We start from the raw sequence: 57,671 nt of genomic DNA on the forward strand, positions 1-57,671 counted from the left end.
GGCTCGCATGTGCAGGTGCAGAACCGCCTGATCGAGGTGATGAAGCACTACGCCGTCGGCGACCTGTCGGTGGACATGGACCGCCTGCCCGGCGAGAAGGCCGCCATCACCGAGGCCATGGACGCCACCAAGGCCAACCTCTCGGCCATCAATGCCGAGATCAAGCGCCTGGCCGGCGCCGCCGCCGCCGGCGACTTCAGCCAGCGTGGCGATCTGGACCGCTACCAGCACGACTTCCGCGACATGGTCGCCGGCCTCAACCGGCTGATGGAGACCACCGACGGCAACCTGGCCGAAGTCTCCGCCCTGCTGCAGGCCATCGCCCGCGGCGACCTCACCGTACGCATGGACGGCGACTTCCACGGCGTGTTCGCACGCATGCGCGACGACGCCAATGCCACCGTCGCCCAGCTCACCTCCATCGTCGGCCGCATCCAGGCCGCCGCTTCCAGCATCAACCTGGCCGCCTCCGAGATCGCCACCGGCAATACCGACCTGTCGCGCCGCACCGAGCAGCAGGCCGCCAACCTGGAAGAGACCGCCGCCTCGATGGAGGAACTCACCTCCACCGTGCGCCAGAACGCCGAACACGCCCGCCAGGCCAACCAGCTGGCCATCGGTGCGCATGGCGTCGCCTCGCAGGGCGGCGAAGTCGTCGGCCAGGTGGTCACCACCATGAGCGCCATCGAGGCCTCGTCGAAGAAGATCGCCGACATCATCAGCGTCATCGACGGCATCGCCTTCCAGACCAACATCCTGGCCTTGAATGCCGCGGTGGAAGCCGCGCGGGCCGGCGAGCAGGGCCGCGGTTTCGCTGTGGTCGCCAGCGAGGTGCGCACCCTGGCCCAGCGCTCGGCCGGCGCCGCCAAGGAGATCAAGGAGCTGATCGAGGACTCGGTCGGCAAGGTCGGCGAAGGCTCGCAACTGGTGCACCAGGCCGGTACCACCATGGGCGAGATCGTGTCCTCGGTGCAGCGGGTCACCGACATCATGGCCGAAATCAGCGCGGCGTCGCAGGAACAGAGCGCCGGCATCGAGCAGGTCAACCAGACCGTCACCCAGATGGACGAGACCACCCAGCAGAACGCCGCGCTGGTCGAGGAAGCCACCGCCGCCGCGCGCGCGATGGAGGAACAGGCCAATCACCTGGCCGAGGCTGTGGCCGTGTTCCGGATCGAAGCCGAACAACCATCCAGCCGCCGCCTGTACGCCGTGCACTGACGCCAGAGAGCCCTTCAGCCATGACCCTCACCGCCTCCAGCCCCCCGTCCAGCGGCCATCGCGATTTCGAGTTCAGCGACCGCGACTTCCGTCGCGTCTGCGAACTGATCCACCAGCGGGCCGGCATCGCGCTGGCCCCGGCCAAGCGCGACATGGTCTACGGGCGGCTGTCGCGGCGGTTGCGCGCCCTGGGGCTGCGCTCGTTCCAGGACTACCTGGACCGGCTGGAAGGCGAAGGCGGCGATGAATGGCAGGCCTTCACCAACGCGCTGACCACCAACCTGACCTCGTTCTTCCGCGAACCGCACCACTTCGAGAAGCTGCGCGAGGAACTGCAGGCACGCGCCCACCGCGCGCCGTTGCAGATCTGGTCGTGCGCCGCCTCCACCGGCGAGGAACCGTACTCGCTGGCGATCACCGCCTGCGAGACCTTCGGCACGCTGACCCCGCCGGTGCGCATCCTCGCCACCGACGTCGACACCCAGGTGCTGGCCACCGCCTCGCAGGGCGTGTATCCGGTCGAGCGCATCGCCAGCCTCGATCCGGCGATCAAGCGGCGCTATTTCCAGCGCGGCACCGGTCCCAACGAGGGCAAGTGCCGGGTGGCGCCGGCGTTGCGCCAGCTGATCGAGTTCCGCCCGCTGAACCTGCTGGCCCCGCGCTACGACGTCGGCGGTCCGTACGACGCCCTGTTCTGCCGCAACGTGATGATCTACTTCGACAAGCCCACCCAGCGCGCCATCCTTTCGCGGCTGGTGCAGCACATGGGCGACGACGGCCTGCTCTACACCGGCCATTCGGAGAACTACCTGCACGCCGCCGACCTGATCCAGCCGTGCGGCCGCACCCTCTATCGCCGGGTGCGCGGAGCGGGCGCATGAGCGTTGCCGCCACCGCACTCGACGACGTGATGCGCTATCGCGACAGTCGCTTCCAGACCATCGCCGCCAAGCTGCTGCCCACCCAGTACCTGGTGGTCGACGACGACACCGCGCTGACCACCACGCTGGGCTCGTGCGTAGCCGCCTGCATCCGCGACCCGGTGCTCAAGATCGGAGGCATGAACCACTTCCTGCTGCCCGAGGGCAACGTCGGCGACGGCGCCCCGGCGCGCTACGGCAGCTACGCGATGGAGCTGCTGATCAACGACATGCTCAAGCGCGGCGCCCACCGCAAGCGGCTGGAAGCCAAGGTATTCGGCGGCGCCAACGTGCTCAAGGGCTTCACCAGCAATCCGGTCGGCACCCGCAACGCCGAGTTCGTGCGCCAGTACCTGCAGGCCGAGCACATCCCGATCATCGCCGAGGACCTGTGCGGCATCCATCCGCGCAAGGTCTGGTTCTTCCCGGAGACCGGCCGCGTGGTGGTGCAGCGCCTGCCGCATGCGCACGAGGCCGAAGTGGCCGCCGCCGAATCGGCGGTGCGTGCCCGCCTGTCCAAGGCCCCGGTCACCGGCGGCGTGGAGCTGTTCGAATGAACACGGACAGCCCCTGCCGCGTCCTGATCGTCGACGACTCGGCCGTGGTGCGGCAGATCCTCAGCGAGATCCTGGCGCGCGATCCCGGCATCGAGGTGGTCGGCTCGGCCTCCGATCCGTTGCTGGCGCGCGAGAAGATCAAGCGCCTGAACCCGGACGTCATCACCCTGGACGTGGAAATGCCGCGGATGGACGGCCTGGCCTTCCTCGAGAACCTGATGCGGCTGCACCCGATCCCGGTGGTGATGGTGTCCTCGCTGACCGAGCGCGGCGCCGACACCACGCTGCAGGCGCTGTCGCTGGGCGCGGTCGACTTCGTCGCCAAGCCCAAGCTCGACATCGCGCGCGGCCTGCAGGAATACGCCGACGAGATCACCGCCAAGGTCAAGATGGCCGCCCGCTCGCGGGTGCGCGCGCTCGCCCGCCCTCCCACCGTCAAGCGCACCCTGGAGCCGCTCGCCAGCGGCAGCGCAAGCTCGCTGAAGTTCCGCACCACCGACCGCCTGATCGCCATCGGCGCATCCGCCGGCGGCACCGAGGCGCTGCGGGTGGTGCTCGAAGGCATGCCGGCCGACGCCCCGGCGGTGGTGATGACCCAGCACCTGCCGGCAGGTTTCAGCAGCGCCTTCGCCGAACGCCTGGACCGGCATTCGGCCATGGCGGTGCGCGAAGCCAGCGACGGCGAGGCGATCCTCCCCGGCCACGCCTACCTGCCACCGGGCGGCCGCCACCTGCGGGTGATCCGCGACGGCGCCCGCTGGCGCTGCCGGATCGACGATGGTCCGCCGGTCAACCTGCACAAGCCGGCGGTGGACGTGCTGTTCCGCTCGGTGGCGATCAGTGCCGGCGCCAATGCCATCGGCGTGATCCTCACCGGCATGGGCGACGATGGCGCCCGCGGCCTGCTGGAAATGCTGCAGGCCGGCGCGCCGACGATGGTGCAGGACGAGGCCAGCAGCGTAGTCTGGGGCATGCCCGGCGCCGCCTTCAAACTCGGCGCGGCCCAGGAAGTGCTGCCGCTGGATCGTATCGCCCCACGCCTCATCGCCCTCTCCCAACAGACCAGGTAGACGATGGCCAACGCCCCCGCTGGAAGACCGCATGGCACCGACGATGCAGCGCCCGGTCACGATCCGGTCGCGGCGGCGCCCCTGTTCGGCGATGCGCCGCAGGACGGCGAACTGCTGCTGCGCGGCTTGCGCCAGGCAGCCGACGGCATGGTCGTGGTGGACGATCAGGGCCGCGTGCTGCTCTACAACCCCGCCGCCGAAGCGCTTTGCGGAGTGCCCTGCGAGCAGGTGCTCGGGCAGCCGCTGGACGTGCTGCTGCCACCGGGCAGCGGCGACAGCCTGGTCGCGCGCCTGAAGAGCCGCCGGGGCAAACCCCGCTCGTCCGGCCCCTGCCTGCTGGCGCACAGCGTCGACGGCGTTTCGCGCATGCTGTCCGTGACCCTGTCGAGCGTAAGGCAGGGCCGTCGCCGGCTGCACATCGCCCTGCTCCGCGACGCCAGCAGCCAACCGCAGCACGAGAAGCAGGCACGGCAGCTGTCGCAGGCGCTGGACTGCAGCGAGAACGCGATCGTCATCTGCGACCGCCACACCCGGATCCAGTACGCCAGCGCCGCCTTCACCCGCCTGTTCGGCTATCCGGCCGAGGCCGCGCTGAACCGCCGCCCGCGCGACTTGCTCAGCGGTCCGTACACCGATGTCGCCACCCTCAGGCAACTCGAAGAACACCGCCGCGCCGGCCAGCCTTACCAGACCGACGTGCTGGTCTACCGCAGCGACGGCACCCCGCTGTGGATCTACACCGCCTGCACCCCCGTGCCCGACGCGAACGGCGAGTTCAACAGTTTCGTCATCGTCTTCAGCGACGTCACCCAGGCCAAGACCAACCGGATACTGCACGACAAGGTGCTCGACGCGCTGGTGCGCGAACAGCCGCTGCGCGAATCGATGGCGCTGATCTGCCAGGAGGTGGAACGGGTGGCGCCGGACCTGCTCGCCTCGGTGATCTGCATCGACCAGGAGCAGCGGATGCGGCCGCTGGCCGCCCCCAGCGTGCCGCCCGCCTTCAGCGAGCTCATCAACGGCGTGACCATCGGGCCGAACGTCGGCGCCTGCGGCACCGCGGCGTGGCGCGGACGGTCGGTGGTGGTGGCCGACATCGCCAACGACCCGCTGTTCGCCGGCTTCCGCGACCAGGCGCTGTCCCAGGGTCTGCGTGCCTGCTGGTCCAATCCGATCAAGTCCAGCACCAACCAGGTGCTGGGCACGCTGGCGTTCTACTATCGCGAGCCGCGCCTGCCCGCGCCCTGGCATGCGCAGCTGGCCGAACTGTGCGTGCACCTGTGCGCGCTGGCGCTGGAACGCGAGCAGACCAAGGCCCGCGTGCACCAGCTGGCGTTCTACGATTCGCTGACCGGCCTGCCCAACCGCATGATGTTCAACGCCCGCGCCGAGCAGGCGCTGGCCACCGCCGAACACAACGGCGAACCGGTCGCGGTGCTGTTCGTCGACCTCGACCGCTTCAAGCGCATCAACGAGACCCAGGGCCATGCCGCCGGCGACGGCCTGCTGCGCGACATCGCCCGTCGCCTGGGCGAAACCGCCGGCAGCGGCGCGCTGGTCGGCCGCCAGGCCGGCGACGAGTTCGTGCTGCTGCTGCCGCAGTGCGGCGCCGAGCAGGCCGCCGGCGTGTCCGAGCGGCTGCTGGGCGCGCTGGCCGAATCGCTGGTGGTCGGCCACATGACCGTGCACACCAGCGCCAGCATCGGCGTGGCGATGTTTCCCGACGACGGCCTCGACATCGACACCCTGCTGCGGCACGCGGACCTGGCGATGTTCCGCGCCAAGGACGAAGGCGGCGGCAGCTTCCGCTTCTTCAGCCCGGACATGAACCGGCTGGCGCAGGAACGGATCGCGATGGAGACCGCGCTGCGCGAGGCGCTGCGCCGCGACCAGCTGCACCTGCACTACCAGCCGCAGCTGTGCAGCCGCACCCAGCAGCTGTACGGCGTGGAAGCGCTGCTGCGCTGGGAGCACCCGCAGCTGGGACCGATATCGCCGGCGCGGTTCGTGCCGATGGCCGAGGAATGCGGCCTGGTCGAGGAGATGGGCAACTGGGTATTGCGGCAGGCCTGCCGGCAGATGGCCGACTGGCGCCGGCGCGGCGTCGCGGTGCCGCGGGTCTCGGTCAACCTGTCGGCCAGCAGTTTCGACAGCGCCACCCTGCCCGCCCAGCTGCAGCAGCTGCTGGCCGACCACCGGCTGCAGCCGCAGGACCTGGTGCTGGAGATCACCGAGAGCGTGATGCTGTCGCCGCAGGCGCGGGTGCTGCACAACCTGGACGCGATCCAGAAGCTGGGCATCGACCTGTCGCTGGACGATTTCGGCACCGGCTATTCCAGCCTGAGCCACCTGCACCGCCTGCCGATCAACGAGCTGAAGCTGGACATGAGCTTCGTGCGCGACATCGAGCACAGCGAGACTGCGCGCACGCTGATCACCTCGGTGCTGCGCATCGGCGAAAACCTGCGCAAGCACGTGGTGGCCGAAGGCGTGGAGACCGAGATCCAGCGCCGCTTCCTCGCCGACGAGGGCTGCGAAGTGCTGCAGGGCTACCTGTTCTCGCCGGCGCTGCCGGCGCGGGAACTGGAAGCCTGGATCGGCCGCGACTGACGCGGCATCCACGCTTCCCGCCCCGGCCCGGCGTCCGCCGGACCGGGACATCCGTGCTTACTCGGCGTACTTGACCGTGCAGCCGTAGGCCTGCGTGGCCGGCGTGGTGACCGGCTGGCCGGCCTGCGCCTCGGCCAGTGCGGTGGTCGCGTAGTTGGTGGCGCCGGCGATGCTGGCCGGGTTGGCCGAGCTGTCGCTGTCGATGGCGCCGGCATAGACCACCGTGCCCTTGGGGTCGACGATGAAGATGTGCGGCGTGGTCTTGGCGCCATAGGCGCGGCCGACATCGCCGCTGGCATCCAGCAGGAACGGTGCGCTGGCGCCCAGCTTGTACTCCTTGGCCACGTCCAGCGCCTGGCTCGGGGTCAGGTAGCCCTGCTTGCCCTCGGCCGAGGAAATCACCGTCAGCCACTTCGCGCCCTTGGCGATGGCCGCGGCCTGGGTCTTGGGAATGTTGTCGCTGAGCACGTAGTGCTTCTTCACGAACGGGCAGTCCTTGTTGAACCACTCCAGCACCAGCCACTGGCCGGCGTAGTCCTTCAGCTCATGGGTCTCGCCCTTGGCATCCTTCACGCTGAACGCGGGAGCCGGCTGGCCGGGTACCGCGGCAGCCTGGGCGAACAGGGGCAGCGCCAGGAGCATGGCGCCGCAGGTGCGGACAAGCAGTTTCTGCAGTTTCAAGGTCGATCCTCCTCTCGGGTCGCCGGCGGGCCGGCAGGGACGGGCACGGCGCAGGCGATGCGGTCAGAACAGCTCCCGTATCGCATCCGCGCTGAGTATCTGCGGAAGCATCCGTGCTTCGCCGCCATCGGCGGGATAGAACACATACACCGGCACCGAATTGCGCCCCAGCCTGGCCAGGGATTCGGTGATGTCGGCATCGTAACGGGTCCAGTCGGCGCGGATGCGCAGCACGTCGTTGTCCTCGAACAGCGCCTGCACCTCGCGCGTGTCCAGCACCACCGCCTTGTTCACCTGGCAGGTGATGCACCAGGCCGCGGTGTAGTCGATGAACACCGCCTGCCCCTGCGCACGCGCCTGGGCGATGCGCGCGCCGTCGTACGGCTGCCATTGCGCCTGGGCCGGGGCCTGTTGTTGCGGCGGCTCCAGGGTCGGTGCCTGGCGGATGCCGATCGCCAGCACCAGCGCGCTGACCGCCAGTGCCGCCCAGCGCCACAGGCGGCCGGAGCGCTTCGCCAGCCAGATCGCGAACGACACCAGCAGGATCGCGCCGCCGCCCAGCAGCCAGCCGCCGTCGCCGCCCAGCCGGCCCAGCACCCACAGCAGCCACAGCACCGTGGCGAACAGCGGGAACGCCAGGAACTGGCGCAGGCTGTCCATCCACGGTCCCGGCCGCGGCAGGCGCCGGGTCAGGCCGGGACTGGCGGCCAGCAGCAGGAACGGCGCCGCCAGTCCCGCGCCGAGCCCGACGAAGATCGCCATCGCCTGCGGCGCCGGCAGGGTCGCCGAGGCGCCCAGCGCCGCGCCCATGAACGGGCCGGTGCACGGCGCGGCCACGAACACCGCCAGCACGCCGGTGGCGAAGGAACCGCCGCCGCCCTTCCCCGCCAGCCGCATCAGGCCATGGCCGAATTCGAAGATGCCGAGAAAACCCAGCGCCATCACCCAGAACAGCAGCACCAGGGCCAGCACCACCGCCGGCGACTGCAGCTGGAATCCCCAGCCCACCGCGGCTCCGCCGGCACGCAGCGCCAGGAACAGGCCGCCCAGCGCCGCGAACGTGGCCAGCACGCCGGCGGTGTAGAGCAAACCCTCGCGCAGCCGGTGCCGCAGCGCGGCCGCGTCCTGTCCGCCTCCGATCAGGCTGAACAGCTTGATCGCCAGCACCGGGAACACGCAGGGCATCAGGTTGAGGATGACGCCGCCGGCGAAGGCCAGCAGCAGGAGCACCCACAGCGCCGTGGCGCCGTCGCCGGCAACGGCCGGCAGCGATGGCGATGCGCCCTGCGTCAACGGAACATCGAAGGCCCAGGCGCGCTCGTCGGCGACCAGCACGAAGCCGAGCCGCGGCGGCGGCGCCACGCCGGCGTTGCTGGCGAAGCGCAACTGCCAGCCCCCCTGCACGGCAGTGGCCTGCGGCATTGCCGGGGAAACGAAGGCGCCATCCCCGGGATAGAGCCGGGGAGCGGTCTGGCCCGGTCCTTCCACTGCCAGCACCAGCGCACCGTCGCCCTCCTGGCGGGCGCTCTCGATCCGCCAGGGGCTCTCCGCGGCAGGTTGCGGCAGACGGGCCGCGAAGGCATCGCGCACCGCCAGCAACTGCGGCGGCCAGCGGCTGGCATCGGCGACCGGACGCTCCAGCGTCAGCTGGCCGAATCCGGGAATGCAGTCCTCCTTGCACACCAGCCATTCCAGATCGAGCGTCAGCTCGACCCGGTCGCTGCCCGGCGCGGGCGTCAGGTCGAACAGATAGGCGACGTCGCCCTCGTAGCCGATGTTGGTCAGGTGCGCGATCGGCAGGCGCTCGGGCCAGGGCCACAGGATCTGGCCCACCTGCGCGTTGCCGGCAAAGTCGAAACGCGGCGCCGCGCCGGAATCGCCGGGATTGAGCCAGTAGACGTGCCATTCCGGGTCCACCTCGAAATGCACGCCCAGCCGTTCCGTGCCGCTGCCCAGCGCCTCCGGCGCCAGCCACTGGATGCGTACGTGGTCGGCCTCGATGGCCTCGCCGGCGGCGGCAGGCGACGACGGCAGGCACAGCAGCAGCCAGAGCAGCGGATGTGCCAGCGCGTGGAAGATTCGTCCAGGAGCCATTCGCATCGGGCGTTCGGGTCTGCGGATGAGCCTGCGATAGTAATCGCAGCGGTGCCGGAATCGGGCCTCATGGGGCGAAAAGGCTTCCCATCCGGGGCGGAGGCGCATTCCCGGGCTGTCCGGTCGCTGCTCGAAAAGCTCGCGACTGACGTCGCTCCTACAAGGGCGGGAATGCGCTGTAGGAGCGACGTCAGTCGCGACCGATGGGGCGCCGCCCCCGCGACGAAGCCCATGAAAAACGCCCGGCAATGCCGGGCGTTCGTATTGCGCATCGTCGCGCGGATCAGGCGGCGACGGTATCGGCCACTTCCTTGTAGTCCTGGATCTGGTCGAAGTTCATGTAGCGGTAGATCTGCGCGCCGTTGGCGTTGATCACGCCGATATCGGCCATGTACTCCTCCCTGGACGGGATCTTGCCCAGGCGGGCGCAGATCGCGGCCAGTTCCGCCGAACCCAGGTACACGTTGGTGTTGCGGCCCAGGCGGTTGGGGAAGTTGCGGGTGCTGGTGGACATCACCGTCGCGCCTTCGCGCGCCTGCGCCTGGTTGCCCATGCACAGCGAGCAGCCCGGCATCTCCATGCGCGCGCCGGCGGTGCCGAAGGTGCCGTAGTGGCCTTCCTTGGTCAGCTCCGAGGCGTCCATCTTGGTCGGCGGGGCGACCCACAGGCGCGTGGGGATGTCGCGCTTGCCTTCCAGCAACTTGGCCGCGGCGCGGAAGTGGCCGATGTTGGTCATGCACGAACCGATGAACACCTCGTCGATCTTGGCGCCGGCCACGTCGGACAGGGTCTTCACGTCGTCCGGGTCGTTCGGGCAGGCCACGATCGGCTCGTGGATGTCGGCCAGGTCGATCTCGATGACCGCGGCGTACTCGGCGTCGGCATCCGGCTCCAGCAGCTGCGGGTCGGCCAGCCAGGCCTCCATCTTCTCGATGCGGCGGGCCAGCGAACGGGCGTCCTGGTAGCCCTCGGCGATCATCCACTTCAGCAGCGTGATGTTGCTGTTGAGGTACTCGATGATCGGCTCCTTGTTCAGGCGCACCGAGCAACCGGCGGCCGAACGCTCGGCCGAGGCGTCGGACAGTTCGAACGCCTGCTCCACCTTCAGCTCCGGCAGGCCTTCGATCTCGAGGATGCGGCCGGAGAAGATGTTCTTCTTGCCGGCCTTGGCCACGGTCAGCAGGCCCTGCTTGATCGCGTACAGCGGGATCGCGTTGACCAGGTCGCGCAGGGTCACGCCGGGCTGCATTTCACCCTTGAAGCGCACCAGCACCGACTCGGGCATGTCCAGCGGCATCACCCCGGTGGCCGCGGCGAAGGCGACCAGGCCGGAACCGGCCGGGAACGAGATGCCCACCGGGAAACGGGTGTGCGAGTCGCCGCCGGTGCCGACGGTGTCGGGCAGCAGCATGCGGTTGAGCCAGCTGTGGATCACGCCGTCGCCCGGACGCAGCGAGATGCCGCCGCGGGTGGAGATGAACTCCGGCAGGGTGTGGTGGGTCTTGACGTCGACCGGCTTCGGGTACGCGGCGGTGTGGCAGAACGACTGCATCACCAGGTCGGCCGAGAAGCCCAGGCAGGCCAGGTCCTTCAGCTCGTCGCGGGTCATCGGGCCGGTGGTGTCCTGCGAGCCGACCGAGGTCATCTTCGGCTCGCAGTAGGTGCCCGGGCGCATGCCCTGGCCTTCCGGCAGGCCGCAGGCGCGGCCGACCATCTTCTGCGCCAGCGAGAAGCCCTTGCCGTTGTCGGCCGGCTGCACCGGCAGGCGGAACAGGTCGGTCGGGGCCAGGCCCAGCGCCTCGCGCGCCTTGGCGGTCAGGCCGCGGCCGATGATCAGCGGGATGCGGCCGCCGGCGCGCACCTCATCGAACAGCACGTCGGACTTCACCTTGAACTCGGCGATGACCTGGCCGTCCTTGAGCGCCTTGCCCTCGTACGGACGCAGCTCGACCACGTCGCCCATGTTCATCTGCGACACGTCCAGCTCGATCGGCAGCGCGCCGGCGTCTTCCATGGTGTTGTAGAAGATCGGCGCGATCTTGGAACCCAGGCACACGCCGCCGAAGCGCTTGTTCGGGATGAACGGGATGTCCTCGCCGGTGAACCACAGCACCGAGTTGGTGGCCGACTTGCGGCTGGAGCCGGTGCCGACCACGTCGCCGACGTAGGCGACCAGGTGGCCCTTGTCCTTCAGCGACTCGATGAACTTGACCGGGCCGCGCTTGCCGTCCTCTTCCGGCTCGATGCCGTCGCGCTTGTTCTTCAGCATCGCCAGCGCGTGCAGCGGGATGTCCGGGCGGGTGGTGGCGTCCGGGGCCGGCGACAGGTCGTCGGTGTTGGTCTCGCCGGTCACCTTGAACACGGTGATGGTCAGGCTTTCCGGCACTTCCGGGCGGCTGGTGAACCACTCGGCATCGGCCCAGCTGCGCAGCACGGCCTGGGCATTGGCGTTGCCGGCCTTGGCCTTCTCCTGCACGTCGTGGAAGGCGTCGAACACCAGCAGGGTCTTCTTCAGCGCATCGGCGGCGATCGCGCCGACGACGGCGTCGTCCAGCAGCTGGATCAGCGGCGCGACGTTGTAGCCGCCGAGCATGGTGCCCAGCAGTTCGGTGGCGCGCTCGCGCGTGATCAGCGCGTTCTGCTCGCTGCCGAACGCGATCGCGGCCAGGTACGAGGCCTTGACCTTGGCGGCGTCGTCCACACCGGCCGGGACGCGGTGGGTCAGCAGGTCGAGCAGGAACTGCTCCTCGCCGGCCGGCGGGTTCTTCAGCAGCTCGATGACGTCGGCCGTCTGCTGCGCGCTCAGCGGCAGCGGCGGGATGCCGAGCGCGGCGCGCTCGGCTACGTGGTGGCGGTAGGCTTCCAACATGACAACTCCCGGGTATTGCGGTTTAAAGGGTGAATGGGCTCAGGCTTGCGGCACGATCAGCTTCAGGCCCTTGAAGTAGTCGCGGTAAAACTTGTCGTTCCAGGTGATCAGGCCGTCGCACTGCAGCAGCGCGTGCGCCCCGACCATGAAATCGTCGATGCGGCGGTTGCCGCCGCCGCGCTGGCGATGGCGGCGATGCATCTCGCCGGCGCGCAGCGCCGACTTGGCTTCCAGCGGACTGAAATGGATGCCCATCTCCTCCAGCGCTTCCTGCACCTCGGCGCCACCGCGCAGCGAGGCGCAGATCTCGGCCAGGGTGGTACCGCAGACGACCACCCGCCCGCCGACCAGCGCCTGGCGCAGGCAGGACTCCACGGCATCGGCCTGCGGGCCGTTGCTGAGCAGTTCGATCAGCACGGGGGAATCGACGGCGATCATCCGGCCTTATTCCTCGTCGCGCACCGTGCGCACGGCCGCGGCCGACGACTCGAAGCCGTCCAGCGCGAACTTGCCGCGGGCGCGCGAGATGGCGTCGTCCACGCTCTTGCGCAGGATGATGCGGCTGCCGTCCAGCTCGACCTTCAGCAAGGTGCCCTTGGTCAGGCCGAGCGCGTCGCGGACCGCCTTGGGCAAGGTGATCTGTCCGCGTTCTGCAACAGTGGCTTCCATCGGCGGGCCCTCCAAAGTATGCACAAATTATACATACTCTCCGCGTCATACTTCCACCCCGCCGCAGGCCAGGGCCGGGCTGCGGCCTTGCAGTGCAAAGGATCTGCCGCAGCGATGACATCGGAGATACATATCTCCGTGTAGCCTGAGACCGATTGCCGCAGGCCCGGACCGCCTGAATCGTTCATACTCGGAACGGTTGCCGGCCGGCCACCGGCGAACGCAAGCAGGCCCGTCTCCGCGACGGGCCAATGCAAGCCATCCGCAAAGGAGTCACCCCGCATGAGCGATTCGTTCTCCACCCGCAGCCAGCTGGATGTCGGCGGCAAGACCTACGACTACTTCAGCCTGCCCAGGCTGGGCCAGCAGTTCGACATCTCCCGCCTGCCCTACTCGATGAAGATCCTGCTGGAGAACCTGCTCCGGCACGAGGACGGCGGCATCACCGTCGGTCGCGAGCACATCGAGGCGGTGGCCCGATGGGATGCCGGGACCGAGCCGGACACCGAGATCGCCTTCATGCCCGCGCGCGTGGTGCTGCAGGACTTCACCGGCGTGCCCTGCGTGGTCGACCTGGCGGCGATGCGCGATGCGGTGGTCAAGCTCGGCGGCCGCCCCGAGCAGATCAACCCGCTGATCCCGTCGGAACTGGTCATCGACCACTCGGTGCAGGTCGACGTGTTCGGCACGCCGAACGCGCTGGACCTCAACGGCAAGATCGAGTTCCAGCGCAACCAGGAGCGCTACGGCTTCCTGCGCTGGGGCCAGAAGGCATTCGACAACTTCAAGGTGGTGCCGCCCAACACCGGCATCGTCCACCAGGTGAACCTGGAGAACCTGGCGCGGGTGGTGATGACCGCTGACAAGGACGGCAGGGCCATCGCCTATCCCGATACCGTGTTCGGCACCGACAGCCACACCACCATGATCAACGGCATCGGCGTGCTCGGCTGGGGTGTGGGCGGCATCGAGGCCGAGGCCGCCATGCTCGGCCAGCCCTCGTCGATGCTGATCCCGCAGGTGGTCGGCTTCAAGCTCACCGGCAAGCTGCCCGAGGGCGCCACCGCCACCGACCTGGTGCTGACCGTGACCCAGATGCTGCGCAAGCTCGGCGTGGTCGGCAAGTTCGTCGAGTTCTTCGGCGACGGCCTGCAGCACCTGCCGCTGGCCGACCGCGCCACCATCGGCAACATGGCGCCGGAGTACGGCGCCACCTGCGGCATCTTCCCGATCGACGCCGAGTCGCTGACCTACCTGCGCCTGTCCGGGCGCAGCGAGGAGCAGATCGCGCTGGTCGAGGCCTATGCCAAGGCCCAGGGCCTGTGGCACGACGCCAACAGCCCGCACGCCAGCTACAGCGCCACGCTGGAACTGGACATGGCCGAAGTGAGGCCCTCGCTGGCCGGCCCCAAGCGCCCGCAGGACCGCGTGCTGCTGCAGGACGTCAAGGCCAACTACCGCGAGAACCTGGCGCCGTTCACCGCCGCGCGCGACAAGCGCAGCCCGGAAGTGGCCGACTTCATCGCCGAAGGCGGCGCCGCGGCAGTCGGCAACGAGGCGCTGCGCAAGGGCGTGGCCGACATCGAGATCGACGGCAAGCGCGAGCGGCTGAAGGACGGCGCGGTGGTGATCGCCGCGATCACCTCGTGCACCAACACCTCCAACCCGGCGGTGATGCTCGCCGCCGGCCTGCTGGCGCGCAACGCGGCGGCGCGCGGACTGACCCGCCAGCCCTGGGTCAAGACCTCGCTCGGGCCGGGTTCGCTGGTGGTCACCGACTACCTGAAGAAGGCCGGCCTGCTGGACGAACTGCAGAAGATCGGCTTCTACCTGGTCGGCTACGGCTGCACCACCTGCATCGGCAACTCCGGCCCGCTGCCGCCGGAAGTCAGCGCCGGCATCGCCGCCGGCGACCTGGTGGTGGCCTCGGTGCTGTCGGGCAACCGCAACTTCGAAGGCCGCATCCATCCCGAAGTGAAGATGAACTACCTGGCCAGCCCGCCGCTGGTGGTGGCCTACGCCATCGCCGGCACCACCGACATCGACCTGACCCGCGAGCCGCTGGGCACCGGCAGCGACGGCCAGCCGGTGTACCTGCGCGACATCTGGCCCAGCAACAAGGAAATCGGCGACACCATCGCCGCCACCATCGGCCCGGAGATGTTCAAGCAGAACTACGCCGACGTGTTCAAGGGCGACAGCCGCTGGAACGCGATCGCCTCGCCGGAGGGCGAACTGTACGAGTGGGACGCGGCGTCCACCTACATCAAGAACCCGCCCTACTTCGACGGCATGACCATGCAGGTCGGCCATGTCGAGGACGTGCACGGCGCCCGCATCATGGGCCTGTTCGGCGACTCGATCACCACCGACCACATCTCCCCGGCCGGCAACATCAAGAAGGATTCGCCCGCCGGACGCTTCCTGCAGTCGCGCGGCGTGCAGCCGGCCGACTTCAACAGCTACGGCAGCCGCCGCGGCAACGACGACGTGATGGTACGCGGCACCTTCGCCAACATCCGCATCAAGAACCTGATGTTCGGTGGCGAGGAAGGCGGCAACACCCTGTACTACCCGCCCGGCGGCGGCGCGCCGGAGAAGCTGGCGATCTACGACGCGGCGATGAAATACAAGGCCGATGGCGTGCCGCTGGTGGTGCTGGCCGGTAAGGAATACGGCACCGGCTCCTCGCGCGACTGGGCGGCCAAGGGCACCAACCTGCTCGGGGTCAAGGCGGTGATCGCCGAGAGCTTCGAACGCATCCACCGCTCCAACCTGGTCGGTATGGGCGTGCTGCCGCTGCAGTTCAAGGACGGGCAGAACGCGCAGGGCCTGGGACTGGACGGCTCGGAAGTGATCGACATCACCGGCCTGGACGACGGCGCCAGCAAGGTCGCCACCGTCACCGCCACCCGCAGCGACGGCAGCCGGCTGACGTTCGAGGCGACGGTGATGCTGCTGACGCCGAAGGAAGTGGAGTACTTCAAGCACGGCGGCCTGCTGCAGTACGTGCTGCGCCAGCTGGCCGCCCGCCAGCCGGCGTGAGCCCGGCGCCGGGCGTGGCCGCCGCCGCGCCCGGTGTTCCTCATCCGCCGCCGTGTTCGCCCCATTGCGCGTGGTAGAGCTGCCAGCGGCCGTCGACCTCGCGCCAGCCGCTGGTGATGGCCTGTACCCGGCCGCGCTCGGGCAACAGCCGGCCGCTGCCGCCGGTCAGCGCGACGGTGAAACGCACCACCGCGGTATTCCCGGCCAGTTCGACCGAAACCGGGCCCGGATGGACGCCGACGCTGGCGTTGACCAACAGCTGCGCGCGCAGCATCTGCTGCAGGGCAGCACGGTCCATGCCGCCGTTGCCGGCGAAATCCTCCGCCACGTGCGTCATGAAAGCGCGGCTGTCGCGTGCTTCCACCGCCGCCTGCATCTGTGCGATGGTTTCCCGCAGGCGCTGCTCCGGCGGCTGCCGCTGGCATCCGCCCAGCACCAGCAGCATCAACAACGACAACAGGCATATCCACGGTTTCCGGTTCATATCGCTTCGCCTTTCCCATTCGGGACGGTATGCTGACACCCATGGCCCGGAAGTTCACTCCCCGGCCAGTCCGATAACTACATTCATGTCCTGGAGGGGGAATATGAGTCAGGAACGTCCCTGGTTGCAGAGCTATCCGAACGGCGTGCCGGAAGAGATCGACATCAACGAATTCCGCTCGGTCGCCGCGGTCTTCGACACCTCTGTCGCCAAGTTCCGTGATCGTCCCGCCTACTCCAACTTCGGCAAGGTGCTGACCTACGGCGAGGCCGACGCGCTGGTCGACCAGTTCGCCGGCTACCTGCTGGGCGAGCTGCAGCTCAAGAAAGGCGACCGCGTCGCGCTGATGATGCCCAACTGCCTGCAGTACCCGATCGCCACCTTCGGCGTGCTGCGTGCCGGCCTGACCGTGGTCAACGTCAATCCGCTCTACACCGCGCGCGAGCTCAAGCACCAGCTGGTCGATTCCGGCGCCTCGGTGCTGGTGGTGATCGACAACTTCGGCCACACCGTCCAGCAGGTCATCGCCGAGACCCCGGTCAAGCACGTGGTCACCACCGGGCTGGGCGACATGCTCGGCTTCCCGAAGGGCGCGATCGTCAACTTCGTGCTCAAGTACGTCAAGAAGATGGTGCCGGACTACGAAGTGCCCGGCGCCATCCGCTTCCGCGAGGCGCTGAAGCTGGGCAGCCGCCACCCGCGGCAGACGGTGGAAGTCGACCACGACGACATCGCCTTCCTGCAGTACACCGGCGGCACCACCGGCGTGGCCAAGGGCGCGATGCTGACCCACCGCAACCTGGTGGCCAACATGCAGCAGGCCTCGGCCTGGATCGGCGCCTCCGGCGTGAAGCCGGGCGAGGAAGTGATCATCACCGCGCTGCCGCTGTACCACATCTTCGCGCTGACGGCGAACGGCCTGGTCTTCATGAAGCTGGGCGGCCTCAACCACCTGATCACCAACCCGCGCGACATGCCCGGCTTCGTCAAGGAGCTCAAGGGCACCCGCTTCACCGCCATCACCGGCGTCAACACGCTGTTCAACGGCCTGCTCAACACGCCCGGCTTCGACGAGGTGGACTTCTCCTCGCTCAAGGTCACCCTGGGCGGCGGCATGGCGGTGCAGCGCGCCGTGGCCGAGCGCTGGAAGAAGGTCACCGGCGTCACCCTGGTCGAGGCCTACGGCCTGACCGAAACCTCGCCGGCGGCCTGCATCAACCCGCTGGACCTGGCCGAGTACAACGGCGCCATCGGCCTGCCGATCCCCTCCACCGACGCCTGCATCAAGAACGACGACGGGCAGACGCTGGCGGTGGGCGAAGTGGGCGAACTGTGCATCCGCGGCCCGCAGGTGATGAAGGGCTACTGGCACCGCGCCGAGGAAACCGCCGCGGCCATCGATGGCGACGGCTGGCTGCACACCGGCGACATGGCGCGCATGGACGAACAGGGCTTCTTCTACATCGTCGACCGCAAGAAGGACATGATCCTGGTGTCCGGCTTCAACGTGTATCCGAACGAGGTCGAGGACGTGATCGCGATGATGCCCGGCGTGCTGGAAGTGGCCGCGGTCGGCGTGCCCGACGAGAAGTCCGGCGAGGTGGTCAAGGTGGTGATCGTCAAGAAGGACCCCAACCTCACCGCCGAGCAGGTCAAGGAGCACGCGCGCGCCAACCTGACCGGCTACAAGCATCCGCGCATCGTCGAGTTCCGCAAGGAACTGCCCAAGACCAACGTCGGCAAGATCCTGCGCCGCGAGCTGCGCGACGCACCCGCCGAATAGACCCGCGTCCAGGCTCCGCGGAGCCTGTCGGCAACCAGGCACGGCCCCTCCCGGCAACGGGTGGGGCCGTGCCCGTTCATGCACATGATCGGGGTGTAGGATCGGCCGGTGGATCGCGCCTTGCCCGCCGCCCACGCCTTCCAGCGGGCCATGCCTGAAGGACGAGACGCCATGAGCATGATCGAAAAGCTGCCCGTCAGCCGCCCCCCCTACTCCACCATCCGCGTCGATTCGTCGGCCACCGGCACCGCGCACTGGCTGTACATGCATGCCGATGCCGCTCCCGGCGTGCGGCCATGTTGCCGCACCGAGATGCTGGACGAAATGTGGAACTTCATGAGCGCCATCACCCGCCCGCCGGCACAGCGCAGCAGTGGCCAGCTGCGCCACTTCGTGCTGGCCTCGGATGCGGCGGCGTACAATCTCGGCGGCGACCTGGAGCTGTTCACCCGCCTGATCCGCGAAGGCGACCGCGACCGCCTGCTGGCCTACGCGCAGCGCTGCATCGAAGGCGTCCACCACCTGCATATCGGCTTCGGCGGCGACGTGCGCAGCATCGCGCTGATACAGGGCGATGCGCTGGGCGGCGGCCTGGAGATGGCGCTGGCCTGCCACACCATCGTGGCCGAGGAAGGCGTCGGCATGGGCCTGCCGGAGGTGCTGTTCGGGCTGTTCCCGGGCATGGGCGCGTACTCGTTCCTGTGCCGCCGGGTATCGCCACAGCTGGCCGAGAAGATCATCCTCGACGGTCGCGTCTACAGCAGCGAGGAAATGCATGCGATGGGCGTGGTCGACGTGCTGGTGCCGAAGGGCCAGGGAGCGGGTGCGGTGGAAAACCTGATCCGCCAGCAGCAGCGCAATCCGCATTCGTACCTGGCGATGAACGCCGCGCGCAATCTGGCGCAGTCCGTCGGCTACGACGAACTGCTGGAGATCACCAAGGTCTGGGTGGAATCGGCGCTCGCGCTGGGCGACAAGTCGCTGCGCACGATGGATAGGCTGGTCAGGGCGCAGACCCGCCGCACCGGCATGGAAAACGCCTGATCGAGCGCAGGGAGGCGGTCGGAATGGGGGAATCAGGCCCGGCGCAATGCCGGGCTTCGACTTTCCGGACTACTGCGCGTCGCCATCGCCGCGGTGCTGGGCCTGCTGGCGCGCGCGCGCATCCAGCGCCAACCGGCCTTCGCTCAGGCTGGCATTGAGCTGGGCATGGCGCTGCCGCCATTCGGCCTTCAACTGCCAGTCGGCCATCCGCATCATCTCGCCGCCCTGCGCGGCCAGCCGCACCAGGCCGAGATTGCTGGCCACGCCCTTGATCGCATGGGCATGCTCGCGCAGCCGCTCCCAGTTGCCGCTTTCGGCGGCATGGGCGATGCCGCCCAGGCAGCCGTCGGCATCGTTGAGGCACTGGCGGATGAACTCGCGCTCGAAGCCCTCGCCCATGCCCAGCGACGCCAGTTCGTCCAGCACGCCGGGATCGAGCACGCTGTCGCTCGCCACCGGCGCGCGCACGATCGGGACGCCGGCGCCGAGGCGGCCGTTGCTGGCGATGTCGGCCAGCGTGTCCAGCAACCGCGCCGCCACCACCGGCTTGGCCAGGAAGGCATGCGCCCCGGCCTGGATGCAACGCTGGATCGCTTCGGGCGTGACGTCGGCACTGAGCACCAGCACCGGAGTGCGCGGGCCGCCACCGGACTGCATCACCCGCAGCTGCTTGAGCATGTCCAGCCCGCTCATGCCGGGCATGTGCAGGTCGACGATGGCGGCATCGAAGTCGGCTTCGGCCAGCGCATCCAGCACCGCCTCGCCGCCGCCGACGCAGGTGACGCGGTGCCCTGCCTTCTGCAGCAGCCGCTGCAGCACCATGCGGTTGGCCTCGTGGTCGTCGGCCACCAGGATCTGCATGCTGCGCACCCGCGCGCGATGGCGCAGGAACGGATCGGAAAACGCGATGACGTTGCCGCTGTCGCCCGCCGGACCGTCAAGCTGCACCGCCGGCGCCCGCCGCAAGGCATGCCGGCGCTCGGCGCTGGCCGGCGCCGCGAACGGCAGTTCGACCCAGAAGCGGCTGCCGACCGGCACGTTCTCGGCGTAGCCGACGCTGCCGCCCAGCGCCTCGGCCAGGCCCTTGGCGATGGTGGTGCCCAACCCGGTTCCTTCGTACCGCCGCGCCATCGACACGTCGGCCTGTTCGAACGCTTCGAACAGCCGTGGACGCAGCGCCGCCGGCACGCCGATGCCGGTGTCCAGGATGTCGAAGCGCAGGCGGGCGCCGTCGTCGGTAGCGGGCGCGACCAGGCCCACGCGTATCTCGACGCTGCCGCTGTCGGTGAACTTGACCGCGTTGCCGGCCAGGTTGAGCAGGATCTGCCGCAGGTGGCCGGCATCGCCGCGCAGCCGGTCCGGCACGTCGCCGGCGATGGACACGCGGTAGTCCAGCCGCTTCGACTTGGCCTGCGGCAGCAGGATCAGGCCGATGGCGTCGAGCGTCTCGCCCAGCGAGAAGTCCTCGGCATTGACCCGCAGCTTGCCGGCCTCGATCGCGGAGATGTCCAGCACCTCCTCCACCAGCGCCAGCAGGCTGCGCGTCGAGGCCTGGATGGTGCTCACGCATTCGCGCTGCTCGTCGTCCAGGCGGGTGGTGGCGAGCACCTCGCTCATGCCGGACAACCCGTTGAGCGGCGTGCGGAACTCGTGGCTCATGTTGGCCAGGAACCGGCTCTTGGCCTCGCTGGCACGCTGCGCCTCGGCCATCGCCCGGGTCAGCTGCCGCAGCAGGGTGGAGAAGTACAGCGGCACCGCCGCCAGTCCGAGCAGCAGGCCGAGTCCCAGCCGCAGGTTCTGCTGCCAGTATTCGGTCAGCAACACCGTCGTGCCGAAACTGGCCAGCGCCATCGCCACCGCCACGTACAGGTAGTTGTTGCCGTAGCGCATGCCGTTGCCGACGGTGACCCACATCACCACGATGTAGACCCAGGCCAGCGGTTCGCCCATCTGGATCATGCCCGCGGCCATCAGGCCATAGTCGGCCAGCATTCCCGCCACCCGCCGCGGATCGGAGCGGCCGGGCCGCGCCAGCAGCCAGCCGAACAGCAGCACCGACAGCGTCAATCCGCCCAGCACGATCGCCAGCACGCCCTGGTACTGGCGATCGGGCAGCTCCATCCGCATCGTGGGCAGCATCACGTACGAAAGGATCAGCACGATCAACACGATCCGCACGATCGCCTGCCCGTGTTCGCTGTCCTGGCGTTGCGCCAGGCGTTGCCTCACCCAGGCCGGTGCGCCGATGGCCATGTCACAACCCCGGGCGCGCGGACGCAGTGGAATGCTGCGCGCAGATCTGCTCCAGCGCCGCGCGGCCGCGCATCAGCGCGTCCACGCAACGCGGGCAGAACTGCCGGCCGCGCTGGGCGTACAGGTAGGCCAGCGCCGCATCCATGGTCCAGGCTTCCTTGTACGGACGCGGCGACAGCAGCGCGTCGAACACGTCGGCCACGGCCACGATGCGCGCCTCCAGCGGAATCGCGTCGCCCACCAGGCCATCGGGATAGCCGCTGCCGTCGTAGCGCTCGTGATGGCGCAGCGCGATCAGCGCGCCGACCTGGATGAAGCGGTTCTGGCTGCCGCTGAGCAGTTCGTAGCCGATGCGCGGATGCCGGCGCATGATCTCCGTCTCGCGCTCGTCCAGCTTGCCCGGCTTGAGCAGCACCGCATCGGGTATGGCGATCTTGCCCATGTCGTGCAGCGGTGCGGCCATCTCGATGACCCGCACCTCCTCCTCGGGCAGCCCCATCTGCTCGGCGATCAGCCCGGCCACGTGCGCCATGCGCTCCAGGTAGGCGCTGGTGCCGGCGTCGCGGTATTCGATGGCGCGCGCCAGCCGCGACAGGGTCTCGCGCTCGCGCTCCTCGACCTCGTGCATGCTGGCCAGCAGCCGCTGCTCCAGCGAGAACGCCCGTTGCTTGACGTTCTCGCTCTGCTTGCGCAGCTGCAGCAGGTTGTGGCAACGCGCACGCAGTTCGCGCGGCCGTATCGGCTTGACCAGGAAATCGATCACCCCGGCTTCCAGCGCCGCCTGCCGCACCGGCTCGTCGCCGACCACGGTGACCAGGATGATCGGGATGTCGCGGTGCTTGGGCAGCCGGCGGAAGCGGCGGGCAAACTCGAGGCCGTCCATGCCCGGCATGCGGTAGTCCAGCAGCAGCAGGTCGACGCGCTCGGATTCGCACCACGCCAGCGCGGCCAGCGGATCGGCGAAATCGCGCACGGTCAGCTCCGATGCGATGTCCTCGATGACATGCCGCAGCATCGTCCGCGCGGACGTCTGGTCGTCGACGATGACGATGTTCAAGCCGTTGTCCGCTCCGCTTTCCCAGCTCGGCTGGTGATCGGCGGAGGATACCCCGGCGACCGGTGCGCTGACATCCTGCAGGCTGCTGTCCCTCATCCCTCCCCCCTTCCGGTCGGCATGTGTGCCATCGTCCAGAAACGGACTCTAGCGCCGCACGGTACCCGGTTTCACCCCCGCAGCCGGAACCGGCCTGCCCTGGATTGCGTACGCAGGAAGCGTGCCAGCGGCGCGATGACAATCGCGTCAACCGGCGTCAGGCCGCACCGCCCGGCTCGCCCCGCGGCTGCGGCGGCCGGCGCCGGACACCCGCAGCCGCCCGCATCGCCGGCGCCCGGCAGGCTCAGGCTTCGCCCAGGCGCAGGCGCAGCTCGCCCCGGTAGCGGCGGCTGGCGGGCAGTACCGTGGCGTCCTTGAGATGCACGCGGGCGTCGCCCGTATCCAGCGGTTCGATCGAGGCCACCTGGTCGAGATTGACCATGTAGCTGCGGTGGATCCGCGCGAACCGCAGCGGATCCAGCCTGGCCTCGATTGCCGCCATGGTGCTGCGCAACGGATAGTCGTGCCCGCGCACCCGCAGGTTGACGTAGTTGCCGGAGGCCTGCAGCCATTCGACGTCGTCGGCGGCCACCAGGAACTCCCGGCCCAGCTTGCGTACCAGGAACCGCTCCGGTCGCTCCACCGGCTCCAGCGGCGGGCCTTCGTCCGGTTCGGCCAGCAGGCTGGCCTCGCCCTGCCAGCGGCGCAGCAGCGCCCGGTAGGCCTCCATGGTCAGTGCGATGTAGGCGAAGCTGCGGATGTCCTTCAGGTACTCGTAGAACAGCTCGCGCGGCCACGGCCCGAAATCGTAGTCCATGCCCTGGCTGGCATAGGCGGCCATGCGCAGCGCCACCATGCCCAGCACATGGACCGCGCAGACCACCAGGCTGCCGCCGAAATAGCGCAGCAGCTGCGGCGACCAGTTGCCCCACTGGAACGGATAGCGGCGGGTGAACCAGGCCATGCCCGGAAGAATCACCAGCAGCCACACCAACGCGCTGCTGGTCTCCCATACGACCGGTTCCCAGGCCGGAATGCCCGACCCGCCACGCCGGAAGTCCATCAGCGTGGTGATGCTGTTGGCGGCGCAGTTGCCGCCGATCGTCGCCACCCAGAAGCCGATCTCGACCCAGCGTCTCCACGGCAGATAGCGCTCGTACGGTATCGGTTCCCGGTTCTGCATCCGCGCATTCTAGCCGGCGGGCACGGTTTGCCCGCCCCCATCCGTCCCTCGAGTCCGCGATTCGTCCCCATCGCCCCGCGGATGGTCCCCGGCCGCTGGCGGCACCCGGCCGGGGGCGGCCAGGCTGGGGCCATTCCACACGGGAGAGGACCATGCAACGCCGCCACGATCTGGACTGGGTCCGCGTCTGCGCCTTCGGGCTGCTGGTGCTGTACCACGTCGGCATGTACTACGTGAGTTGGGACTGGCACGTCAAAAGCCCGCAGGCCGGTCCCGCGCTGGAGCCGTTCATGATGCTCAGCTCGCCGTGGCGGCTGTCGCTGCTGTTCCTGGTCTCCGGCGTCGCCACCGCCTTCCTGCTGGGCAAGGCGGAGCGGAGCGCGCAGGCGGCCGGCGGACGCGTCCGCTTCCTCGGCGGCCGGTCGTGGCGGCTGCTGGTCCCGCTGGTCTTCGGCATGCTGGTGATCGTGCCGCCGCAGTCGTACTACCAGGTGGTGGAGCAGTTGCCGGGCGGCTACCACGACGGGTACCTGGCGTTCTATGGCCGCTACCTGTCCGCCTACTCCGGCTTCTGCGGCGAGGATGGCGGCTGCCTGGCGCTGCCGACCTGGAACCACCTGTGGTTCGTGGCCTACCTGTGGGTCTACACGGTGACGCTGTGGCTGCTGTGGAAGCTGGCGCGCCCGGTACTGGAGGCGACGGGCATCGGCCTGGGCAAGGCGCTGTCCGGATGGGGCGTGCTGCTCTGGCCGGCCGCGCTGCTGGCATTGGCGCGGATGCTGCTGATCGGCCGCTTCGGCTCGACCCATGCGCTGGTCGACGACTGGTACAACCACGTGCAGTACTTCGGCGTGTTCGCGCTGGGTTTCCTGATCGCACGCACCACCACGGTGTGGGAGGCGATCGAACGCCGCCGCTGGCTGGCCCTGGCGTTGTGGCTGGCCAGCTGGGCGGGCATCGTCGCCTACTTCGCCCACTATGTGGAAATCGCACCGCCGTCGTGGCTGCGCATGGCGATGCGCGCCGCCTGGGGACTCAACCAGTGGTGCGCCATCGTGGCCGTGCTGGGTTTCGCGCGACGGTTCGCCCCCGGCGACAGCCCTGCCCTGCGCTATCTGGTCCCGGCGGTATTCCCGGTCTACATCCTGCACCAGACCCTCATCGTGGTCGTCGCCCACCACCTCAAGCCGCTGGCCATCCCGCCATTGCTCGAGGGGCCGCTGCTGGTGCTGCTCACCTTCGGCCTGTGCTTCGCGCTCTACGAGGCGATCCGCCGCATCCCGGTGCTGCGGCCGTTGTTCGGGCTGAAGTGGCGCGCATCGGAGTCCGCGGCCATGCCCGCTTCCGTTCCCTCCCCGCCGCAGGCGAACGATGCTCGTGGATGATCCCGGGCGCTGCTTGCGGTCGTCGCGGAGCGTTGGGCGTTCCGTTGCAGGGAACGGGTCCCGGTGCCGGCATCCACGCCCGCCTCGCTGTTGCAGGCGATGGCCCTGGCGGCGCGATCGGGCATGGCCCTGCGCTGGCCTGCCCGAGCGGCATCGGCGTACGTGAGGCGGAGAACCGCATGGACAGGCCTCTGCTTGCCGATGCGCCTGCCGTTCGCCGCGGCCGGTCGCATGCCGGCCGTCCCCGGCACCGTGCCGGTCGCCCGGGCACTACGGACCTGCCGGAAGCAGGCAATGCCACACGGCGCATGAGCCGCTGCCGTCGGTTCGCACCGCCCGGCAACGGGGCCGGACCGCTTCGCCGCTGCAACATCACGGCGAGCGGACCGACCGGCGCGGCTCAGTTTTCCGGACGCATGTAGGGGAACAGCAGCACGTCGCGGATCGAGCTGCTGCCGGTCAGCAGCATCACCAGGCGATCGATGCCGATGCCCAGGCCGCCGGTCGGGGCCATGCCGTATTCCAGCGCCCGGATGTAGTCGGCGTCGTAGTGCATGGCCTCGTCGTCGCCGCCCTCCTTGGCCTCGACCTGGGCCTGGAAACGCGCGGCCTGGTCCTCCGGGTCGTTCAACTCGGAGAAGCCGTTGGCCAGTTCCTTGCCGTTGATGAACAGCTCGAAGCGGTCGGTGTAGCCCGGCTCGCTGTCGCTGGCGCGGGCCAGCGGCGAGACCTCGACCGGATGGTCGGTGATGAAGGTCGGCTGGATCAGGGTGTGTTCCACCGTCGCCTCGAAGATCTCCAGCAGCAGCTTGCCCCAGCCATAGGACGGCTTGACCTTGATCTTCAGCCGTTCGCAATGGCGCAGCAGCGCCTCGCGGTCGGTGCAGTCGGCCTCGCTGATTTCCGGGTTGTGGTGGCGCACCGCCTCGTCCATGCGCCAGCGGCGGAAGGCCGGGCCGAGGTCGATCTTCGCGCCGTCCCATTCCACTTCCGTGGTACCCAGCACCTGCTGCGCGACGTCGCGGATCACGCCTTCGGTCAGGTCCATCACCTCGTTGTACGTGGCGTAGGCCTCGTACAACTCCATCATGGTGAATTCCGGGTTGTGGCGGGTGCTCACGCCCTCGTTGCGGAAGTTGCGGTTGATCTCGTAGACGCGCTCCAGCCCGCCGACCACCAGCCGCTTGAGGTACAGCTCCGGGGCCACGCGCAGGTACAGGTCCAGGTCCAGCGCGTTGTGGTGGGTGGTGAACGGCTTGGCCGTGGCGCCGCCGGGGATGTAATGCATCATCGGCGTCTCGACTTCGAGGAAGTCGCGCGCGTCCAGCCAGGCGCGCATGGCGCGGATGATCCTGGAGCGCTTGATGAACACCTCGCGCGATTCCGGGGTCACGATCAGGTCGACGTAGCGCTGGCGGTAGCGCTGCTCGACATCGGCCAGGCCGTGCCACTTGTCCGGCAGCGGCCGCAGCGACTTGGTCAGCAGGCGGATCGCATCGACCTTGATCGACAGTTCGCCGGTCCGGGTGCGGGTCAGGCCGCCTTCGACGGCGACGATGTCGCCCACGTCCCAGCCCTTGAACGCGGTGTAGGCATCGCCCAGGGCGTTGCCCTGCAGGAACAGCTGGATGCGGCCGGACTCGTCCTGGATCTGGGCGAAGCTGGCCTTGCCCATCACCCGCTTGGCCATCAGCCGGCCGGCCATCTTCACCCGGCGGCCGTCGCCCTCCAGTGCCTCGGCGGTCCACTTCTCCGCATCGGCGTATTCGGCCTGCAGCTGGCCGGCGAACTGCTCGCGGCGGAAATCGTTGGGATAGGCGATGCCCTGCTCGCGCAACGCCTTGAGTTTCGCGCGACGCTCGGCGATCAGGCTGTTCTCGTCGGCGGGCGTGGGCGTGGCGGTGTGGTCGGTCATGGCGGTGATTTCGATAACGTGGGGAAGTTTCTGGTAGAGCCGAGCCTGCTCGGCTGCTCTCGATCGGGAAAACCGCAGCGGAGCAAGCTCCGCTCTACACAGGGCAAGGCGAGGCGTTTACGCGTCGATGCGTTTGGAGCCGACTTCCAGGCCGGACTTGAGGCTGGCCTCGACGAACTCGTCCAGGTCGCCGTCGAGCACCTTCTGGGTGTCGGTGCGCTCGATGCCGGTGCGCAGGTCCTTGATCCGGCTCTGGTCGAGCACATAGTTGCGGATCTGGCTGCCCCAGCCGATGTCGGACTTGGTCGCCTCCACCGCGTCCTTCTCGGCGTTGCGCTTCTGGATCTCCAGCTCGTACAGCTTGGCCGCCAGCATCTTCATCGCGCGGTCGCGGTTGGCGTGCTGGCTGCGCTCGGTCTGGCAGGCCACCACGATGCCGCTGGGCACGTGGGTGATGCGCACCGCCGACTCGGTCTTGTTGACGTGCTGGCCGCCGGCGCCGGAGGAGCGGTACACGTCGGTCTTCAGGTCGGCCGGGTTGATCTGGATGTCGATGTTGTCGTCGACTTCCGGCGACACGAACACCGAGGTGAAGCTGGTGTGGCGGCGGTTGTCCGAGTCGAACGGCGACTTGCGCACCAGCCGGTGCACGCCGGTCTCGGTCTTCAGCCAGCCGTAGGCGAAGTCGCCCTCGACGCGGAAGGTGGCGGACTTGATGCCGGCCACTTCGCCGCCGGAGACTTCCAGCAGCTCGGCCTTCCAGCCGCGCGACTCGCACCAGCGCAGGTACATGCGCAGCATCATTTCCGCCCAGTCCTGGGCCTCGGTGCCGCCGGCACCGGCCTGGATGTCGACGAAGGCGCTGGCGCTGTCCATCTCGCCGGAGAACATGCGCTGGAACTCGAGCTTCTCGATGTGCGCCTGGTAGCTGTCGAGGTCGGCGACCACCGCCAGCGCGGTGTCCTCGTCCTGCTCGCTTTCGGCCAGTTCCAGCAGTTCGCCGGCCTCGCCCAGGCCGTCGAGCACGCTGGCGATGCCGCTGACGGTCTTGTCCAGGAGCGAGCGCTCGCGGCCCAGTTGCTGGGCGTACTCGGGGTTGTTCCAGATATCGGGGTTTTCGAGTTCGCGGGTTACTTCTTCCAGACGTTCTTTCTTGACGTCGTAGTCAAAGATACCCCCTGAGCGAGACCACGCGATCGGTCAGATCGGCGATTCGCTGGCGGACTGGATTGAGTTCGATCATGGCGGGTCTTTCTGGAAATCAAGACTGCAATTCTAGCATCCGTACAGCGCCCCGCAGCCCCCGCAGGCCGCCGGCCCGGGCCGGATCGACACGGCCTGCCGGGCACGGCTGCGCAAGGCCCAACGGCATCGCGGAACCGCATCCGGCGGCGGCGCGGCGAAGACGGCGGCCGGGACGGGCACCTAGCCGCGTCGGTATCATGCGCCGGCCATCGGCACCGGTGCCGTGGAAACCGATGGCGTTCCCCCATTCCTTCCCAGGTTTTCCACAAGGATTTCGATAGTGAAGCACCTCGCAGCAGGCGTGCTGGCCCTTGCCCTTGCCGCTGCGGCGAACGCCGCTCCCGGCGCACGCAAGATCAGCGCCCAGGGCGAGTTCCCTGGCGAAATCACCCCGGCCACGCCGCTGAACCACAGCGACGGCAGTCGCAGCCAACGGTTCGTCCTGCCGCTGGCCGCCGGCCAGATGGTGTCGCTGAAGATGGACGGCGCGCTGGACGGCACCATCACCGTGTTCCGGAACGGCAGGCTGGTCGCCCGTGCCAGCGCCGGCGACAACGGCATCGCACGCCTCGCCCTGCGCGCCGATCGCGCCGACCGCTACCTGGTCGCGATCAATGGCGCCGACGCCCACGCGTTCGGGCCGTTCCGCCTTTCCGTCGAGCCGGTGCCCGCCTACAGCGGCGAACCGCTGACCGCGGGCGCACGCATCACCGACTGGCTGGTCGGCGGACCGCAGAGCTACGCCCTGCAGGTGGACGAACCCGGGCTGTTCACCCTGTCCATGAAGTCGGACGAACTCGATGCCCGGCTGCATCTCAGCGGCAACGGCACGGAGCTGTATGAAGACAATGGCGGCGACAACACCGATGCGCGGCTGAAGGTGCCGTTGCAGCCGGGTCGCTACTCGCTCATCGCTTCGCCCCATTCCGACGACAGCGGCTTCTTCGATCTGGCCGTGCAGCGCGATCCGCTGCCTGCCGGGCTGGCACTGGAAGACGGCACGGAACTGCCCCTTCCCGGCACCGTCCATGGTTTCCTCGAGGCAGAGGGATTGCGCTACTTCGTGCTCGCCGTGCCGGAACGGCAGCGCGTCTGGCTGCAGGGCAGCAGCGAGCTCGACACTTCGCTGCGACTGGAAGGCGAAGGCATCGTGCTGGACGACGCAGACAGCGGCGGCGACTTCGACCCGCTTCTTTCCGCGGTACTGGAACCAGGCCGCTACAACGTCAGGGTCACGACCCTGGGCAGCCGCAACGGTCTCTTCCAGTTGACGTCCCGTGCCGCGCCGGCTTCCGATGGCGGTCGCCCGGTGCTGAAACCCGGTCGCGAGCACAGCGCCATCCTGCAGCCCGGCATCCGCGACCTGTACACGCTGGACATCCCGCGCAAGGGCCGCTACCTGATCGGCATGAGCTCCTCCAGCATCGCTGGCCTGGTAACGCTGATGCGCGACGGCGTGCAGCTGGGCCTCAAGGACGACAACGACGAAGTTCCCGCCCCGGCGCGGGAACTGGAGCTGGAACTGGAGGCCGGCAGCTACGTGCTGGCCGCCTACAGCGTCGATCCCGCCGCAACCGGCAACTACCGCCTGCTGGTGCAACGCCAGTAAGGCGTCCGCCCCGGTGCCGGCATGCCCGGCGCCGGCTTCAGCCGGCCGCCTGCAGGGTCTCCACGATCAGCTGCACGGCCTGGCCGCCGCGATAGTCGTCACCCACCAGCCGGTAGGCGATATGCACCCGCGATGCCGGCGCGTTGCCGGTCCAGCCGCCGAAATGGATGGCGTTGAGCGGGGCCGCCCGCCCCGGGCAGCGCAGTTCGAGCTTGAGGTGGCGCTCCTTCAGCACCCGCCACTGCAGTACCTCGAAGCAGCCATCGAACAGCGGCTCGGGAAACCCCTGCCCCCACGGGCCGGCCAGCCGCAGCGCCTCGGCATGGACGAAGTCCAGCTCGCCGGGCGCCAGCTCGCCGTCGGTCAGCACCTGCTGCTGCAGCAGGGCCGGGTCCAGCAGGGCCTGCGCCACTTCGGCGAATGCCTGCTCGAACGCGGCAAGACAGGTGCGCGGCAGGCTCAACCCGGCCGCCATCGCATGGCCGCCGAACTTGTCCATCAGCCCGGGATGGCGCGCATTGACCGCGGCCAGCGCATCGCGGATGTGGAAGCCGGGAATCGAGCGGGCGGAACCGCGCAGCGAATCGCTGCCGGGCTCGGCCGGCGCGAAGGCGACCACCGGCCGGTGCAGCCGCTCCTTCATCTTCGACGCCACCAGCCCGACCACGCCCGGATGCCATTCCGGATCGAACAGGCAGGCCACAAGCGGCCGCTCGCCTTCGGCCGACAGCATCGCGCGCGCCACCACGGCCTCGGCATCGTCGGTCATCAGCTGCTGCACGGCCCGCCGTTCGGCGTTGATCTGCTCCAGCGTCGCGGCGATCTCGCGTGCCTGCGCAGCGTCCTCGGTGAGCAGCAGTTCGATGCCCAGCGCCATGTCCTCCAGGCGGCCGGCGGCATTGAGCCGCGGCGCCAGCGCGAAGCCGATGTCGCTGGCGCTCAACCGCCGCGGGTCGCGGCCGCTGGCCTCGATCAGCGCCCGCAGCCCGACGCAGCCCTGCCCGTTGCGCAGGCGACGCAGGCCGGCCGCCACCAGCGCCCGGTTGTTGCCGTCCAGCGGCACCAGGTCGGCCACGGTGCCGACCGCGACCAGGTCCAGCAGGGTCATCAGGTCGGGCTCGGGGCTGCCGGCGAACGCGCCCTGCAGCCGCAGGTGCCGGCGCAGCGCCATCAGCACGTAGAAGATCACGCCGACGCCGGCCAGCGACTTGCTCGGGAAACCGTCGCCCTCGATGTTGGGGTCGACGATGGCATCGGCCGGCGGCAGCCGCTCGCCCGGCAGGTGGTGGTCGGTGACCAGCACCTGCCAGCCCTGCGCCTTGGCCGCGGCGACGCCGGCATGGCAGGCGATGCCGTGGTCCACGGTGACCAGCAGCTGCGGCCGCAGCGATGCCAGCTCTTCCACCAGCGCCGGCGACAGGCCGTAGCCGTGCACCATGCGGTTGGGCACGGCATGGACCACGTCGGTCGCGCCGAGCATGCGCAGGCCGCGCACGCCCACCGTGCAGGCGGTGGCGCCGTCGCAGTCGAAATCGCCCACCACCAGGATCCGCTGCTGGCCGGTGATCGCCGCGGCCAGCAGTTCCACCGCCGCCTGCATGTTGCCCAGCAGCTCGGGGGCGTGCAGCTGCGCCAGTTTCGGCTGCGCCTGCGCCGGATCGGCGGCACCGCGCGCGGCGTAGATCCGCTGCAGCAGCGGCAGGCTGCCGGGCGGCCAGTCGCCGGGCTCGGCGACCTCGCGCCGCACGATCCGCGGCGACTCAATCATCCGACAGGGCCGCGACCGGCCGGCGCCAGAAGCGCCAGCGCTGTCCGCGGTCGATGGCGTAGCGGGTGCCGTCGGCGAAGTCCAGCAGCAGCCGGTCCAGCTCGCCACGGGCGATGGCGGCCAGCAACGGCCGGATCGCGTCGCCGCCCAGCTGGTCGAGCGAACGCAGCTGGCGCAGGTCGACCAGTGCATCGACCTGCTGCCGGTCGTCGACATCGGCGCCGACGGCCCTGGCCAGCGCCCGCAGCAGCGGATCGCGGCTGCGCACCTGCACGTGCGGCGAGGTCACCGCGTGCGGCAGGCGGCCGCCGCCCCAGAACCACAGCGAGTTGATCGCCGGCTTGCCCTGCGCGATGCGCCCGCTGTTCCATGGATGCTGGTGCAGCAGCACCTGCGCCTCGGTCAGCAGGGCGCGCCAGCGGCGGCCCAGGTCGCCTTCGGGCAGGTACCCGAACAGATCGTCGCCGAGTACCTCGTCCGGCTCGGCGAAATCGGGCAGTTTCGCTTCCAGCGGCAAGCGCAGGTACCAGCGCGAGGGCACCGGCGCGTCCAGCAGGAAACCGGCATCGCCGAACAGCGGCTTGAGCGCCGGCAGCAGCGCGGCCGCGTCCTCGGCGGTGGGCGCCAGCGTTTCGCCGTGCCCCATCATCCGCGCGCCCTGCATGTCCGGCACCACGTAGGCCGGATCGACCCGCAGCCAGCTGGCGCCTTCGGCATCGCCCACGTCCAGCTGGCGGGTCAGCGCCGCCACCGGCCAATGGTCCGGCGTCAGGCTGAAATGACGGCGCAGCTGCGTGCGCCCGCCCTCCTCCAGGCGCTGGCGGTCGGCCCGGCCCAGCGCCCGGGCCACGTCCTCGGGCAACGCCGCCGCCGGGAACCGGCTGCGCGCCGGCAGCAACAGCGTCGCCGTGGCCATGCGTCAGCCGATGTACTGGACGCTGACGATTTCGTACTCGCGCTGCCCGGCGGGGGCGTCGATCACGATCGTGTCGCCCTCCTGCTTGCCGATCAGGGCGCGCGCGACCGGCGAGGAGATCGCGATCAGGCCCTGCTTGATGTCGGCTTCCAGGTCGCCGACCAGCTGGTAGCGCTTCTCTTCGTCGCTGTCGACGTCGGCCAGGGTCACGGTGGCGCCGAACACCACCTTGCTGCCGGCGTTGAGCTTGCTGATGTCGATGACCTCGGCATGCGACAGCTCGCCTTCCAGCTGCTTGATGCGGCCTTCGATGAAGCCCTGCTGCTCGCGCGCGGCGTGGTATTCGGCGTTCTCCTTGAGATCGCCGTGATCGCGCGCCTCGGCGATCGCGGCGATCACCTCCGGACGCTTGACCGATTTCAGGTGGTCGAGTTCCTCGCGCAGGCGCTGTGCGCCCTTGGCGGTGATCGGTGCCCTCATGCGTTCAACTCCTTGTGCAGTTCCTGCAGCGCCCAGACCGGGCCGGTGCCGCGGAATTCCAATGAATGCACCAGCGCCTTGGCGCCGGCGATGGTGGTCGAATAGGTGACGCGCTGCTGCAGCGCCTCGCGGCGGATCGAGAACGAGTCGTTGATCGCGGCGCGGCCTTCGGTGGTGTTGACGATATACACGATCTCGCCGTTCTTGATCAGGTCGACGATGTGCGGCCGGCCCTCGACCACCTTGTTGACGATCTCGCACTCGAGCCCGTGCTGCTGCAGCCAGGCGCCGGTGCCGCGGGTGGCGACCAGGGTGTAGCCGCGCTCGACCAGCGCCTGCGCCACCGGCAGCACGCGCTGCTTGTCCGGGTCGCGCACCGACACGAACGCCTTGCCCAGCGGCGGCGTCTTGATGCCGCCGGCCTCCTGCGCGCGCGCGAAGGCGGCGCCGAAACTGCGGCCCACGCCCATCACCTCGCCGGTGGAGCGCATCTCCGGCCCCAGGATCGGGTCCACGCCCTGGAACTTGGCGAACGGAAAGATCGCCTCCTTCACCGAGTAGTAGTCCGGCACCACCTCGCGGGTAGCGCCCTGCTCGGCCAGGGTCTTGCCGGCCATGCAGCGGGCGGCGATCTTGGCCAGCGCCACGCCGGTGGCCTTGGACACGAACGGCACCGTGCGCGAGGCGCGCGGGTTCACTTCCAGCAGGTAGACGATGTCGTTGCCGTCGTCGCCGACCTGGATCGCGAACTGGGTGTTCATCAGCCCGACCACGTTCAGCGCCTTGGCCAGCTCGACCACCTGGCGGCGCAGCTCGGCCTGGGTGGCGGCCGACAGCGAGTACGGCGGCAGCGAGCAGGACGAATCGCCCGAATGCACGCCGGCTTCCTCGATGTGCTCCATCACCCCGCCGATCAGCACGTTGCCGTCCCTGTCGGCGATGATGTCCACGTCCACTTCGACCGCGTTGTCGAGGAAGCGGTCCAGCAGCACCGGCGAATCGTTCGAGACCTTGACCGCATCGCGCACGTAGCGCGCCAGGTCGGCCTCGCCGTAGACGATCTCCATCGCGCGGCCGCCGAGCACGTAGCTCGGGCGCACCACCAGCGGGTAGCCAATCTCGCGCGCCAGCAGCAGCGCTTCCTGGTCGTTGCGGGCGATGCGGTTCGGCGGCTGCTTCAGGCCCAGCTTGTCGACCAGCTGCTGGAAGCGCTCGCGGTCCTCGGCCAGGTCGATGGAGTCCGGCGAGGTGCCGATCACCGGCACGCCGTTGGCCTCCAGCGCGCGCGCCAGCTTCAGCGGGGTCTGCCCGCCGTACTGCACGATCACGCCCTTGGGCTGCTCCAGCTCGACGATCTCCAGCACGTCCTCCAGCGTCAGCGGCTCGAAGTACAGGCGGTCGGAGGTGTCGTAGTCGGTGGAGACGGTCTCCGGGTTGCAGTTGACCATGATGGTTTCATAGCCGTCTTCGCGCAGGGCGAGCGCGGCATGCACGCAGCAGTAGTCGAACTCGATGCCCTGGCCGATGCGGTTGGGGCCGCCGCCGAGGATCATGATCTTGTCGCGGTCGGTCGGCTGCGCCTCGCACTCGTCCTCGTAGGTCGAGTACAGGTAGGCGGTGCTGGTCGCGAACTCGGCCGCGCACGAGTCCACGCGCTTGTAGACCGGGCGCACCTTGTGCGCGCGGCGCAGGGCGCGGACCGCCGCCTCGTTGGTGCCGGTCAGCTGCGCCAGGCGCGCGTCGGAGAAGCCGGCGCGCTTGAGCTTGCGCAGGCGCGCGGCGTCGAGCGCGTCGATGCCTTCGGCGGCGACCTGCTGTTCGGCCTGGACGATCTCCTCGACCTGGTCCAGGAACCACGGGTCGATGTACGACAGCGCGTGCACCTCGTCCACGCTGAAACCGGCGCGGAAGGCGTCGCCGACGTAGAACAGGCGCTCCGGACCCGGCGCCTTCAGCTCGCGCTTGAGCGTGGTCAGATCGTCCTCGTTCTCCAGGTCCAGCCCGGTCGGGTCGAGCCCGATCTTGCCGGTCTCCAGCCCGCGCAGCGCCTTCTGCAGCGATTCCTGGAAGGTGCGGCCCATCGCCATCACCTCGCCCACCGACTTCATCTGCGTGGTCAGGCGCGCGTCGGCGGCCGGGAACTTCTCGAACGCGAAGCGCGGGATCTTGGTGACGACGTAGTCGATCGACGGCTCGAACGAGGCCGGGGTCAGGCCGCCGGTGATCTCGTTCTTCAGTTCGTCCAGGGTGTAGCCCACCGCCAGCTTGGCCGCGACCTTGGCGATCGGGAAGCCGGTGGCCTTGGAGGCCAGCGCCGAGGAACGCGACACGCGCGGGTTCATCTCGATCACCACCACGCGGCCGGTGGTCGGGCTGATGCCGAACTGCACGTTGGAGCCGCCGGTATCCACGCCGATCTTGCGCAGCACGGCGATGGAGGCATCGCGCAGGCGCTGGTATTCCTTGTCGGTCAGGGTCTGCGCCGGGGCCACGGTGATCGAGTCGCCGGTGTGCACGCCCATCGGGTCGAGGTTCTCGATCGAGCAGACGATGATGCAGTTGTCGGCGGTGTCGCGCACCACCTCCATCTCGAATTCCTTCCAGCCCAGCACCGATTCTTCGACCAGCACTTCGGTGGTCGGCGACAGTTCCAGGCCGCGGTTGACGATCTCGATCAACTCTTCGCGGTTGTAGGCGATGCCGCCGCCGCTGCCGCCCAGGGTGAAGGACGGGCGGATGATGGTCGGGTAGCCGACCCGGGTCTGGATATCGAGCGCTTCCTCGAGGGTATGCGCCACTTCCGCCTTCGGGCATTCCAGGCCGATCTCGCCCATCGCCACGCGGAACAGCTCGCGGTCCTCGGCCATGCGGATCGCCTCGCGCTTGGCGCCGATCAGTTCGACCCCGTACTTCTCCAGCACGCCGTGGTCGGCCAGGTCCAGCGCGCAGTTCAGCGCGGTTTGCCCGCCCATGGTCGGCAGCAGCGCATCGGGCTTTTCCTTGGCGATGATCTTCTCGACCGTCTGCCAGTTGATCGGCTCGATGTAGACCGCGTCGGCCATCTCCGGGTCGGTCATGATCGTGGCCGGGTTGGAGTTGACCAGCACCACGCGGTAACCCTCGTCGCGCAGCGCCTTGCACGCCTGCGCGCCGGAATAGTCGAACTCGCAGGCCTGGCCGATCACGATCGGACCGGCGCCAATGATGAGGATGGTTTTCAGATCGGTGCGCTTGGGCATTTTCTTCTCTAAGTCAGTACAGCGTGTCTGGGGGGAGTGATCGCACGCTGTCGATCAGGAAAAAATCTCGGGGGATACGCTTACGCCGCATTGCTGTTCCAGCTCCGCGACCAGCAACTCCACGCTCTCCGGCGCCATCGGCAATACCTGGTCGAACCCGCTGGCGAGGCTGGCGAAGGCCTCGCTCCGCGCGAAGGCGTCCACCTGCTCCCTTTCCTGCGGGGTCATGTCCGGCGGAACCCCCAGGATCGCCCCTTGCTGCATGCCGGCCCGGGTCACCTCGGCCATCCGCACGCCGATCGGCGTCTGCAGGAACGCGTTCCACTGTTCGACATGTTCCGCGCCGTTGTCGCCCAGGCCATGCATGAATATCTGCCGCCCGTACTGCACCATCAGCTTCTGCAGCGGCGCTTGCACGCATTGCCGCCGGGCATCGTCGAGCCCTGCGAACTCTGGCACGCTGGCGGCGATATCGTTGGCGGCCTCCACGCTGGCCAGGTCCAGGCCCAGGCGTTCCATCAATGCGCCGACGCCGGCTTCCGAGGCCGGTGCGGCGCAGGCCGCGCCGGTGGCGAGCAACGCGGCGGCTGCGAAGGCGCGCGCTGCCTTCATGCCCGGGTCCCGGCCATCAGGCCGATGAAGCGGTCGAACAGCGGCGCGACGTCGTGCGGTCCCGGCGAGGCTTCCGGGTGGCCCTGGAACGAGAACGCCGGTGCGTCGGTCAGGGCGATGCCCTGGTTGGTGCCGTCGAACAGCGAGCGGTGGGTCACCCGCACGTTGTCCGGCAGGGTCGCTTCGTCCACCGCGAAGCCGTGGTTCTGCGAGGTGATCATCACCCGGCCACCGTCCAGGTCCTGCACCGGATGGTTGGCGCCATGGTGGCCGTGGCCCATCTTCATCGTCTTCGCGCCGACCGCCAGGCCCAGCAGCTGGTGGCCCAGGCAGATGCCGAACAGCGGGATCTTCTTCGCCACGAACTCTCGGATGGCGGCGATGGCGTAGTCGCACGGCTCCGGATCGCCCGGGCCGTTGGACAGGAACACGCCGTCCGGATTCATCGCCAGCACTTCCGCGGCCGGGGTCTGCGCCGGCACCACGGTGATGTCGCAGCCGCGCTCGGCCAGCATGCGCAGGATGTTGAGCTTCACGCCGAAGTCGTAGGCGACCACCTTGTACTTCGGCGCGGCCTGCACGAACGCGTTGCGGTCCAGGTCCAGCTGGCCGTCCTTCCACGGGTAGGCCTTGTCGGTGGAGACCACCTTGGCCAGGTCCATGCCCTTCAGGCCCGGGAACTTGCGCGCCGCTTCCAGCGCCTGCTCCACGTCGAGCCGCTCCCCGGGCGTCGCGGCGGCCAGCAGCGCGCCGTTCTGGGCGCCGCGCTCGCGCAGCAGGCGGGTCAGCTTGCGGGTATCGATGCCGGAAATGGCGACCACGCCGCGGCCGGTCAGCCAGTCCTGCAGCGACACCTGGCTGCGCCAGCTGCTCGGGCGCCGCGGCACGTCGCGCACGATCAGGCCGGCGGCCCAGACCCTGGCGGCCTCGTCGTCCTGGTCGGTCAGGCCGGTGTTGCCGATATGCGGGTACGTCAGGGTGACCATCTGCCGGGCGTAGGACGGATCGGTCAGGACTTCCTGATAGCCGGTCATCGCGGTGTTGAACACCACTTCACCCACGGACAGGCCGGGCGCGCCTACGGATTCGCCCTCGAATACGGTGCCGTCTTCGAGCACGAGGATTGCGGCTTGGGTCACGGGAATCTCACTTTGGCTACCGAGGGGACTCCGAAGCCACGCCTGCGCCCACGGCAAAAACCGGTTGCAAAAAAGCGCGGACGGCGGTGCGGGACCGGTCCGGCTGACGTGATTCGGCGAGCGGGAATTGTAGCGGCATGGCGGACCCGGCGCCAGCGCCGGCATGCGTTTGCGGCCGGTTTTCACAAACCGGAACAGGCGCTGCCGGCCATGCCGGCGCGCGCCGGGCCGCAGCCGCGGCTAGGTGACCAGGTCGCGCACCCGGTAGCTGCCGGGCGGCCGGCCATGCAGCCGGCGGGCGGCGTGCAGTGCGCCGCGGGCGAAGATGTCGCGGTTGGTGGCCCGGTGCACCAGTTCGATGCGCTCGCCCGGCCCGGCGAACTGCACCAGGTGCTCGCCGATGATGTCGCCGGCACGCAGGCTGGCATAGCGCGGCTCGGCGCCGCCCGCCTGCGCGGCCGCGCCCAGCGTCAGCGCCGTCCCCGAGGGGGCGTCCTTCTTGTGCACGTGGTGGGATTCGACGATGTCGCAATCCCAGCCCGGCAGCGCCGCGGCGGCGCGCTCGACCAGGTCCGCCAGCACCGCCACGCCCAGGCTGAAGTTGGTGGCCCACACCAGCGGGATGCCGGCGGCGGCGGCGGCCAGCGCCTGCTGCTGCGCCGGGCCGATGCCGGTGGTGCCGGAAACGAAACCGGCGCCGCGCTGCACGCACAGGGCCAGTACCGGGTCGAAGCCCTCCGGCAGGCTGAAGTCGATCGCCACGTCGAACGCCGGGGTGCCGGCCAGCTCGGTGGCGGCGAAATGCGGGACCCCGTCCACCACCCGCTGCGCGGGAGAGCGGCGGACCACCGCGGCCACGACATCGAGCGAAGGATCTTCGGCCGCCAGGCGCAGCAGCGCCTGGCCCATGCGGCCGGAAGCGCCGTGGATCAGCAAACGGAGGGGTGCGGTGTTCATCGCCGCAAACTACCGGTTTACCCCTGCATCAGACAAGGGCCGGCGCGCCTCAGGCGTCGCCGCCGAGCAGGCGCCGGTCCCAGTTCTCCACCTGCCGCTGGCCGAGCCGGCGTTCGAACAGGGTCCGCCAGGACGGCACCAGCGGCAGCGCCAGGATCTCCTCGATCAGCGCCGGCTCCAGCGTGCGCCGGTAGAGCACGCCGATCAGCCGCTCCAGCGACCACTGCGGGTATGGCCGCGCCTGCAGTTCCAGCAGGTCGCCGGCCCGGATCGCCCCCGGCTGCAGTACCCGGTAGTACCAGCCGGTACGACCGCTGTCCTGCACCCGCCGCGCCATGTCGGCGACGGCGAAACGGTCCGACAGCTTCCAGCACGGCTGGCGCGACTGCGACACTTCCAGCACCGCCTCGCCGAGCGAGAAGCGGTCGCCCAGGCACACCTGGGCTTCGGTGATGCCGACGCTGCTGAGGTTCTCGCCGAACGCCCCGGGCTGCAGCAGCAGCGCGTGTTCGCCCAGTTCCGCACGCCACGTGGGGTAGTGGTCGAAAGGGTAATGGTGGATCGCCTTGTCCGGCCCGCCGTGGACGCGGCGGTCGCCCTGCTCGTCGATCTCCAGGCCTTCCATGCCGACCCAGGCCGGGCCGAGAACCGGGTGCTTGGCGATGGCGCTGCGGCTGCCCGGCCGGGTGAACGCCACCGCCTTGCCTGCCAGTACCTGTCCGATCCGGACCGATGGTTCCATCTGGGATTTCCTCCAACCTGCCATGCCCTTCTCCTGCGAGCCGGGCGAAACTTCCGGGAACCTCAGAACCCGGTCCAATCCCCTTCCAGGATGCCCGCCGAAAGCGGATCGGGGGAAGCGTGGTGATTGCCGACCCTGTAGGGCGCGCCGAAAGCATCCCAGTCGCTCATCGAGGTGCCGGAAAACGCCGGCGACCACGCCGTCCGGATCTTCACCGCCAGTACCGCCCGGGTCAGCTCCCTGCACAGCGCCAGCGCCGCGTCCATTCCCTCGTGCGGAAGATCGCAGGCGCGGGCCAACAACAGGCTGTAGGCGAACCGGCAGCCGTCGCGGGCGATGCCGGCGCGGATTTCGTTGGTGATCGTCAGATAGGTGTCGGGCGGATTGTCCTCGCGCTCGCATACCGTCGGTCCCGGCGACCAGACGCCGGCGCAATGGAAATCCCAGGCATCGGATGCGCCGAGCGTCCGCGGCGAACCATGCGTCCATTTCCGGTGCGAGGCGGTGTTCCAGCCCAGCTGCCCGAAACGGACGCTGTCCCCTCCGCGATCGTCCACATGGAACTGGGTCATCCGCAGCGAGGTGCGTCCGCGCGGGCTCTGCATCAGCGGTTCCAGCGCCGGCGCCAGCCGCTGCCACGACTCCCACCGCCAGAGCGGCGGCGCGTCGGGGGCGGCGAGGAACAGGAAGACGTCGTAGCGACGGGTCTGGAATCCGGACATGGCGAGGAATGCTGGAATGTCGGGGAAGTCTGCCCGATTCAGGCGGCGCCGTGGGTGCCATCCAGCAGCGCCAGCGCCTGTCCGTGCAGCTTCGCTTCGTGCGCGGCGCTGAACGCGATGCCACCCTCGCCCCGCACCAGTTCGCCCGCGGCGAGCCGCGCATCGAACCAGTCGGCGACGAAGCCCGGGGCATGGCCGCCGGTGCTGAAGCCGGTGTCGGCCATGGCGACCAGCGCCGGGTAGGCCTCGTCCCGGAGATAGTCCTCGCACCCCTCGACACGATGGCGGCGCTGGTAGACCCAGAACTGCAGGTCGTACATCAGCCACGACCCGGGATCGCCATGCAACAAGAAGTGGCGCTTCTCCTCGAGTATCCGCAACGCCTGCGCGCGCATCGCCTCGGCGATGCGCGGCAGCGGCCCGAAATCTTCCAGCAGCGGCGCCAGCGCCGGCGAGAAGGCGCCGCGCGTCACCGCCAGCAGGCCGTCCTCGTAGTCGTCCAGCGAGGTGTCGTAGGCATCCTCGGGCACCAGCCCACGCACGAAGCTTTCGAAATCGTCGGCCAGGAAGGTGACGCGATAGTCGGCTTCCTGGTCCACATGCACCACCTGCGGCTCGCCCCCGGGGCCGCATCGGCGGTAGTCCAGGGCCACCATGTCGTGTCCCGCCGAGGGACAGCTGCAGATGTACACGCCCAGGTCCGGATAGCCCCATTCCTCGACATGGAAACGGCTGCCCAGCTCGCCGCCGATGGAATAGCTCTTGTCGCGGCCGATGCTGAGGAACTCGGCGATGGCGACGTGATCCTCGGCCCAGGAAGTCGCCTCCGCGGTCGGGAAGCAGCAGTTGTGCGGGATGCCGCCGTTGTGTCGGCGCATGAAGGCAAGGTAGGAAGCCGGCAGGCGATAGCCCAGTTCCGCTTCCAGCGAGGCGACCAGGTCATCGTCCGGCGCCACACCGGTGACGTTCCCGCGGGCGTAGTCGCTGTCCTCCCAGAACGCCTGCAGATCAATGTCGTCGGGGAAAGCGGGCATGAACGAAACTCCTCTCGATGGAAAACGGATGGAAAACACCTGCATGCCGTCGGTTGCGGCCGAGCGCGCACACTGCCTCGCCCACCCACAAACCGGAATCGGCCAACGTTCCTGCCCGGCGTGGCCCGGCCGGCCGTTCCGCTTCAGCGGTAGGCCGGTCCCATCCAGGTCGTGCCTTCGCTGCGCGTGGCCAGCATCCTCCAGCGCTGGCGGACCACCGTGTCGCGGTTGCGGCTGGTCATGCGGACGCCCGGCATCGCCAGGGTGGAGCGCATCTCCACTTCGGCCGAGCGCTTGTCCGGTGCCAGCGTCACGCTGACCACGGTCTGCCTGTACTCGATCGGCGAGCGCCCGCCCATGGCCGCCTGCAGCCGGCGCACCTGCTCCATCGACGCCGACAGGTCGCGGCAGTATTTCGGCTTGTCGGCGGTCTCGCGCTTCTCCTGCGATTCCACCCGCAGGGTGACGGTCTGCTGGAAGTCCTCCGCCAGCATCGCGCACAGCGCCTCGGCGTCCTGCGCCAGCAACGCCTGTTCGCTGCGCTGGTAGAAATCACGGACCATCTGCTCGTCCAGGCGGTTGCCGCCCAGGTTGTAGAACAACACGACGCCGATCAGCGCCAGCAACAGCAGCCACACCCGCATACGGCCTTCCCCTGTCATCCCGCTTCCTGCGGACACGCAGAGTCTATATCGCCTGCTACGCTTGCGCGCCCACCTCCGCAGGCGGCGCTCTCCCATGCAGATTTCCCGGCAACTCGTCCTCGTCACCGGCGCCGGCCGTGGCCTCGGCCAGTGGCTGGCGCGCGCCTTCGCCCGCGAGGGCGCGCAACTGGTGGTCAACTACCACCGCAGCCGCGAGGCGGCCGAGGCACTGGCCGCCGAGCTCGGCCCGCAGGCGCTGGCCGTCGGCGCCGACGTCCGCGACCGCGCCCAGGTCGAGGCGATGCTGGCGCAGGCCCGGGTGCACTTCGGCCGGCCGGTCTGCACCGTGGTCAACAATGCGCTGGCCGACTTCTCCTTCAACGGCGACGCCCGCGCCAAGGCCGGCGACATCGCCTGGGAGGACTTCGCCGCCCAGTTCGACGGCAGCGTGCGCGGCGCGCTCAACACCGTGCAGGCGGCGCTGCCGGGCATGCGCGGACAGAACTTCGGCCGCATCGTCAACATCGGCACCAACCTGTTCCAGAACCCGGTGGTGCCCTACCACGACTACACCGCGGCCAAGGCCGCGCTGCTGGCGCTGACCCGCACCCTGGCCGGCGACCTCGGCCCGGACGGCATCACCGTCAACATGCTCTCCGGCGGCCTGCTGCGCACCACCGATGCCAGCGCGGCCACGCCCGAGGCGGTATTCGACTACATCGCCGCCAACACCCCGCTGCGCAGCGTCACCACGCCGGCGGAATTCGCCGACGCGGCGTTGTTCTTCGCCAGCCCCTGGTCGCGCGCGGTCACCGGCCAGAACCTGGTGGTGGACGGCGGCCTGGTGCGGGACTGAACCTTTTCGAGGTGGAAAACATGAGAGCCGAGGACATCGCATTCGATGAAGACCATTGCATGTACGACGTCGCCATCGACGGGCAACGGGAGCCGGTAACGCTCGAAATATCGGATGCGCTGGAGGCGGCCGACGAGATACTGCGCCGCGACTACAGGGAAAGGATCGCGGGCTTCGTCGACGCCTCGCGGGAATGGCTTCCCGCCGCGCGCGCGAGGATCGTCAGCGACGTCGGCAATGACGATGGCCTGAAGCTGATGACCATCTACGTCCTGTTCGAACAGGATCGGGAAGACAGCCTGTACGGATTGCTGTTCAACCTGGATTCCGACAGGGACCACGCAAGGGGAATGATGCTCAGCGGCGAGGATTTCAGGATTTCGAAGTACGGCGACGCAAGCGTCGCTTTCGAAGGCTGAGGGTACAGGTCCGTACCGGCCGGACAACCGCCCGGCACCCGGGCCCTGGCGATGGGCATCAGACAACGCCCGGCGAGGCGTATCGCCTCCCCGCCGACAAGGCAGAGGAGTACCAGGAGCCCCGGCGTCTTCCGTATCGCTAATGCCGCTTCGGCGGCTTCGGCCCGCAGTCGTCGCAACCGCCGCAGGCACCGCCCCCGCCGCTGGCCGGCGGTGCGATCCGCCGCCCCAGCGCCTGCAGCCAGGGCGCGCGCTGCGGCCTGAGCAGGTACAAGGCGATGGCACCGCGCAGCTTGCGCACGGTGCCGGGAAACTGCTTCTTCAACACCACCCAGGCGCTGGCCAGCACCGCCAGCGCGACCAACAGGTACTGCAGCAGCAGCCCGGCGTCCATCAGCCGCCTCCCAGCGCCACCGTGACCTGGTAGGTGATCAGCGCGGCCACGTAGGCGGCCGCGAACAGGTAGACGGTGGCGAAGCCCATCTGCTTCCACGAGTTGGTCTCGCGCTTGATGGTGGCCAGCGTGGAGATGCACATCGGCGCATAGATGTACCAGACCAGCAGCGACAGCGCGGTGGCCAGCGACCAGCCATCGCTGATCAGCGGGGTGAGCGCCTGGGTCGCGGCATCGTCGTCGGCCGCGGACAACGCGTACACCGTCGCCAGCGAGGCTACCGCCACCTCGCGCGCGGCCATGCCGGGGATCAGCGCGATGCAGATCTGCCAGTTGAAGCCCAGCGGCGCGAAGAACACGGCCATCGCGTGGCCCAGCTGGCCGGCGAAGCTGTAGTCGATGGCCGGCATCGTCGCATCCGCCGGCGCGGCCGGGAACGACAGCAGGAACCACAGCAGGATGGTCAGCGCCAGGATGATGCCGCCCACGCGCTTGAGGAAGATCATGCCGCGCTCGTAAAGCCCCACCGCCAGGTCGCGCGGGTGCGGGATGCGGTAGGACGGCAGTTCCAGCAGCAACGGGTGCTCGCCCTTGTCGCGGCGGAACTTCTTCATCGTCCACGACATCGCCAGCGCGCTGGCGATGCCGGCCGCATACAGGCCGAACAGCACCAGGCCCTGCTGGTTGAACATCCCCCAGACGGTCTTCTGCGGGATGAACGCGCCGATCAGCAGCGCATAGACCGGCAACCGCGCCGAGCAGGTCATCAGCGGCGCGACCAGGATCGTGGCCAGCCGGTCGCGCGGGTCCTGGATGCTGCGGGTGGACATGATCCCCGGCACCGCGCAGGCGAAGCTGGACAGCAGCGGGATGAACGAGCGCCCGGACAGGCCGGCGGCAGCCATCATCCGGTCCAGCAGGAACGCCGCGCGCGGCAGGTAGCCGGACTCCTCCAGCGCCAGGATGAAGGCGAACAGGATCAGGATCTGCGGCAGGAACACGACCACCCCGCCGACGCCGGCGATGATGCCGTCCACCAGCAGGCTGTTGAGCGGCCCTTCCGGCAGGACCCCGCCGACCCATTCGCCGAGCGCGCCGGTGCCGGCCTCGATCAGGTCCATCAGCGGCGTCGCCCAGGCGTAGACCGCCTGGAAGATCAGGAACATCACCACCGCCAGCGTCAGCAGCCCGAACAGAGGGTGCAGCAGCCAGCGGTCCAGCGCGTCGTCCACCCTGGCGGTGCGCGAAGGCATGCTCACCGCGGTGGCGAGGATGTCGCGCACGCGGCCGTGGTAATCGCCGCCTTCGAGTGCCACCGGCTCCGGTGCCGGCAGTGCCGCAGCCATCGCATCCAGCCGCTCGACCAGCGCCCGCGCACCGTGGCGGCGTACCGCCACGGTCTCCACCACCGGCACGCCCAGCGCCTGCTCCAGCGCCTGCACGTCGATGCGGATGCCGCGCCGCTGCGCGGCGTCGACCATGTTCAGCGCCACGATCATCGGCTTGCCCAGCTCGCGCAGCTCCAGCGCGAAGCGCAGGTGCAGGCGCAGGTTGGTGGCGTCGACCACGCACACCAGCACGTCCGGCGCCGCCTCGCCCGGATAGAAGCCCCGGCACAGGTCGCGGGTGATCGCCTCGTCCAGGCTGGCTGGCTGCAGGCTGTAGGCGCCGGGCAGGTCGAGCACCGCGTACTCGCGGCCGGACGGCCCGCGCATGCGGCCTTCCTTGCGCTCCACCGTCACTCCGGTGTAGTTGGCCACCTTCTGCCGGCTGCCGGTGAGCTGGTTGAACAGCGCGGTCTTGCCGCTGTTGGGATTGCCGACCAGGGCCAGCCGCATCGCTGCCGCGCTCATGCCGGCACTCCCTGCGTGCGGATCCGGACCCGGGCCGCCTCGCTGCGGCGCAGCGCGAACCGGGTGAAGCCGACCTGCACCAGCAGCGGCTCGGCGCCCAGCGGACCGCGCGCCACCAGCCGCACCTCTTCGCCGTCGACGAAGCCCAGCTCCTTCAGCCTCCTGGCGATCGCATCGTTGGCGTGCAGTTCCTGCACCGCCTCCACCCACGCCGTGCCGTACAGCGGCAGATCGGACAACGTCACTGTAAGAGCGCCTTCGGACCGATGAAAAAAGGTCATGGATTCTAGCATCGCGGCGCCGCGTCATTGCCCGCGGCCGGCGGCCCGCTATGATCCACGCCTGTCTCGACTGGACCGGATGAGCGATGAGCGATGCCCTGCTGGTGGAACGCACGAACGCGGTACTGCGCCTGCAACTGAACCGCCCCACCCTGCACAACGCCTTCGATGCCGGCCTGATCGCCGCGCTGACCGCGACCCTGGAAGCGGCCGCGGACGACCGCCAGGTACGCACGGTCCTGCTGTGCGGGGCCGGCGCCTCGTTCTCGGCCGGCGCCGACCTGCAATGGATGCGCGGCATGGCCGCCGCCAGCGAAGAGGAGAACCGCCAGGATTCGCTGGCGCTGGCGCGGCTGATGCGCACCCTGGACGAGCTGCCCAAGCCGACCGTCGCCCGGGTGCACGGCGCCGCCTTCGGTGGCGGCGTCGGCCTGGTGGCCTGCTGCGATATCGCCATCGCCTCCACCCAGGCCCGCTTCGGCCTGACCGAGAGCCGTCTCGGCCTGTTGCCGGCGGTGATCTCGCCCTACGTCATCGATGCCATCGGTCCGCGCCAGGCGCGGCGCTGGTTCGCCAGCGGCGAGCATTTCGACGCCGACACCGCGCTGCGCATCGGCCTGGTCCACCAGCTGGCGGAGCCGGACGCCATCGACGACGCCGTGCGGCTGCAGCTGGAACTGCTGGGCAAGGCCGGCCCCATCGCCGCCGCCTCGGCCAAGTCGCTGGTACGCCGGGTGCGGCAGACCGCCGACCGCGACGTGCTGGACCGCGACAACGCCGCCCTGATCGCCCGCCTGCGGGTATCGGCCGAAGGCCAGGAGGGTCTCGGCGCCTTCCTCGGCAAGCGCGCCCCGGACTGGACGGCGCAACCGTGAGCCGGCTCGTCCGCGCCTGCCGCCGTCCTGCCCGAACCACCCCGCCCCCCGCCCGTGTTCCCGGAACGATCGACCATGAATGATTTCGTCCGCATCGTCGAAGTCGGCCCGCGCGATGGCCTGCAGAACGAAAAGACCCAGGTAGCCACCGCCGACAAGATCGAGCTGGTCGACCGGCTCTCGGCCACCGGCCTGCGGACCATCGAGGCCACCAGTTTCGTCAGTCCCAAGTGGGTGCCGCAGCTGGCCGACGCCGCCGAGGTGTATGCCGGCATCGCCCGCCGGCCCGGCGTCGACTATCCGGTGCTGGTGCCCAACGAACAGGGCTACGAGCGCGCACGCGCGGTCGGCGTGCAGGAAGTGGCGGTGTTCACCGCCGCCTCCGAGCAGTTCAACCGCACCAACACCAATGCCGGCATCGAGGAATCGCTGCAGCGCTTCGCCCCGGTGCTGGCGCGCGCGGCGCAGGACGGGGTGAAGGTGCGCGGCTACGTCTCCACCGTGCTCGGCTGCCCCTACCAGGGCGAGGTGCCGCTGGCCGACGTGGTACGCGTGGCCACCCGCCTGCATGCGATGGGCTGCTACGAGATCTCGCTGGGCGACACCATCGGCGTCGGCACCCCGTACAAGGCGCGGGCGATGCTGCGCGCGGTGGCCGCCGAACTGCCGATGGCCGCGCTGGCCGTGCACTTCCACGACACCTACGGCCAGGCGCTGGCCAACATCGCCGCCTGCCTGGAGGAAGGGGTGCGGGTGGTGGATGCCGCGGTGTCCGGCGCCGGCGGCTGCCCCTATGCCCGCGGCGCCAGCGGCAATGTCGCCAGCGAGGATGTGGTGTATATGTTGCACGGCATGGGGGTGACGACCGGCATCGACCTGCCGGCCTTGGCGGCGACCGGACGCTGGCTGGCGCAGAAGCTCGGGCGCGAGACCGGCAGCAGGACCGGAAGGGCGATGGCAACGACATGAACAGACCCGACCAGCGCAACGACACCTCCGCCGGTGACCACGTCACCGCCCACGTCGATACGCTGGCCGAGCTGGAACGGGCCCTCACCCAGCCCCACCCCGCCCACCTGCACCGGCTGCTGCAGGCCGCCCGTGACGCGCTGCGCGAGGCGATGACCGACCGCCGCTCGGCGCAGCTGCGCTATGCCGCGCTGTTCGACGCGGTGCCCGACCCGGTCAGCATCCTCAGCGAGACCGGCACCGTGCTCGACCTCAACAAGGCCGGCATCCGCGCCTACGGCCGGCCGCGCGAGGACATCGTCGGCCAGCCCATCGAGAACCTGAATCCGGACCTGCCCAGCGACCACCTGGAACCGGTGTGGGAATCGCTCAACCGCGGCCAGACCTACGTCATCGAAGTGACCAACATGCGCGGCGACGGCAGCCGCTTTCCGGTGGAGGTGCACTCGGCCGGTTTCGAGCACGAAGGACGCAAGTGCATCGTCGCCGTGGCCCGCGACCTGAGCGGGCGCTGGCAGGCCGAGTCGCGCTACCGGCTGCTGATGGAATCCATCGACAAGGGCGTGCTGCTGTTCGACCGCGAGTTCCGCGTGGTCTCGGCCAACCCCGCCGCCCACCGCATCCTCGGCGTCGGCAGCGACGAGCCGCTGCAGATCAGCCTGTCGGCCGACGACTGGATCACCGTCGACGAGCACGGCCAGCGGCTGCCGCTGGAACGCTGGCCGGTGGCGCAGGCCTTCGCCAGCGGACGCATCATCCGCAGCACCACCATCGGCCTGTACCACCGGCCGCGCGGGCGGATGATCTGGATCTCCACCACCAACGTTCCGGTGTTCTCCTCCGACCGCGACCACCCGGACCACGTGTTCGGGCTGTTCAGCGACATCACCGAGCTCAAGCGCAACAACGCGCTGTTCGACCGCGCGCAGTCGCTGGCCCACATCGGCGGCTGGGAATGGGACCGCAGCCAGCAACGGCTCTACCTCACCGAGGAGGCGCAGCGCATCCTCGGCCAGGAACAACCGCTGGAACGCATGCCGCAGCTGCTGGACTGCCTGCGCGGCGACGACCAGCAGCACCTGCAGCAGGCGCTGCTGGAGGCGGTGGAACGCCGCGCCGGCTTCGAGCTGGAGCTGCAGGGCCAGCGCGGCGACGGCCATTCGTTCTGGGTACGCATGATCGGCGAGGTCGAGGCCGGCGACCTGGCCTCCTCGCGCATCGCCGGCACCCTGCAGGACATCACCGAGCGCAAGCAGGCCGAGGAGACCCTGCGGATACAGGCGCGGACCGACCCGCTGACCGGGATCATGAACCGCGACGCGGTGCTGGGCGATCTCGGCCAGCGCCTGGCCAACCCCACCCATGCGCGGGTGGCGGTGCTGTACATCGACCTGGACCGGTTCAAGACCGTCAACGACGTGCTCGGCCACAACGCCGGCGACGAGCTGTTGGTCGAGGCCGCCCACCGCATCGCCACCGCGGTGGGCACCGAGGGCCTGATCGCGCGCTTCGGCGGCGACGAGTTCCTGGTGATATGCGACGCGCGCGACCGCCCGCAACGGCCGGAACAGCTGGCCACCGCCATCAGCGCCGCGTTCGCCAGCCCGTTCCGTTTCGGCAAGGACGAGTTCTCGGTCACCACCAGCATCGGCATCGCCCGCGCGCCACAGGACGGCACCCGCCCGCAGCAACTGATCCAGAGCGCGGACGTGGCCATGTACGACTGCAAGCGCCGCACCCGCAACGGCTGGCAGGTGTTCTCGCCGGAGCTGGCGCAGCGCCAGCAGGACCGGCTGCAGATCGAGAGCCGGTTGCGCCGCGCGCTGGACGAGAACGAGTTCCGGCTGGTCTACCAGCCGCAGGTGGACCTGCGCCATGGCCGCGTGGTGGCGGCCGAGGCGCTGATCCGCTGGCAGAACATCCAGCTGGGCGAACTGCGCCCGGACCTGTTCATCGGCCACGCCGAGAGCACCGGCGACATCGTGCGCATCGGCAACTGGGTGCTGCGCGAGGCCTGCCGCCAGGTACGCGAATGGCTCGACCAGGGCCTGGGCATCGTGCGCGTGGCGATCAACGTCTCCTACCGCCAGTTCAGCGGCGACGACCTGGCCCGCAACGTGCGCCAGGCGCTGGACGAGTTCGCCCTGCCCGGCACCGCGCTGGAGCTGGAATTCACCGAGCGGGTGCTGATCGAGGACGCACCGGCCACCCTGCAGACCTTCGCCGAGCTGCGCGCGATGGGCGTGGTGCTGACCATCGACGATTTCGGCGAGGGCTACAGCGCGCTCAACTACCTGCGGCGGCTGCCGATCCACGGCCTGAAGCTGAGCCAGCTGTTCGTCGAAGGCGTGCCCGGCAACCGCTCGGACGTGGCGGTGTGCGAGGCGGTGTGCGGCATCGCCCGCAGCCTCGGCCTGGGACTGGTGGCCGAGGGCGTGGAATCGGAGGCGCAGCGCCAGTTCCTGCTCGAACTCGGGGTACCGGTCGGCCAGGGCTTCCTGTTCGCCCCCGGCCTGCCGCCGGACGAGTTCGCCCGGCGCATCGCCTGATCCCGGGCCGGGCCGGTCGCGACTGACGTCGCTCCTACAACGACTTCCCCGCCGTTGTAGGAGCGACGTAAGTCGCGAGCTTTTAAAGCCCCCACCCACGCCCCGGATGCAACCCGCGCCCACCCCACCACCATCGGCTGGAACGTGGAATCGGAGGCGCAGCGCCAGTTCCTGCTCGAACTCGGGGTACCGGTCGGCCAGGGCTTCCTGTTCGCCCCCCGGCCTGCCGCCGGACGAGTTCGCCCGGCGCATCGCCTGATCCCGGGCCGGGCGGGTCGCGCCTTACGTCGCTCCTACAACGACTTCCCCGCCGTCTGTAGGAGCGACGTAAGTCGCGAGCTCTTCGCACGACCACCCACTCCACCCACGCCCCGGCTGCAACCGGCCCGCCCCACCGCCATCGGCTAGAATCGGCGACCTTCATCCAGCAGGACCGTCCCGATGCAGTTGTCTTCCGTCCGCGCCGTCGTCACCGGCGGCGTCTCCGGCCTCGGCCTGGCCGTGGCAAAGCACCTGGTCGCCCACGGCGGCAAGGTCGCGCTGTTCGACCTCAACGACGACAAGGGCGCGGCCGCGGTCGCCGGACTCGGCGCCGGCAACGCGCGCTACTTCAACACCAACGTCACCGACGAGGCCGGCGTGGCCGCCAACCTGGCCGCCGCGCGCGAATTCCTGGGCGGGCTGAACGTGGCGATGAACTGCGCCGGCATCCTCGGTGCCGGCCGCGTGCTGGGCAAGGAAGCGCCGATGCCGCTGGCCAACTTCCAGTCCACGGTGATGGTCAACCTGGTCGGCAGCTTCAACGTCGCCAAGGCCGCCGCCGACCTGATGCAGCACAACGAGCCGGGCGAGGACGGCGAGCGCGGCGTGATCGTCAACACCGCCAGCGTCGCCGCCTACGAAGGCCAGATCGGCCAGGCCGCCTACTCGGCCTCCAAGGGCGGCGTGGTCGGCATGACCCTGCCGATGGCGCGCGAGCTGGCGCGCTTCGGCATCCGCGTGATGACCATCGCCCCGGGCGTGTTCTGGACGCCGATGGTCGACGGCATGCCCGAGGCCGTGCAGCAGTCGCTGGCCGCCTCGATCCCGTTCCCGTCGCGGCTGGGCCAGCCGGAGGACTTCGCCGCCCTGGTCGGGCACATCCTCGGCAATCCCTACCTCAACGGCGAGACCATCCGCCTGGACGGCGCCGTGCGCCTGGCGCCCAAGTAATTCCACCTGCGGGCGCCACCAGGGCGCCCGCCCACGTTCAACCACCACCGGCCTAACGTCATGAAAGCCAGCGAAATCAAGAAAGGCAACGTCGTCGAATACAACAACGGCGTCTACCAGATCCGCGACATCGAACGCAGCTCGCCGCAGGGCCGCGGCGGCAATGTCCGCTTCCGTTTCATCATGTACAGCGTGCCGGGCGGCAACAAGCTCGACGCCAGCTTCGACGCCGACGACAACCTGCCCGAGGTCGAGCTGCTGCGCCGCCAGTCCACCTACTCGTACAAGGACGGCGACGCGTTCGTGTTCCTCGACGACGAGGACTACACCCCGTACACGCTGGACGCGGACGTGATCGGCGACGACGCCGGCTACATCACCGAGGGCCTGACCGGCATCTACGTGCAGGTCATCGACGACCAGCCGGTGGCCGTGCAGCTGCCGCAGCACGTGACCCTGGAAGTGGTGGACACCCCGCCGGAGCTGAAGGGCGGCACCGCCACCAAGCGCCCGAAGCCGGCCAAGCTCAACACCGGCATCGAGATCATGGTGCCGGAGTACATCACCAACGGCGAGCGCATCCTGGTCAACACCACGACCGGCGAATTCGGCGGCCGCGCCGACTGAGCGACCGCTACCGTCGTCCCCGCGCAGGCGGGGACGACGGGGTCTGCGTCAACCGTCCGCAGGTCCGGCGGCGCTGCAGTTGCGGTCGTCCTCGCCGCTCAGGATCAAGATGCCCTCGTCCTGGCCCTTGGTCCAGAGCTCGTTGCCCTCGCCGTCGCCATATCTTGCGCCGGAAGCAGCCGGCATCGCGCTCATCGCGAAGGTCCTGTCGCCGATCACCACGGTGGCCGCATCCTGTCCGTGATAGGTGGCGGTGACCGCCAGGTCGCCGCAGCGGAAGTCGTAGGTGTGCTCTTCCAACGGCGGCGGCGCCGCCACGTCCGGGTCGGCGCTGGCAGCCGGGTCGGCGGCCGGTGCGGTGTTGTCGGTGGCGTTGCAGGCCGCCAGGCTGGCGACCAATGCCAGGCCGGTGGCCCAGGAAAGGACATGCATGTTCGACTCCTGATGAAGGGAAAAGGACACCTTCGATCCTAGCAATCGCATCTTCACCTCATGTGAAGCAATTGCGCGCAGCAGGCACCGGCGCCGCTTTCCTGCATGGCCGGGCAACCACCGCAGGGATGCTCAGGGCGGCACGGCGGCCGGCGTTTCCGCGGCCTCGCCAACAGGCGCTTCCGTCGCCGGCACGCGCGCCGACTGGCGAAGGCGCGCGCCGATGATCGCCAGGTTCGCTTCGATCTCCCGCATGTCGGCCTGCTGCTGCGCCGGCAGGCCCGCCCGCAGCTGTTCGCGCAGCCGCTGCCAGCCCTGCCTGCCGCGTTCGCTGAGCGCCTGCGCCGATCCGTGCAGGCGGTCCAGTTCCGCCGCCTGCGGCAGGCCGTAGCCGCTTTCCGCCAGCAGCGATGCCGGGCGCACCATCATCCCGGCGTCTTCCAGCAACCGTTGCAATGCCTGCAGCGCCTCGTCCCCCCCGGCGCCCCGGCGCGCCAGCAACTGCCGCTTGAGGACATCCCGCGCCTCCAGCTCCAGGCGCCGCTGCGCCGCCTGTTCCAGCAGCAGCAGCGCGGCGCTGGTGCGCAGAGCCTGATCCGGATGCAATCCGGTATCGACCTGCTCCAGCCACGACCGTCGCGTCGCCGGCGGCAGCCGCAGCCACTGCTCCACGTCCTGCTGCGGCACCGGCAGCGCGGCGCGCACCACCTCGAACATCGCCTGGTAATGGGCGGCGGCCGATTCGAAATAGTGGCCGAGCCGGACCGCCTCGGCCGGGTCGTCGAGCACGCTGCCGTCGGCTATCCCGTTGCGCTGCAGCCGCCGCAGCAGGCCGCGCGGGGTGATGCCCGACAGCGGCGCCGCCGCCAGCCGCGGCACGCCGTCGTGCAGCAGCTTGAACGTCTCCACCGCGCAGTTGTTGCCGATGAAGTAGTAGCGGCCGTCGTAGCTCCAGTGCACGCGCGCGGCGCGCTGCAGCAGGCCGGCGATCTCCGCTTCGTCGAGCTGCAGCGGGATCGAGGACAGGCCGCGCAGCTCGATCCTGGTGTATTCGTCGATCACCTGGTCGAGCGGCAGCACGAACAGGCGCGAGGGATAGGAACCGGTCAGCCCGCGCCAGCTGGAAATCTGCACATCGCCGATGAACGCGCGGAACGACAGCACCCGGTGGTGCTGCAGGTCCATCCGGCAGGCCGGGCCCGGGGCACGTCCCGGCGCGCAGATCACCAGCCGCAGCATGCTGTGGCCCCAGCGGCTCATCGGCCGCTCGTTGCCTTCGGCCAGCAGATAATCCACCGCGTACACCCGGGCCGGATCCAGCGCCAGCAGCGAGGCCGCGCCCTCCTCCGCCTCGGCCTGCAGGTACGGCAGCTCGGCCGCGCACTCCGGCGGCGGCGCCAGCGGCGGCAGCCCGAAGCGCTGCGCGAACCATGCGTGCAGCGCCGGACGCCGGCAGGCGTAGTCGCCATCCAGCAGGTAGTGCTCCAGGTTGACCGCGAAGAATTCGGCCGGGCTGTGCAGTTCGTAGCGGTCCGGGCTGCGGTCGCTGAACGCGTTGCGGCCGCGGCCGGCACGCAGCGGACGCACCTGCCAACCGGCGAGGTCGCGGAAACGCGCATCGCGCGACCAGCCGCCCTGCGGCGAGCGGTCCAGCGCATGCGCGATCTCGTGGATCAGCGCCGCCATCGCGGCGCGCGAAGCCGGATCGTCCTCGTGCAGCGGCAGCGGACGGGCCAGCCAGTCGTCGAGCAGGCGCCGGTCCAGCAGCAGCTTCCGCCCCAGCGCCCGGCCACGGACGTGGTCGGGAAGGTCGTCGCGCCACTGCACCTGCAATGGCGCCGGCGGCTGCGGCAGCTCCGATGGCAGGCGTTCCCGCACCGCCTGCAGCAGTTGCCGGCCGGCATCGGCCTGCGCCGGCGCCAGCCCGCGTTCGTCCAGCTGCAATGGCAGGGCCGCCTGGGCCGGCAGCGCCAGGCAGGTCAGGAAAGCGGCCAGCCACCGCCAGCGCGGCGGCCGGCGCTGCCGCTTCACAGCGCCAGGATCGCCTTCGCCAGCTCCAGGTCGCTGGCGCCACGGGCGGCTTCGTTGCGCTCGCGCATCAGCAGCAATGCCGCTTCCAGGCGTGCGCCGCGGATGCGGCCTTCGCTGGCGACGAAACCTGCGGCATCGTCGCGCGCGTCCAGCACCACCTTGTCGTCGCCGGAGGTGCTGCCCGACGAGGCCGACGAGGCGCCGGAAGCGGAGCCGGCCGAGGTGCCGGCAAAACTGGAAGCAAACGCCGACAGCGGCAGGAGCAACACGGCGCAGAACAGGATCGGACGGATCATCGATAAACCGGAGTGGCGTGGAAAGGCCGCAAGATTACCCGCCCTTGCGCTACGCGTCGAACAGCTTGCCCGGGTTCATCAGCCCATTGGGATCGAACGCACGCTTCACCCCGCGCATCAGCGCGATCTCGGCCTCGCCGCGGGTGCTGGACAGGTACGCCTTCTTGACCAGGCCGATGCCGTGCTCGGCCGAGATGCTGCCGTCGTAGCGCTGCAGTACCTGCGCCAGCAACCTGGTGACGTGCTCGCACTGGCCGAGGAACTCGGCATCGTCGGTGTCGTCGGGCTTGAGCACGTTGATGTGCAGGTTGCCGTCGCCGATGTGGCCGAACCAGACCACCTCGAAATGCGGGTACGCCTGGCCGATCAGCGCCTGGGTCTCGGCCAGGAACGCCGGCATCGCCGAGATCCGCACCGACACGTCGTTCTTGTACGGCCTGTAGCGCGCCACGCTCTCGGTGATGCCCTCGCGCAGGCGCCACAGCTGCTGCGCCTGCGCCTCGCTGGCGCTGATGACGCCGTCGAGCACCCAACCCTGCTCCATGCAGTGCTCGAACGCGGCCAGCGCCGCGGCCTCGCCCGCTTCGTCGGCCGCGGCGTACTCGGTCACGACGTAGTACGGATAGGTCTCGGCGAACGGATACTGCGCGCCATGGGCGGTGACGTGGTGCACCGCGCGATCGGTGAAGAACTCGAACGCTTCCAGCCGCAGGCGCTCGCGGAAGGCGGCGAACACCTGCATCAGCACCTCGAAGCTGGGCAGCGCCAGCAGCATCACGTTGCTGGCCGGCGGCGGGTCGGTGAGCCGCAGCGTCGCCTCGACCACGATGCCGAGCGTGCCTTCCGAGCCGATCATCAGCTGGCGGAAGTCGTAGCCGCTGGAGTTCTTGATCAGCCCCTTGTTCAGTTCCAGCAGTTCGCCGTTGCCGGCCACCACCTTGAGCCCGGCGATCCACTCGCGGGTGTTGCCGTAGCGGATCACGCGGATGCCGCCGGCATTGGTGGCGATGTTGCCGCCGATCGAACAGGAACCGCGCGCGGCGAAATCCACCGGATAGATCAGGCCGTGCTCCAGCGCCGCGTTGTGCACCGCTTCCAGCGGCATGCCGGCCTGCACCGTCAGGGTGCGATCGACCGCGTTGAAATCCAGCGCCTTGTTCATGCGCTCCAGGCTCAGCACCAGCTCGCCGTTGGCCGCCACCGCGCCACCGGACAGCCCGGTGCGGCCGCCGGACGGCACCACCGCCACCCGGTGTTCGTTGGCCCAGCGCACCACCGCCTGCACTTCCTCCACCGTGGCCGGCAAGGCGATGGCCAGCGGCGCCGGGGTCCAGCGCCGGGTCCAGTCGCGGCCGTAGTGCTCAAGATCGGCCGGCTCGGTCTTCAGGCGCAGCGCCGGGCAGGACTGCAGCAGGGATTCCAGGCGCGGGTCGGTCATGGCAACGGCGGTTCGGCAGCGTGAAAGGCGGCAAGCGTGCCAGCCCCGCCGCGGCGCGTCCAGCTTCGTGCCGCGTCGCCGCCGTCGCCATTCGATTCAGCTGAAACCTTTTGCCATCAACGTCTTGCATCTTGCGCACCGCACAAAAGCCGGTGCGGTTCTGGCATAGTGGAAGGCTCCTTTCCCTGCCGGTCGTCGCACCCGCCATGTCGCCGAAGAAGACCTCGTTCCCGAAACAGGACATCCGCGTTTTGTTGCTCGAGGGGGTCAGCCAGACCGCCGTGGACACGTTCCGGGCGGCGGGGTATTCGCAGATCGAGCTGCACGCCAAGTCGCTGCCGGAAGACGAACTGGCCGCGCGCATCGCCGAGGCCCACATCGTCGGCATCCGCTCGCGCACCCAGCTCACGCCCGAGGTGCTGGCGCACGCCAAGCGCCTGATCGCGATCGGCTGCTTCTGCATCGGCACCAACCAGGTCGACCTGGAAGCGGCCGAACTGGCCGGCATCCCGGTGTTCAACGCGCCCTATTCCAACACCCGCTCGGTGGCCGAGCTGGTGATTGCCGAAGCGATCATGCTCACCCGCGGCATCCCGCAGAAGAACGCCGAGTGCCATCGCGGCGGCTGGTCCAAGTCGGCCGCCGGCAGCCACGAGGTGCGCGGCAAGACCCTGGGCATCGTCGGTTACGGCCATATCGGCACCCAGGTCGGGGTGCTGGCCGAGGCGCTGGGCCTGCAGGTGATCTTCCACGACATCGAGACCAAGCTGTCGCTGGGCAACGCCCGCGCCGCCGCCGACCTGGACGACCTGCTCGCGCGCTCGGACATCGTCACCCTGCACGTGCCGGAAACCGCCGCCACGCAGTGGATGATCGGCGCGCCGCAGCTGGCGAAGATGAAGCGGGGCGCGCACCTGATCAACGCCGCCCGCGGCACCGTGGTCGACATCCCGGCGCTGGACGCCGCGCTCGCCTCCGGGCACCTGGGCGGCGCCGCGGTGGACGTGTTCCCGGTCGAGCCCAAGGGCAACGGCGACCTGTTCGAGTCGCCGCTGACCGCCCACGACAACGTGATCCTGACCCCGCACGTGGGCGGCAGCACGCTGGAGGCGCAGGACAACATCGGCGTGGAGGTGGCGGCCAAGCTGGTGCGCTACAGCGACAACGGCAGCACCCTGTCGGCGGTCAACTTCCCCGAGGTCACCCTGCCCGAGCATGCCGACAGCCTGCGCCTGCTGCACATCCACCAGAACGTCCCCGGCGTGCTGTCGCAGGTCAACGAGATCTTCTCGCGCCACAACGTCAACATCGACGGCCAGTTCCTGCGCACCGACCCGAAGGTCGGCTACGTGGTGATCGACATCACCGCCACCGAGCAGCAGGCCGCGGCGGTCAAGGTGGAACTGGCCGCGATCCCCGGCACGCTGCGCACCCGCATCCTGTATTGACCGCCGCG

General features: G+C 69.4%; 47 protein-coding genes (1 of these 47 only partly in view). 18 read left to right on the plus strand and 29 right to left on the minus strand.

The features are described from left to right. The 5 genes in view from OK345_RS09115 to OK345_RS09135 are tightly spaced (at most 20 nt apart) and all read left to right on the plus strand, a layout consistent with a single transcriptional unit that may run on beyond the window. Window positions 1–1,221, plus strand: the 3' portion of a protein-coding gene (locus OK345_RS09115; RefSeq protein ID WP_306332092.1) for a methyl-accepting chemotaxis protein. It extends 930 nt beyond the left edge of the window; 1,221 of the gene's 2,151 nt are visible here — the last part of the coding sequence; its start codon lies beyond the left edge, outside the window; it ends in the stop codon at window positions 1,219–1,221. A 20-nt stretch (window positions 1,222–1,241) separates the two neighbouring features. Next, on the plus strand, window positions 1,242–2,102 hold the full coding sequence (locus tag OK345_RS09120; RefSeq protein WP_265127653.1) for a CheR family methyltransferase: 861 nt from the start codon (window positions 1,242–1,244) through the stop codon (window positions 2,100–2,102). Then, window positions 2,099–2,698, plus strand: coding sequence for a chemoreceptor glutamine deamidase CheD (gene cheD, locus OK345_RS09125; protein WP_265127654.1), 600 nt, complete (start codon window positions 2,099–2,101; stop codon window positions 2,696–2,698). Before OK345_RS09120 ends, cheD begins: the two co-directional genes overlap by 4 nt. Further along, window positions 2,695–3,768: a protein-glutamate methylesterase/protein-glutamine glutaminase gene (locus tag OK345_RS09130; RefSeq protein WP_265127655.1), complete on the plus strand. Its 1,074-nt coding sequence runs from the start codon at window positions 2,695–2,697 to the stop codon at window positions 3,766–3,768. The genes cheD and OK345_RS09130 overlap by 4 nt, the downstream gene beginning before the upstream one ends. Before the next feature lie 3 nt (window positions 3,769–3,771). After that, window positions 3,772–6,378 carry a sensor domain-containing protein gene (locus tag OK345_RS09135; RefSeq protein WP_265127656.1) on the plus strand — a complete coding sequence of 869 codons (2,607 nt, stop codon included), beginning with the start codon at window positions 3,772–3,774 and terminating at the stop codon, window positions 6,376–6,378. 57 nt (window positions 6,379–6,435) lie between these two features. Here OK345_RS09135 and OK345_RS09140 read toward each other — a convergent pair whose 3' ends face one another. The 5 genes from OK345_RS09140 to OK345_RS09160 form a co-directional block, all read right to left on the minus strand. Next, a complete protein-coding gene (locus OK345_RS09140; protein WP_265127657.1) occupies window positions 6,436–7,059 on the minus strand; it encodes a redoxin domain-containing protein in 624 nt (207 codons plus the stop codon). Between the two features lie 63 nt (window positions 7,060–7,122). Then, a complete protein-coding gene (locus OK345_RS09145; RefSeq protein ID WP_265127658.1) occupies window positions 7,123–9,153 on the minus strand; it encodes a protein-disulfide reductase DsbD family protein in 2,031 nt (676 codons plus the stop codon). Between the two features lie 283 nt (window positions 9,154–9,436). Next, window positions 9,437–12,022 carry a bifunctional aconitate hydratase 2/2-methylisocitrate dehydratase gene (gene acnB, locus OK345_RS09150; RefSeq protein WP_265127659.1) on the minus strand — a complete coding sequence of 862 codons (2,586 nt, stop codon included), beginning with the start codon at window positions 12,020–12,022 and terminating at the stop codon, window positions 9,437–9,439. A gap of 39 nt (window positions 12,023–12,061) precedes the next feature. Then, the gene (locus tag OK345_RS09155) at window positions 12,062–12,460 is read right to left on the minus strand and encodes a type II toxin-antitoxin system VapC family toxin (protein WP_265127660.1); all 399 of its coding nucleotides are present in this window, start codon (window positions 12,458–12,460) and stop codon (window positions 12,062–12,064) included. 6 nt (window positions 12,461–12,466) lie between these two features. After that, a complete protein-coding gene (locus OK345_RS09160) occupies window positions 12,467–12,691 on the minus strand; it encodes an AbrB/MazE/SpoVT family DNA-binding domain-containing protein (protein ID WP_265127661.1) in 225 nt (74 codons plus the stop codon). Window positions 12,692–12,973: 282 nt separating this feature from the next. On the opposite strand from OK345_RS09160, the gene acnA reads away from it, so the two are divergent. Further along, window positions 12,974–15,736, plus strand: coding sequence for an aconitate hydratase AcnA (gene acnA, locus OK345_RS09165; RefSeq protein ID WP_265127662.1), 2,763 nt, complete (start codon window positions 12,974–12,976; stop codon window positions 15,734–15,736). Between the two features lie 40 nt (window positions 15,737–15,776). Here the strand turns inward: acnA and OK345_RS09170 are convergent, their stop codons facing one another. Then, window positions 15,777–16,220: a YybH family protein gene (locus tag OK345_RS09170; RefSeq protein ID WP_265127663.1), complete on the minus strand. Its 444-nt coding sequence runs from the start codon at window positions 16,218–16,220 to the stop codon at window positions 15,777–15,779. Window positions 16,221–16,323: 103 nt separating this feature from the next. Here OK345_RS09170 and rpfB point away from each other — a divergent pair, with 103 nt between their 5' ends. Together rpfB and OK345_RS09180 are read left to right on the plus strand one after the other, a co-directional pair. Next, window positions 16,324–18,003 (plus strand): fatty acyl-CoA ligase RpfB, encoded by a 1,680-nt coding sequence (rpfB, locus tag OK345_RS09175; protein ID WP_265127664.1) that lies wholly within the window; start codon window positions 16,324–16,326, stop codon window positions 18,001–18,003. A gap of 171 nt (window positions 18,004–18,174) precedes the next feature. Further along, window positions 18,175–19,047 carry a crotonase/enoyl-CoA hydratase family protein gene (locus OK345_RS09180; protein ID WP_265127665.1) on the plus strand — a complete coding sequence of 291 codons (873 nt, stop codon included), beginning with the start codon at window positions 18,175–18,177 and terminating at the stop codon, window positions 19,045–19,047. A 69-nt stretch (window positions 19,048–19,116) separates the two neighbouring features. On the opposite strand, the gene OK345_RS09185 is transcribed toward OK345_RS09180, so the two are convergent. The 3 genes from OK345_RS09185 to OK345_RS09195 form a co-directional block, all read right to left on the minus strand. Further along, window positions 19,117–21,300 (minus strand): response regulator, encoded by a 2,184-nt coding sequence (locus OK345_RS09185; RefSeq protein ID WP_265127666.1) that lies wholly within the window; start codon window positions 21,298–21,300, stop codon window positions 19,117–19,119. 1 nt (window position 21,301) lies between these two features. After that, a complete protein-coding gene (rpfG, locus tag OK345_RS09190) occupies window positions 21,302–22,438 on the minus strand; it encodes a cyclic di-GMP phosphodiesterase response regulator RpfG (protein ID WP_265127809.1) in 1,137 nt (378 codons plus the stop codon). A 259-nt stretch (window positions 22,439–22,697) separates the two neighbouring features. Next, window positions 22,698–23,576 carry a LytTR family DNA-binding domain-containing protein gene (locus OK345_RS09195; RefSeq protein ID WP_265127667.1) on the minus strand — a complete coding sequence of 293 codons (879 nt, stop codon included), beginning with the start codon at window positions 23,574–23,576 and terminating at the stop codon, window positions 22,698–22,700. A 152-nt stretch (window positions 23,577–23,728) separates the two neighbouring features. Here OK345_RS09195 and OK345_RS09200 point away from each other — a divergent pair, with 152 nt between their 5' ends. Further along, window positions 23,729–24,961, plus strand: coding sequence for an acyltransferase family protein (locus tag OK345_RS09200; protein WP_265127668.1), 1,233 nt, complete (start codon window positions 23,729–23,731; stop codon window positions 24,959–24,961). Between the two features lie 400 nt (window positions 24,962–25,361). Here OK345_RS09200 and lysS read toward each other — a convergent pair whose 3' ends face one another. Both lysS and prfB read right to left on the minus strand, forming a co-directional pair. Then, a complete protein-coding gene (gene lysS, locus OK345_RS09205; RefSeq protein WP_265127669.1) occupies window positions 25,362–26,876 on the minus strand; it encodes a lysine--tRNA ligase in 1,515 nt (504 codons plus the stop codon). A gap of 117 nt (window positions 26,877–26,993) precedes the next feature. Then, window positions 26,994–28,119, minus strand: a protein-coding gene (prfB, locus tag OK345_RS09210; protein WP_265127670.1) for a peptide chain release factor 2 whose coding sequence is annotated in 2 segments (ribosomal slippage) — window positions 26,994–28,043 and window positions 28,045–28,119 — 1,125 coding nt in all. Because the reading frame shifts where the segments join, the coding sequence is not laid out codon by codon here. A gap of 282 nt (window positions 28,120–28,401) precedes the next feature. Between prfB and OK345_RS09215 the strand changes: the two genes are divergently transcribed. Further along, window positions 28,402–29,730 carry a hypothetical protein gene (locus OK345_RS09215; protein ID WP_265127671.1) on the plus strand — a complete coding sequence of 443 codons (1,329 nt, stop codon included), beginning with the start codon at window positions 28,402–28,404 and terminating at the stop codon, window positions 29,728–29,730. A 37-nt stretch (window positions 29,731–29,767) separates the two neighbouring features. Here the strand turns inward: OK345_RS09215 and recJ are convergent, their stop codons facing one another. The 11 genes from recJ to OK345_RS09270 all read right to left on the minus strand — a co-directional run bounded on the left by recJ (window position 29,768) and on the right by OK345_RS09270 (window position 41,983). Continuing rightward, window positions 29,768–31,498 (minus strand): single-stranded-DNA-specific exonuclease RecJ, encoded by a 1,731-nt coding sequence (recJ, locus tag OK345_RS09220; protein ID WP_265127672.1) that lies wholly within the window; start codon window positions 31,496–31,498, stop codon window positions 29,768–29,770. Further along, window positions 31,491–32,414: a phosphoglycerate mutase gene (locus tag OK345_RS09225; protein ID WP_265127673.1), complete on the minus strand. Its 924-nt coding sequence runs from the start codon at window positions 32,412–32,414 to the stop codon at window positions 31,491–31,493. The genes recJ and OK345_RS09225 overlap by 8 nt, the downstream gene beginning before the upstream one ends. A gap of 3 nt (window positions 32,415–32,417) precedes the next feature. Then, entirely contained in the window at window positions 32,418–32,894 is a 477-nt protein-coding gene (gene greA, locus OK345_RS09230) for a transcription elongation factor GreA (RefSeq protein ID WP_265127674.1), read from the minus strand. Beyond that, window positions 32,891–36,133 (minus strand): carbamoyl-phosphate synthase large subunit, encoded by a 3,243-nt coding sequence (gene carB / locus OK345_RS09235; RefSeq protein ID WP_265127675.1) that lies wholly within the window; start codon window positions 36,131–36,133, stop codon window positions 32,891–32,893. Before carB ends, greA begins: the two co-directional genes overlap by 4 nt. Before the next feature lie 54 nt (window positions 36,134–36,187). Next, on the minus strand, window positions 36,188–36,745 hold the full coding sequence (locus OK345_RS09240; RefSeq protein ID WP_265127676.1) for a hypothetical protein: 558 nt from the start codon (window positions 36,743–36,745) through the stop codon (window positions 36,188–36,190). Then, window positions 36,742–37,884 carry a glutamine-hydrolyzing carbamoyl-phosphate synthase small subunit gene (carA, locus tag OK345_RS09245; RefSeq protein WP_265127677.1) on the minus strand — a complete coding sequence of 381 codons (1,143 nt, stop codon included), beginning with the start codon at window positions 37,882–37,884 and terminating at the stop codon, window positions 36,742–36,744. The genes OK345_RS09240 and carA overlap by 4 nt, the downstream gene beginning before the upstream one ends. A gap of 240 nt (window positions 37,885–38,124) precedes the next feature. After that, window positions 38,125–38,841, minus strand: coding sequence for a 4-hydroxy-tetrahydrodipicolinate reductase (gene dapB, locus OK345_RS09250; RefSeq protein ID WP_265127678.1), 717 nt, complete (start codon window positions 38,839–38,841; stop codon window positions 38,125–38,127). A 49-nt stretch (window positions 38,842–38,890) separates the two neighbouring features. After that, a complete protein-coding gene (locus OK345_RS09255; RefSeq protein ID WP_425510959.1) occupies window positions 38,891–39,607 on the minus strand; it encodes an MOSC domain-containing protein in 717 nt (238 codons plus the stop codon). Window positions 39,608–39,645: 38 nt separating this feature from the next. After that, window positions 39,646–40,305 (minus strand): hypothetical protein, encoded by a 660-nt coding sequence (locus OK345_RS09260; RefSeq protein ID WP_265127680.1) that lies wholly within the window; start codon window positions 40,303–40,305, stop codon window positions 39,646–39,648. A gap of 38 nt (window positions 40,306–40,343) precedes the next feature. Continuing rightward, complete coding sequence (locus OK345_RS09265; protein WP_265127681.1) at window positions 40,344–41,339, minus strand: SMI1/KNR4 family protein; 996 nt, start codon at window positions 41,337–41,339, stop codon at window positions 40,344–40,346. A 143-nt stretch (window positions 41,340–41,482) separates the two neighbouring features. Continuing rightward, complete coding sequence (locus OK345_RS09270; protein WP_265127682.1) at window positions 41,483–41,983, minus strand: nuclear transport factor 2 family protein; 501 nt, start codon at window positions 41,981–41,983, stop codon at window positions 41,483–41,485. A 94-nt stretch (window positions 41,984–42,077) separates the two neighbouring features. Between OK345_RS09270 and OK345_RS09275 the strand changes: the two genes are divergently transcribed. Together OK345_RS09275 and OK345_RS09280 are read left to right on the plus strand one after the other, a co-directional pair. Then, entirely contained in the window at window positions 42,078–42,839 is a 762-nt protein-coding gene (locus OK345_RS09275) for a 3-oxoacyl-ACP reductase (protein WP_265127683.1), read from the plus strand. Window positions 42,840–42,898: 59 nt separating this feature from the next. After that, window positions 42,899–43,258: a hypothetical protein gene (locus tag OK345_RS09280; protein WP_265127684.1), complete on the plus strand. Its 360-nt coding sequence runs from the start codon at window positions 42,899–42,901 to the stop codon at window positions 43,256–43,258. A gap of 139 nt (window positions 43,259–43,397) precedes the next feature. Here OK345_RS09280 and OK345_RS09285 read toward each other — a convergent pair whose 3' ends face one another. The 3 genes from OK345_RS09285 to OK345_RS09295 are packed head-to-tail and all read right to left on the minus strand — an operon-like array spanning window position 43,398 to window position 45,750. After that, entirely contained in the window at window positions 43,398–43,652 is a 255-nt protein-coding gene (locus tag OK345_RS09285) for a DUF6587 family protein (protein WP_265127685.1), read from the minus strand. Then, the gene (feoB, locus tag OK345_RS09290) at window positions 43,652–45,505 is read right to left on the minus strand and encodes a ferrous iron transporter B (RefSeq protein ID WP_265127686.1); all 1,854 of its coding nucleotides are present in this window, start codon (window positions 45,503–45,505) and stop codon (window positions 43,652–43,654) included. Before feoB ends, OK345_RS09285 begins: the two co-directional genes overlap by 1 nt. Beyond that, entirely contained in the window at window positions 45,502–45,750 is a 249-nt protein-coding gene (locus OK345_RS09295) for a FeoA family protein (RefSeq protein WP_265127687.1), read from the minus strand. Before OK345_RS09295 ends, feoB begins: the two co-directional genes overlap by 4 nt. Before the next feature lie 122 nt (window positions 45,751–45,872). Between OK345_RS09295 and OK345_RS09300 the strand changes: the two genes are divergently transcribed. The 5 genes from OK345_RS09300 to yeiP all read left to right on the plus strand — a co-directional run bounded on the left by OK345_RS09300 (window position 45,873) and on the right by yeiP (window position 52,018). Then, window positions 45,873–46,661 (plus strand): enoyl-CoA hydratase-related protein, encoded by a 789-nt coding sequence (locus OK345_RS09300; protein WP_265127688.1) that lies wholly within the window; start codon window positions 45,873–45,875, stop codon window positions 46,659–46,661. Window positions 46,662–46,736: 75 nt separating this feature from the next. Continuing rightward, window positions 46,737–47,630: a hydroxymethylglutaryl-CoA lyase gene (locus OK345_RS09305; protein ID WP_265127689.1), complete on the plus strand. Its 894-nt coding sequence runs from the start codon at window positions 46,737–46,739 to the stop codon at window positions 47,628–47,630. Next, a complete protein-coding gene (locus OK345_RS09310) occupies window positions 47,627–50,179 on the plus strand; it encodes a sensor domain-containing protein (protein ID WP_265127690.1) in 2,553 nt (850 codons plus the stop codon). Before OK345_RS09305 ends, OK345_RS09310 begins: the two co-directional genes overlap by 4 nt. A 441-nt stretch (window positions 50,180–50,620) precedes the next feature. Beyond that, window positions 50,621–51,391 (plus strand): SDR family NAD(P)-dependent oxidoreductase, encoded by a 771-nt coding sequence (locus OK345_RS09315; RefSeq protein ID WP_265127691.1) that lies wholly within the window; start codon window positions 50,621–50,623, stop codon window positions 51,389–51,391. A 60-nt stretch (window positions 51,392–51,451) separates the two neighbouring features. After that, the gene (gene yeiP, locus OK345_RS09320; protein WP_265127692.1) at window positions 51,452–52,018 is read left to right on the plus strand and encodes an elongation factor P-like protein YeiP; all 567 of its coding nucleotides are present in this window, start codon (window positions 51,452–51,454) and stop codon (window positions 52,016–52,018) included. Window positions 52,019–52,066: 48 nt separating this feature from the next. Here yeiP and OK345_RS09325 read toward each other — a convergent pair whose 3' ends face one another. The 4 genes from OK345_RS09325 to OK345_RS09340 all read right to left on the minus strand — a co-directional run bounded on the left by OK345_RS09325 (window position 52,067) and on the right by OK345_RS09340 (window position 56,215). After that, on the minus strand, window positions 52,067–52,450 hold the full coding sequence (locus OK345_RS09325; RefSeq protein ID WP_265127693.1) for an MliC family protein: 384 nt from the start codon (window positions 52,448–52,450) through the stop codon (window positions 52,067–52,069). Between the two features lie 132 nt (window positions 52,451–52,582). Next, the gene (locus OK345_RS09330; RefSeq protein ID WP_265155017.1) at window positions 52,583–54,481 is read right to left on the minus strand and encodes a DUF7844 domain-containing protein; all 1,899 of its coding nucleotides are present in this window, start codon (window positions 54,479–54,481) and stop codon (window positions 52,583–52,585) included. Then, window positions 54,478–54,777: a DUF2388 domain-containing protein gene (locus tag OK345_RS09335; protein ID WP_265127694.1), complete on the minus strand. Its 300-nt coding sequence runs from the start codon at window positions 54,775–54,777 to the stop codon at window positions 54,478–54,480. The genes OK345_RS09330 and OK345_RS09335 overlap by 4 nt, the downstream gene beginning before the upstream one ends. 49 nt (window positions 54,778–54,826) lie before the next feature. After that, window positions 54,827–56,215, minus strand: coding sequence for a D-2-hydroxyglutarate dehydrogenase (locus OK345_RS09340; RefSeq protein ID WP_265127695.1), 1,389 nt, complete (start codon window positions 56,213–56,215; stop codon window positions 54,827–54,829). A 206-nt stretch (window positions 56,216–56,421) separates the two neighbouring features. On the opposite strand from OK345_RS09340, the gene serA reads away from it, so the two are divergent. Further along, window positions 56,422–57,663, plus strand: a complete 1,242-nt coding sequence (serA, locus tag OK345_RS09345) for a phosphoglycerate dehydrogenase (protein ID WP_265127696.1) — start codon at window positions 56,422–56,424, stop codon at window positions 57,661–57,663. Window positions 57,664–57,671: the final 8 nt, after the last annotated feature.

Source organism: Xanthomonas chitinilytica, from assembly GCF_026107455.2.
Lineage (GTDB): Bacteria > Pseudomonadota > Gammaproteobacteria > Xanthomonadales > Xanthomonadaceae > Stenotrophomonas > Stenotrophomonas chitinilytica.

Coding starts and splice junctions, on each gene's coding strand:
- OK345_RS09340 (WP_265127695.1), bottom strand. CDS start 56,215: ATGACCGACCCGCGCCTGGAATCCCTGCTGCAGTCCTGCCCGGCGCTG.
- OK345_RS09170 (WP_265127663.1), bottom strand. CDS start 16,220: ATGAACCGGAAACCGTGGATATGCCTGTTGTCGTTGTTGATGCTGCTG.
- feoB (WP_265127686.1), bottom strand. CDS start 45,505: ATGAGCGCGGCAGCGATGCGGCTGGCCCTGGTCGGCAATCCCAACAGC.
- dapB (WP_265127678.1), bottom strand. CDS start 38,841: ATGAACACCGCACCCCTCCGTTTGCTGATCCACGGCGCTTCCGGCCGC.
- acnA (WP_265127662.1), top strand. CDS start 12,974: ATGAGCGATTCGTTCTCCACCCGCAGCCAGCTGGATGTCGGCGGCAAG.
- OK345_RS09280 (WP_265127684.1), top strand. CDS start 42,899: ATGTACGACGTCGCCATCGACGGGCAACGGGAGCCGGTAACGCTCGAA.
- OK345_RS09195 (WP_265127667.1), bottom strand. CDS start 23,576: ATGCAGAACCGGGAACCGATACCGTACGAGCGCTATCTGCCGTGGAGA.
- OK345_RS09180 (WP_265127665.1), top strand. CDS start 18,175: ATGAGCATGATCGAAAAGCTGCCCGTCAGCCGCCCCCCCTACTCCACC.
- OK345_RS09300 (WP_265127688.1), top strand. CDS start 45,873: ATGAGCGATGCCCTGCTGGTGGAACGCACGAACGCGGTACTGCGCCTG.
- OK345_RS09335 (WP_265127694.1), bottom strand. CDS start 54,777: ATGATCCGTCCGATCCTGTTCTGCGCCGTGTTGCTCCTGCCGCTGTCG.
- OK345_RS09270 (WP_265127682.1), bottom strand. CDS start 41,983: ATGCGGGTGTGGCTGCTGTTGCTGGCGCTGATCGGCGTCGTGTTGTTC.
- OK345_RS09260 (WP_265127680.1), bottom strand. CDS start 40,305: ATGTCCGGATTCCAGACCCGTCGCTACGACGTCTTCCTGTTCCTCGCC.
- acnB (WP_265127659.1), bottom strand. CDS start 12,022: ATGTTGGAAGCCTACCGCCACCACGTAGCCGAGCGCGCCGCGCTCGGC.
- OK345_RS09200 (WP_265127668.1), top strand. CDS start 23,729: ATGCAACGCCGCCACGATCTGGACTGGGTCCGCGTCTGCGCCTTCGGG.
- rpfB (WP_265127664.1), top strand. CDS start 16,324: ATGAGTCAGGAACGTCCCTGGTTGCAGAGCTATCCGAACGGCGTGCCG.
- OK345_RS09315 (WP_265127691.1), top strand. CDS start 50,621: ATGCAGTTGTCTTCCGTCCGCGCCGTCGTCACCGGCGGCGTCTCCGGC.
- OK345_RS09305 (WP_265127689.1), top strand. CDS start 46,737: ATGAATGATTTCGTCCGCATCGTCGAAGTCGGCCCGCGCGATGGCCTG.
- OK345_RS09255 (WP_425510959.1), bottom strand. CDS start 39,607: ATGGCAGGTTGGAGGAAATCCCAGATGGAACCATCGGTCCGGATCGGA.
- OK345_RS09310 (WP_265127690.1), top strand. CDS start 47,627: ATGAACAGACCCGACCAGCGCAACGACACCTCCGCCGGTGACCACGTC.
- OK345_RS09285 (WP_265127685.1), bottom strand. CDS start 43,652: ATGGACGCCGGGCTGCTGCTGCAGTACCTGTTGGTCGCGCTGGCGGTG.
- OK345_RS09225 (WP_265127673.1), bottom strand. CDS start 32,414: ATGGCCACGGCGACGCTGTTGCTGCCGGCGCGCAGCCGGTTCCCGGCG.
- OK345_RS09265 (WP_265127681.1), bottom strand. CDS start 41,339: ATGCCCGCTTTCCCCGACGACATTGATCTGCAGGCGTTCTGGGAGGAC.
- OK345_RS09240 (WP_265127676.1), bottom strand. CDS start 36,745: ATGAAGGCAGCGCGCGCCTTCGCAGCCGCCGCGTTGCTCGCCACCGGC.
- OK345_RS09155 (WP_265127660.1), bottom strand. CDS start 12,460: ATGATCGCCGTCGATTCCCCCGTGCTGATCGAACTGCTCAGCAACGGC.
- greA (WP_265127674.1), bottom strand. CDS start 32,894: ATGAGGGCACCGATCACCGCCAAGGGCGCACAGCGCCTGCGCGAGGAA.
- carB (WP_265127675.1), bottom strand. CDS start 36,133: ATGCCCAAGCGCACCGATCTGAAAACCATCCTCATCATTGGCGCCGGT.
- recJ (WP_265127672.1), bottom strand. CDS start 31,498: ATGATTGAGTCGCCGCGGATCGTGCGGCGCGAGGTCGCCGAGCCCGGC.
- OK345_RS09275 (WP_265127683.1), top strand. CDS start 42,078: ATGCAGATTTCCCGGCAACTCGTCCTCGTCACCGGCGCCGGCCGTGGC.
- OK345_RS09130 (WP_265127655.1), top strand. CDS start 2,695: ATGAACACGGACAGCCCCTGCCGCGTCCTGATCGTCGACGACTCGGCC.
- OK345_RS09135 (WP_265127656.1), top strand. CDS start 3,772: ATGGCCAACGCCCCCGCTGGAAGACCGCATGGCACCGACGATGCAGCG.
- serA (WP_265127696.1), top strand. CDS start 56,422: ATGTCGCCGAAGAAGACCTCGTTCCCGAAACAGGACATCCGCGTTTTG.
- OK345_RS09145 (WP_265127658.1), bottom strand. CDS start 9,153: ATGGCTCCTGGACGAATCTTCCACGCGCTGGCACATCCGCTGCTCTGG.
- OK345_RS09185 (WP_265127666.1), bottom strand. CDS start 21,300: ATGGCCATCGGCGCACCGGCCTGGGTGAGGCAACGCCTGGCGCAACGC.
- cheD (WP_265127654.1), top strand. CDS start 2,099: ATGAGCGTTGCCGCCACCGCACTCGACGACGTGATGCGCTATCGCGAC.
- yeiP (WP_265127692.1), top strand. CDS start 51,452: ATGAAAGCCAGCGAAATCAAGAAAGGCAACGTCGTCGAATACAACAAC.
- OK345_RS09325 (WP_265127693.1), bottom strand. CDS start 52,450: ATGCATGTCCTTTCCTGGGCCACCGGCCTGGCATTGGTCGCCAGCCTG.
- OK345_RS09120 (WP_265127653.1), top strand. CDS start 1,242: ATGACCCTCACCGCCTCCAGCCCCCCGTCCAGCGGCCATCGCGATTTC.
- OK345_RS09160 (WP_265127661.1), bottom strand. CDS start 12,691: ATGGAAGCCACTGTTGCAGAACGCGGACAGATCACCTTGCCCAAGGCG.
- lysS (WP_265127669.1), bottom strand. CDS start 26,876: ATGACCGACCACACCGCCACGCCCACGCCCGCCGACGAGAACAGCCTG.